Here is a 50,586-nt window from a genome sequence, read left to right as displayed (position 1 = left end):
GAAAAAACCCGCTTTCGCGGGTTTGATCTGAATTTGGTGCCCAGGAGAAGACTCGAACTTCCACGACCTTGCGATCACCAGCACCTGAAGCTGGCGTGTCTACCAATTTCACCACCTGGGCAGCATCAACAACGTTGCCGTCGTCGATGGCGCGCACTATACGGAGCGGTTTTTTAACTGTAAACCCCTGCTATGAAAAAAACCTGGGAAATTTCGCCAATGGTCGTGCAAGGTGCGCGGCGAGGGCTGTAAAAGGCTTTTAAACGCTTGTTGATGCCTGAAATTTCCCGTTTCAATACGCGTATGCCAAACTAACCCGCATATAGACAAGGTGAAAAATCTCTAATGGCCGATTGGCAGTCCCTCGATCCCGAGGCCGCTCGTGAAGCGGAAAAATATGAAAACCCTATTCCTAGCCGCGAACTGATCCTGGCGCACCTCGCCGATCGGGGTTCGCCTGCTAGCCGTGAGCAGCTGGTCGAAGAGTTCGGTCTGACCACCGAAGACCAGCTCGAAGCCCTGCGCCGCCGCCTGCGTGCCATGGAGCGCGATGCTCAACTGATCTACACCCGCCGTGGCACCTATGCACCCGTGGATAAGCTCGACCTGATCCTCGGCCGCATTGCCGGCCACCGTGACGGCTTCGGCTTCCTGATCCCGGATGACGGCAGTGACGACCTGTTCATGAGCCCGGCGCAGATGCGCCTGGTGTTCGATGGCGACCGTGCCCTGGCGCGGGTTTCCGGCCTGGATCGTCGCGGTCGCCGTGAAGGCGTGATTGTCGAGGTGGTGTCCCGTGCCCACGAGTCCATCGTCGGCCGCTACTTCGAAGAAGGCGGTATCGGCTTTGTTGTGCCGGATAACCCGAAGGTCCAGCAGGAAGTGCTGATCACCCCGGGCCGCAATGGCGCTGCCAAGGTCGGCCAGTTCGTCGAGGTGAAAATCACCCACTGGCCGACTGCGCGCTTCCAGCCCCAGGGCGATATTGTTGAAGTGGTCGGCAACTACATGGCGCCGGGCATGGAGATCGACGTCGCGCTGCGCACCTACGACATTCCTCACGTCTGGCCTGAGGCTGTGCTCAAGGAAGCCGCCAAGCTCAAGCCGGAAGTCGAAGAGAAGGACAAGGAAAAACGCATCGACCTGCGCCATCTGCCGTTTGTCACGATTGACGGTGAAGATGCCCGCGACTTCGACGATGCGGTCTACTGCGAAGCCAAGCCCGGCAAGCTGCGCCTGTTCTCCGGTGGCTGGAAGTTGTTCGTCGCGATTGCCGACGTCTCCAGCTATGTGAAGATCGGTTCGGCCCTGGATAACGAGGCCCAGGTACGCGGCAACTCCGTGTATTTCCCTGAGCGCGTGATCCCGATGCTGCCCGAGCAGCTGTCCAACGGCCTGTGCTCCCTGAACCCGAAAGTCGACCGTTTGGCCATGGTCTGCGAGATGACTATCTCGAAAACCGGCGAAATGACCGATTACCAGTTCTACGAAGCGGTGATCCACTCCCAGGCACGCCTGACCTACAACAAGGTCAGCACCATCCTGGAGCAGCCGAAAACCAGCGAAGCCAAGGCGTTGCGTGGTGAGTACGGGCATGTGGTGCCGCACCTCAAGCAGCTGTACGCGTTGTACAAAGTGTTGCTGGGTGCCCGTCATGTGCGTGGCGCGATCGATTTTGAAACCCAGGAAACCCGGATTGTCTTCGGTTCCGAGCGCAAGATCGCCGCGATCACCCCGACCACCCGTAACGATGCGCACAAGCTGATCGAGGAATGCATGCTGGCGGCCAACGTGGCCACCGCTGAATTCCTGAAAAAGCACGAAATCCCTGCGCTCTACCGTGTACACGATGGCCCGCCACCGGAGCGCCTGGAAAAACTGCGCGCGTTCCTCGGCGAGCTGGGCCTGTCCCTGCACAAAGGCAAGGACGGCCCGACGCCGAAGGACTACCAGGCACTGCTGGCCAGCATCAAGGACCGTCCGGATTACCACGTGATCCAGACCGTGATGCTGCGCTCCCTGAGCCAGGCGGTGTACAGCGCCGACAACCAGGGCCACTTCGGCCTGAATTACGAGGCGTACACCCACTTCACCTCGCCGATTCGCCGTTATCCGGACTTGCTCACGCACCGCGCAATCCGCAGCGTGATCCATTCCAAGCAGAACACCCCGCACGTCAAGCGTGCCGGTGCCATGACCATTCCGAAGGCGCGGATCTACCCGTACGACGAAGCGGCCCTGGAACAGCTGGGCGAGCAGTGCTCCATGAGCGAGCGCCGCGCCGACGAAGCCACCCGCGACGTGGTGAACTGGCTCAAGTGCGAGTTCATGAAGGACCGCGTGGGCGAGTCGTTCCCAGGCGTGATCACCGCCGTGACCGGCTTTGGCCTGTTCGTCGAGCTGACCGACATCTACGTCGAAGGCCTGGTGCACGTCACCGCCTTGCCGGGTGACTACTACCACTTCGACCCTGTGCACCACCGCCTGGCGGGCGAGCGTACCGGTCGCAGCTTCCGTTTGGGCGATACCGTGGAAGTGCAGGTCATGCGCGTCGATCTCGACGAGCGCAAGATCGACTTTGGCATGCCTGACAAGCCCGCCGAAGCGCCGGGCCGTAAAAAGCGTGGCAGCGAGACGACTTCGCCTGCAAGCAAAGGCAAAGGCACTCCCGCCAAAGCGGCAGTTGCAGAGCCCGCTCCAGCCAAGGCCGGGCGCCGTCCAGCAGCCAAGGACAAAGCCCCCGAGGCCTACCGCCCAAGCGACGCGGCGGCGAAAAACGCCGAACTGCGCAAAAGTCGTGAGTTGAAGCAGCAGTTGCTCAACGAAGCCAAAAGCGGTGGTAAAGCGGCGTCTGGGGGAAAGTCCCAAGGGGCGGAAAAGCCGTCGAGCAAGCCCAGTAAACACCGTAAAGGCCCGCCAAAAGCGGGTTCGGCCCCCGCGAAAAGCGGCGGGTCGCGCAAACCTAAGGCCAAGTCATGAGTCTGGAAAAAATCTACGGCGTCCACGCCGTAGAAGCACTGCTGCGTCACCATCCTAAGCGCGTCAAGCAAGTCTGGCTGGCCGAAGGTCGCAGCGAGCCGCGCGTACAGGCGTTGGTCGAGTTGGCCAGCCAAAACAAAGTCGCCATCGGCCAGGCCGAACGGCGTGAAATGGACGTGTGGGTCGAAGGCGTTCACCAGGGTGTGGTGGCGGACGTCAGTCCGAGCCAGGTCTGGGGCGAAGCGATGCTCGATGAGCTGCTCGACCGTACCGAAGGTGCACCGCTGCTGCTGGTGCTGGACGGCGTGACCGACCCGCACAACCTCGGCGCGTGCCTGCGCTCGGCGGATGCTGCGGGTGCGTTGGCGGTGATTGTGCCGAAGGACAAGTCGGCTACCTTGACGCCGGTGGTGCGTAAAGTCGCCTGTGGCGCGGCGGAAGTGATTCCGCTGGTGGCCGTGACCAACCTGGCGCGCACCCTGGAGAAACTCCAGCAGCGCGGCCTGTGGGTCGTGGGCACGGCGGGAGAGGCCGAGGTCAGCATTTATGACCAGGACCTCACCGGTCCGACCATCCTCATCATGGGGGCCGAAGGCAAGGGCATGCGTCGCCTGACCCGTGAACATTGCGATTATCTGGTGCACCTGCCGATGGCCGGTAGCGTCAGCAGCCTGAACGTGTCGGTTGCGACCGGTGTGTGCCTGTTTGAGGCCCAGCGTCAGCGTGGTGCCAAGGCCAAGGCGAAGAAGTAATTCCAAGCCTGGCGTAGAACCAACATGTGGGAGGGGACTGTCCCCTCCCACATTTGCTTTTGTGGTGCCTGGGCGATTGTTCAAATAATCACCAATCACCTTGCGCCCGTTCTTCCCCTTCTCTACAATTGCGCCCCTTGCCTTCCTGGCAGGCACCGATGTGCCTCCCTGCGGCAAGATCCATAAGTGTCATTCACTCCTTGTCTGACCGTTTTTGAGCGGCAGGCTACAACCCGTAAGGAGCATTCATGCGTCATTACGAAATCATCTTTTTGGTCCACCCGGATCAAAGCGAGCAAGTCGGCGGCATGGTTGAGCGTTACACCAAGCTGATCGAAGAAGACGGCGGCAAAATCCACCGTCTGGAAGATTGGGGTCGTCGTCAACTGGCCTACGCAATCAACAATGTTCACAAGGCTCACTACGTGATGCTGAACGTTGAGTGCACTGGCAAGGCCCTGGCCGAGCTGGAAGACAACTTCCGCTACAACGATGCAGTGATCCGTAACCTGGTCATCCGTCGCGAAGAAGCCGTTACCGGCCAATCCGAGATGCTCAAGGCTGAAGAAAACCGCAGTGAGCGCCGTGAGCGTCGCGACCGTCCTGAGCACGAAGGCGCTGATAGCGCTGATAGTGATGACAGCGACAGCAGCGATAACGCTGACGAGTAATCCACGGACCTTATTAAGGAGCCTATCAAATGGCACGTTTCTTCCGTCGTCGTAAGTTTTGCCGCTTCACCGCTGAAGAAGTGAAGGAGATCGACTACAAAGATCTCAACACTCTGAAAGCCTACGTATCCGAGACCGGCAAAATCGTTCCAAGCCGTATCACCGGTACCAAAGCACGTTATCAGCGTCAGCTGGCTACCGCTATCAAGCGCGCCCGCTTCCTGGCCCTGCTGGCCTACACCGACAGCCACGGCCGCTGAGACCGGGCAGTCGACAAGTAGTAAGGGATTGAATGCATGCGCGCCTTAGCTGAGTTCATCATGCGCGGTCGTGTGCAGGCCACTCTGGTAGTGGCTGGATGTGCAGTGTTGCCGTTGTTGTTCTGGTTGGGTGCCGCCGCGGGTTGCCTTGTGCTCCTGCGGCGCGGTTCGGACGCCTTGAGCGTCCTGGGTCTGGGGTTGTTGTCAGTGTTGGTGAGCTGGCATTTCCTGCAAGACCCGACAGCGCTTCTGGTGCTGTTGGGGAGTTGCAGCCTGGCGTTGGTTTTGCGCGCCGGGCATTCCTGGAATCGCGTGCTGCTGGTCAGCACGGCCGTGGGGTTGTTGTGTGCGGTGAGCCTGGGGACCGTCTTCGGTTCCTTCATCGAGTCGCTGGCGCAGACGTTTCAACACGTCTTGCCGCTGGTGATGGGTGAGTCTTACGAGAAGTTCTCGGCAGACCAGAAAGCAGCACTCGCTTCACTGGCAGTTCCGATGTTGATCATTTCGACAGCGGTTTCGGTGCAGGTCTTTAGTGTGTTGTGCCTGATTCTTGGGCGCTATTGGCAGGCGTTGTTGTATAACCCCGGCGGTTTCGGAAGCGAGTTTCGCGCAATCCGGATCCCCAAGCGCGTTGCGCTGTCACTGCTGGCCGTCATGTGCGTTGCCCCGTTTATCGGGTGGCACACCTTGATCCTGTTGCCGTTGTGCGGTGTGCCGCTGTTCTTCGCTGGCTTGTCCCTGATTCACGGGCTTGTCGCGCAGAAAAGACTGGCCAGTTTCTGGCTGGTGGGGATCTACGTCACCGTCCTGCCGCTCATGCACTTGATCGGTCCGTTACTCGTGGTCTTGGCCATTGTCGACAGCCTGATTGATTTTCGCGGACGTTCTGCGCCGAAAGACGCCGATAACGCGAACGGTGAAGGTTAAAAGTTAGAGGATTTTCACATGCAACTGATCCTTCTGGAAAAAGTCGCCAACCTGGGCAACCTGGGCGACAAAGTGAACGTTAAGGCCGGCTACGGTCGTAACTACCTGCTGCCATACGGCAAAGCCACCGCTGCAACCGCTGCCAACCTGGCTGCGTTTGAAGAGCGTCGTGCCGAGCTGGAAAAAGCAGCAGCAGACAAGAAAGCTTCGGCCGAAACTCGCGCTGCCCAACTGGCTGAGCTGGAAGTGACTATCACTGCCACCGCCGGTGACGAAGGCAAGCTGTTCGGTTCGATCGGCACCCACGACATCGCTGATGCACTGACCGCCTCCGGCGTTGAAGTGCAGAAGAGCGAAGTTCGTCTGCCGAACGGCACCATCCGCAACGTAGGTGAATTCGACGTAGCCGTGCACCTGCACGCCGAAGTTGAAGCCACCGTACGCGTTGTCGTGGTAGCAGCTTAAGTCGCACCTAACTGACTGGCACCTCGTGTGCCGGGCAGTTAACATCGGGCACGATCCTGTTTACAGGTCGTGCCTTTTGTTTTTCTACAATCCCCTAATTCCAAGTGGCCATGAACGATATTTCAGCTCCTGAGCAATACGATCTGCAAACCGCTGCCCTGAAGGTGCCGCCGCATTCCATCGAGGCCGAACAGGCCGTGCTCGGTGGCCTGATGCTGGACAACAACGCCTGGGAACGCGTGCTGGATCAAGTCTCGGACGGTGATTTCTATCGCCATGACCACCGCCTGATCTTCCGTGCCATCGCCAAGCTGGCCGACCAGAACTCCCCAATCGACGTGGTGACCCTGGCCGAGCAGTTGGACAAGGAAGGCCAGACCTCCCAGGTCGGTGGCCTGGGCTACCTGGGTGAGCTGGCAAAAAACACGCCGTCCGTCGCCAACATCAAGGCCTATGCCCAGATCGTTCGCGAGCGCGCCACCCTGCGCCAGTTGATCGGCATCAGCACCGAAATCGCCGACAGCGCCTTCAACCCCGAAGGCCGCACCGCCGCCGAAATCCTTGACGAAGCCGAGCGCCAGATCTTCCAGATCGCCGAAGCGCGCCCGAAAACCGGCGGCCCGGTCAGCGTCAACGACCTGTTGACCAAGGCCATCGACCGCATCGACACCTTGTTCAACACCGACAACGCCATCACCGGTATTTCCACCGGCTACACCGACCTCGACGAGAAGACCAGCGGCCTGCAGCCGTCCGACCTGATCATCGTCGCCGGCCGTCCATCCATGGGTAAGACCACCTTTGCGATGAACCTGGTGGAAAACGCCGTGTTGCGCAGCGACAAGACCGTCCTGGTGTACTCCCTCGAGATGCCAGGCGAATCGCTGATCATGCGTATGCTGTCGTCCCTCGGCCGTATCGACCAGACCAAGGTGCGTGCCGGTCGCCTGGAAGACGACGACTGGCCGCGCCTGACTTCGGCGGTCAACCTGCTCAACGACCGCAAGCTGTTTATCGATGACACCGCCGGTATCAGCCCGTCCGAGATGCGTGCACGTACGCGCCGCCTGGTACGTGAGCACGGTGACATCGCCCTGATCATGATCGACTACCTGCAATTGATGCAGATCCCGGGCTCCAGTGGCGATAACCGCACCAACGAAATTTCCGAAATCTCTCGGTCGCTCAAGGCCCTGGCCAAGGAATTCAACTGCCCGGTAGTCGCCCTGTCCCAGCTCAACCGCTCCCTGGAACAACGCCCCAACAAGCGCCCGGTGAACTCCGACTTGCGGGAATCCGGAGCGATCGAGCAGGATGCCGACGTGATCATGTTCGTGTACCGCGACGAGGTGTATCACCCCGAGACCGAGCACAAAGGCATTGCCGAGATCATTATCGGCAAGCAGCGTAACGGCCCGATCGGCTTTATCCGCCTGGCGTTCATCGGTAAATACACGCGCTTCGAGAACCTGGCGCCGGGCAGCTACAACTTCGACGACGACGAATAACCCGTCTGCTCAATTCCGACCATTACCGTCGGAATTGGTCAAAATTTGTGCTATATTCCGCGCCCGCGATTTTTCATCTCAACACCGGTCACCGTCATGCAAACAGCCAAGCCGTTATTTGACTATCCCAAGTACTGGGCCGAATGTTTCGGCCCTGCGCCATTCCTGCCGATGAGCAGGGAGGAGATGGATCAGCTTGGCTGGGATTCGTGCGACATCATCATCGTCACCGGTGATGCCTACGTGGACCACCCGTCGTTCGGCATGGCCATCATCGGCCGGCTGCTGGAGTCCCAGGGCTTCCGCGTCGGGATCATTGCGCAGCCGAACTGGCAGTCCAAAGACGACTTCATGAAACTGGGCGAGCCGAACCTGTTCTTCGGCGTCGCGGCCGGCAACATGGACTCGATGATCAACCGCTACACCGCCGACAAGAAAATCCGTTCCGATGACGCCTACACCCCAGGCGGCATGGCCGGCAAACGCCCGGACCGCGCCAGCCTGGTGTACAGCCAGCGTTGCAAGGAAGCCTACAAGAACGTGCCGATCGTACTCGGCGGCATCGAAGCATCCCTGCGCCGCATCGCCCACTACGACTACTGGCAGGACCGCGTGCGCAACTCGATCCTGATCGACGCCACCGCCGATATCCTGCTGTACGGCAACGCCGAGCGGGCCATCGTCGAAGTCGCCCAGCGCCTGTCGTGGGGCCACAAGATCGAAGACATTACCGATGTGCGCGGCACCGCGTTCATCCGTCGCGATACCCCAGCCGGCTGGTACGAAGTGGATTCCACACGTATCGACCGCCCGGGCAAGGTCGACAAGATCATCAACCCGTACGTCAACACCCAGGACACCCAGGCCTGCGCCATCGAGCAGGAAAAGGGGCCGGTCGATGATCCGGAAGAAGCCAAGGTCGTGCAGATCCTGGCCAGCCCGCGCATGACCCGCGACAAGACCGTGATCCGCCTGCCCTCGGTGGAAAAAGTCCGTGGCGACGCCGTGCTCTATGCCCACGCCAACCGCGTGCTGCACCTGGAAACCAACCCAGGCAACGCCCGCGCCCTGGTGCAGAAGCACGGCGAAGTGGACGTATGGTTCAACCCGCCGCCCATTCCGATGACCACCGAAGAAATGGACTACGTGTTCGGCATGCCGTACGCCCGTGTTCCGCACCCGGCGTACGGCAAGGAGAAAATCCCGGCCTACGACATGATCCGTTTCTCGGTGAACATCATGCGTGGCTGCTTCGGCGGCTGCACCTTCTGCTCGATCACCGAGCACGAAGGCCGGATCATCCAGAACCGTTCCGAAGAGTCGATCATTCGCGAAATCGAAGAGATCCGCGACAAGGTTCCAGGTTTCACCGGTGTGATCTCCGACCTCGGCGGCCCGACCGCGAACATGTACCGCATTGCCTGCAAGAGCCCGGAAATCGAATCCGCGTGCCGCAAGCCGTCGTGCGTGTTCCCCGGTATCTGCCCGAACCTGAACACCGACCACTCGTCGTTGATCCAGTTGTACCGCAGCGCCCGTGCATTGCCGGGGGTGAAGAAGATCCTGATCGCTTCCGGCCTGCGCTACGACCTCGCGGTCGAGTCGCCGGAATACGTCAAGGAGCTGGTCACCCACCACGTCGGTGGCTACCTCAAGATCGCCCCGGAACACACCGAGGAAGGTCCGCTCAACCAGATGATGAAGCCGGGCATCGGCAGCTATGACAAGTTCAAGCGCATGTTCGAGAAGTACACCAAGGAAGCGGGCAAGGAGCAGTACCTGATCCCGTACTTCATCGCCGCCCACCCGGGCACCACCGATGAAGACATGATGAACCTGGCCCTGTGGCTCAAGGGCAACGGCTTCCGCGCCGACCAGGTGCAGGCGTTCTACCCGTCGCCGATGGCCACCGCCACCGCGATGTATCACTCGGGCAAGAACCCACTGCGCAAGGTCACCTATAAGAGCGACGCGGTGACCATCGTCAAGAGCGAAGAGCAGCGCCGCCTGCACAAGGCGTTCCTGCGCTATCACGACCCGAAGGGCTGGCCGATGCTGCGTGAAGCGCTGACCCGCATGGGCCGTGCCGACCTGATCGGGCCGGGCAAGGACCAGCTGATCCCGCTGCACCAGCCGAGCACCGACAGCTACCAGAGCGCCCGTCGCAAGAACTCGACGCCGGCTGGCAGCCACAAGGTCGCCAAGGAAACCACCACCAGGATCCTTACCCAGCACACCGGCCTGCCGCCCCGTGGCAGTGACGGCAGCAACCCGTGGGACAAGCGCGAACAAGCCAAGGCGGCGGCCCAGGCGCGTAACAAGCAGGCGGCCAAGGAACGCAGCGATGCGGCCAAGGGCAAGGGCGGCAAGCCGGCTCGCAAGCCGGTCGTGCCGCGTTGATCGTCGCTTGAAAATGCAAACGCCAGCCTTGTGCTGGCGTTTTGCTTTCTAGGCGGTGGGGAGGCTGTTTGGTAAGGTGGCGCCCATTAAATCGCTATCGGGGGCAAGCCCCCTCCCACATTGGATTGCGAATACAGACAAGTGTCGGAGGGGGCTTGCCCCCGATAGCGTCAGTCCAGTCTCCACCCCTTCAAGGAAGAACACCCCATGGGCAACCCCCTGGCCGGCATCGGCATGGACTCCAACCGCTCCCAGTTCATGGCGCGCCAGCGCATCGAAAGCCAGATCAACCTGCCACGGCTGTTCGCGGCCATCGACGCCGACCCCAGCATCGTCGGCGCGGGGGTGGTGTATATCGACGCTGACTTCAATGTCATTACCCTGCGCGAATTCAAGCCCATCTGCAGCATCAAGCCCAAGCGCATCATTTTGCGTGAAGCGCAGAAGTACATTGCGCCAACACAGTTTGCTCAACATGTCGTGAGCAATCCTCGAGAATCGCGACTGATTGGCGAAGCCGTGAATACCGGAATCTCCTGCTTGGGGGCGGTCATCAGTTGGGCTGCGATCGCCAGTGGAACAATTCTGGTGCCTTTCAGCGCTGGCGCCAGTTCCGTCATCGTTGTAGTGGGGTATGCGGCTGCCGGCGCAAGTACGCTTCAGTGTTTCAACGGCATTGCCCGAACAGCGCTGGAAGTCGCCAAACCGGAGGTCAAGGATTCGCTCGACAGTGAAGGCTGGTACCAGAATGCGTCCATCGTGCTGGACGCCGTATCACTGGCAGGCGTGGGCGCTTCGGCCCTGACGACGGTCAAGCTGGTCAGGGCCGCCAAAGCATCGACGGGCAAGAGCCTGCGTGATGTGCTTCGCGGTTTGAATCGCCAGGAAAGAGCCAAGCTGACGAAAGAGCTGCTGAGCATCAACCATCCCAGCTTGACCGCGAAGATGATCAAATTGAGGCAGGCGTCGGGCGAACTCACCAAGCGTTTCACCCCTACGCAGCTCAAGCACAGCACCACTACCCAGATCAAAGACGTCCTGGGCGCAAGCGTTGGGTTTGGCGGGAGTGCCTACTCCGGAAACGTCAACACCATCGCGATTGGACTGTACGAGGAGGTAAGCGAATGAGCGAATTGATGACGCTACGCGACTTTTTCAGACAATACTTTCTGACGTTTATGAGCGGCGTATTTGCTGCGTGTTTTTCTTTAGCGTTGGCTGTGGCGCTGGCGTTCATCACCTATTTTCGTGATGCGCCGATGGCTCAAGTGGGGCTCAAGATCATGTCTGCCGGGGCGCTGCTCATTCTGTTGACGGTCCATAGCAACTTTATGATTTTGCGGGGCCGACCCTCCTGGGTGTGGGTAATGGTCGGTATCTATGTCGCCTGTCTGCTGTTTGTAGTTCCGATGGTTCAATTCCAGCCTCACAAAGTCCTGTATGGGTTGGCGCTGTTATTCCCATTGCTCGGATTATTGACACTTAACAGCAAGGTTCAGCGAGAGATGCGCATGAAACTCGTGGGAATCCGTCGTATTCGGCAGGCGGTTAAACCAGCCGTAATCGCAAAGCGCAAAACCCGTTGATTGGGTAGATTCGCCACCCATCCTCACATTAACGCCACAAATATGTGCGGCGCCTGCACCACGACACCACCGTTGGCGCCGTTTTGGTGCTGTACTGCACCGGGTCTTACGATAAAGCGCAATGACCGCCGCTCTGGCATAAGTCTTGCGCGCGTTGTGTCCATGCCCTGGCTCGCAGGAGGCCGCCGTGTCGATTCATGTCGCGTTGCACCACGTTACGCATTACCGCTACGACCGCGCGGTCGAACTCGGCCCACAGATTGTGCGTCTGCGCCCGGCGGCCCATAGCCGCACGCGGATTTTGTCCTACGCACTCAAAGTGCTGCCCGAGCAGCACTTCATCAATTGGCAGCAGGACCCACAGGGCAATTACCTGGCGCGTCTGGTGTTCCCGGAAAAGACCGATGAACTGCGCATCGAGGTTGACCTGGTCGCCGAGATGGCGGTGTTCAACCCGTTCGATTTTTTCCTTGAGCCCTACGCCGAAAAAATCCCCTTCAGCTACGCCGCCGATGAACAGCGCGAGCTGGCGCCGTACCTGGAAACCCTGCCGCTGACGCCGAGGTTTGCCGCCTACCTGGCGGGTATCGACCGCACGCCGTTGCCGGCCGTGGATTTCCTGGTGGGCCTCAACCAGCGCCTGGCCGCCGACATCGGCTACCTGATTCGCATGGAGCCGGGGGTGCAAACCCCGGAATTCACCCTGGAAAACGCGTCCGGCTCCTGCCGTGATTCGGCCTGGCTGCTGGTGCAATTGCTGCGCAACCTCGGGTTGGCGGCGCGGTTTGTGTCCGGCTATCTGATCCAGCTGACCGCCGACGTCAAAGCCCTCGACGGCCCCTCCGGCACCGAAGTCGACTTCACCGACCTGCACGCCTGGTGCGAAGTGTATTTGCCCGGTGCCGGCTGGATCGGCCTGGATGCCACCTCCGGGCTGTTCGCCGGTGAAGGGCATATCCCGTTGGCCTGTAGTCCCGATCCATCGTCCGCCGCGCCGATCAGTGGGCTGGTGGAACCCTGCGAGTGCGAATTTACCCACGAGATGTCGGTGGAGCGCATCTGGGAAGCGCCACGGGTCACCAAGCCCTACACCGAAGAGCAATGGCTGGCGATCCAGGCCCTGGGCCGGCAGATCGATGGCGACCTGCTCAAGGATGATGTACGCCTGACCATGGGCGGCGAGCCGACCTTCGTCTCCATCGACGACCCTGACGGCGCCGAGTGGAACACCGCAGCCCTCGGGCCGGACAAGCGGCGCTTGTCCGCCGAGCTGTTCCAGCGCATGCGCAAGCACTACGCACCCAAGGGCCTGGTGCACTTCGGCCAGGGCAAGTGGTACCCCGGCGAGCAATTGCCGCGCTGGTCGCTTAACTGCTACTGGCGCCGTGACGGCGTGCCCATCTGGCACAACAGCGCGCTGATCGCCGATGAACAACAGGACTACGGCGCCGATGGCGTAATGGCCGGGCGCTTCCTGGCCAGCGTCGCCGAGCGCCTCAAGCTGCCGGCGCGCTTTGTATTCCCGGCCTACGAAGACAATTTCTACTACCTGTGGCGCGAAGGTGCGTTGCCGCAAAACGTCACGGCCCAGGACCCGCGCTTGAGTGACGAGCTGGAGCGCGAACGCCTGCGCAAGGTGTTCAGCCAGGGCCTGGATAAAGTCATCGGCCAGGTACTGCCGCTGGCGCGTACGGCGGCCAATGACCGCTGGCAGAGCGGGCGCTGGTACCTGCGCGATAACCATTGCCGCCTGGTGCCGGGGGATTCGCCGCTGGGCTATCGCCTGCCGTTGGCCTCGCAGCCGTGGGTGACGGCGGCGGAGTATCCGTTCGTGCACCCCACCGACCCTAACCAGGATCAGCCGGAACTGCCGACCAGTGCGCAACTGCAAAGCCATGGCGAACCCGCGCCGAACGACGAGCGAGTGCCCGAGGTCGACGAGTCCGCCGACTGGCTGACCCGCACTGCCCTGTGTGCCGAAGCGCGGGAAGGGCGCCTGTACCTGTTTATGCCGCCCCTGGAACGCGTCGAGGATTACCTGGAACTGGTGGCCGCCATCGAAGCCACCGCCGAGGAATTGCACTGCCCGGTGCTGCTGGAAGGCTACGAACCGCCGTTCGATATGCGCCTGAGCAACTTCCGCGTTACGCCGGATCCGGGTGTGATCGAGGTCAACGTGCAGCCGTCCGCGACCTGGGACGAGTTGGTGGAACGCACCGAATTCCTCTACGAGGAGGCGCGGCAAACCCGGCTGACCACCGAGAAGTTCATGATCGACGGCCGCCATACCGGCACCGGCGGCGGTAACCACTTTGTGCTGGGGGGCGCGACGCCCAAGGACTCGCCATTCCTGCGCCGGCCCGACCTGCTGCGCAGCCTGATCAGCTATTGGCATAACCACCCCTCGCTCTCGTACCTGTTTTCCGGCCTGTTTATCGGCCCGACCTCCCAGGCACCGCGGGTGGACGAAGCCCGCAACGACGCGCTGTATGAGCTGGAAATCGCCTTTGCCCAAATGCCGCAGCCGGGTGAAGAATGCCCGCCGTGGTTAGTGGATCGCCTGCTGCGCAACCTGTTGATCGACGTGACGGGCAACACCCACCGCGCCGAATTCTGTATCGACAAACTCTATTCGCCGGATGGCGCCACCGGCCGCTTGGGCCTGCTGGAGTTGCGTGCCTTTGAAATGCCGCCCCACGCACGCATGAGCCTGACCCAGCAATTGCTGCTGCGGGCCTTGGTCGCGCGCTTCTGGCGTGAACCCTATGCGCCGCCGAAACTGGCGCGCTGGGGCACCGAATTGCATGACCGCTTCCTGTTGCCGCACTTTATCGAGCAGGACTTTGCCGATGTGATCGTCGAGTTGAACGCCGCCGGTTACCCGTTGCGCGCCGAATGGTTCGCCGCGCACCTGGAGTTCCGCTTCCCCAAGGTGGGCGATTACGCCGTCAGCGGGATCGAGCTGGAACTGCGCCAGGCCCTGGAACCTTGGCATGTGCTGGGCGAAGAGGGCGCGGTGGGCGGCACGGTGCGCTATGTGGATTCGTCCCTGGAGCGCTTGCAGGTGAAGGTGAGCGGGCTGCCGCCGCAACGCTACCTGCTGACCTGCAATGGCATCCCGGTGCCACTGCAACCGACCGGGCGCATTGGCGAGTTCGTCGCCGGCGTGCGTTACCGCGCCTGGCAACCTGCCAACTGCCTGCAACCGACCATCCCGGTGCACGCGCCGCTGGTGTTCGACCTGCTGGACACCTGGATGCAACGCTCCCTGGGCGGCTGCCAGTACCATGTCGCGCATCCGGGCGGGCGTAACTACGACAGCCTGCCGGTAAACGCCAATGAGGCGGAGAGCCGGCGCATGGCGCGGTTTTTCCGTCTCGGCCACACGCCTGGCAAGCTCACCGTGCCGAGTGTTGTGATCAATGACGAATTGCCGATGACCCTGGATCTGCGGCGTCACCCCAATAAAAATGACTAAAAGCGATCACAATGTGGGAGGGAGCAAGCGCCCTCCCACATTAGATTGCAGTGAATTTGAATTAAACTGAGCCCCTTTGCCTCTGCCGAGCGTTCCATGCCCGACTTGCTCGACCAATACCCGCTGACCGCGGGTACTTATCACGAACTGCTGGACGACAGTGGCGCAGTACGCGCCCATTGGCAGCGCTTGCTCGATCACCTGCAACGCAGCACACCCGCGCAACTGGCCCAGCGCCAGGCGCTGCTGACAAGGCAGATCCAGGAAAACGGCGTCACCTATAACGTCTACGCCGACCCCAAGGGCGCCGATCGCCCGTGGGAACTGGACCTGCTGCCCCATGTGCTGGCGGCCGATGAATGGCAGCAGCTGTCAGCCGGTATCGCCCAGCGTGCGCGCCTGCTCAACGCCGTACTGGCGGACCTCTACGGGCCGCAACGCTTGATCAAGGAAGGCCTGCTGCCGGCCGAGCTGGTGTTCGGGCATAACAATTTCCTCTGGCCGTGCCAGGGCATCCAACCGCCTGATGGTGCGTTTCTGCACCTGTATGCCGTGGATCTGGCGCGTACCCCGGATGGCCGCTGGTGGGTCACCGCCGACCGCACGCAGGCGCCTTCGGGCGCCGGTTATGCGTTGGAAAACCGCACCATCGTGTCCCGCGCCTTCCCGGACCTGTACCGTGATCTGCAGGTGCAGCACCTCACCGGTTTCTTCCGCACGCTCCAGGAAACCCTGGCCCGCCAGGCGCCGAGCGATGACCAGCCGCCGCTGATCGTGCTGCTCACCCCTGGGCGTTTCAACGAAAGCTATTTCGAACACCTGTACCTCGCGCGCCAGCTCGGCTACCCGCTGGTGGAAGGCGGCGACCTCACGGTGCGCGACAGCACGGTGTTCCTGAAAACCCTCAGTGGCCTGCGCCGGGTGCACGCGATCATGCGTCGCCTCGACGACGATTTCTGTGATCCACTGGAATTGCGCACCGACTCCGCTCTCGGCGTGCCCGGCCTGCTCGACGCCGCGCGCCAGGGCAATGTGCTGGTGGCCAATGCCCTGGGCAGCGGCGTGCTGGAATCCCCCGGTTTGCTCGGCTTTCTGCCCAGGATCAACCAGTTCCTGTTTGGCGAAGAGTTGATCCTGCCGTCCATCGCCACCTGGTGGTGCGGTGAGGCGCCGGTGCTCGCCGAAGCCCTGGAGAAACTGCCGGAACTGCTGATCAAACCAGCGTTTCCGTCGCAAAGTTTCACCCCGGTATTCGGTCGCGACTTGAACGACGAGCAACGCCAGGCCCTGGCCGAACGCATGCGTGCGCGGCCGTACGCCTACGTTGCCCAGGAGCTGGCGCAACTGTCCCAGGCACCGGTGTGGCACACCGTGGAGGATCACCTGCAACACCGCGCCATCGGCATGCGCGTGTATGCCGTGGCCAGCGCGGAGGGCTACCGCGTACTGCCCGGCGGCCTGACCCGCGTGGCGGCCGACGCCGATGCCGAAGTGGTGTCGATGCAGCGCGGCGGCGCCAGCAAGGACACCTGGGTGCTGGGCGAACGCGCCAGCAGTGGCGAGCATTGGCGCGCCCAGCGCGCGATCGGTGCACACGACCTGGTGCGCCGCGACCCTTATCTGCCGTCCCGCGTGGTGGAAAACCTGTTCTGGTTCGGCCGTTACTGCGAACGCTGCGACGACAGCGCACGCTGGCTGCGCATCGTGCTGGCGCGCTATGTCGACGGCGATGACCCCCTGGCCTTGCAGGCGGCGGTCGAGTTGGGTGAAAACCTGCGCCTGCTGCCGGAGGAGGGCGAGCTGCCCGAGCGTTTGCAGGCGGCCTTGCTCGGCGATGATTGGCCGTCGAGCCTGCGCGCCAACCTGCAACGCTTGCAGTGGGCGGCGTCCCAGGTGCGCGGCAAGTTGTCCCGTGAGAACTGGCAGGCCCTGGTGGAGCTGCAGCGCGAAGCCCTGGAGCTGGAGAGCGAAAGCCCGGATTTTGGTGAGTTGCTGGACTTCCTCAACCGCCTGGTGATGTCCCTGGCGGCGCTGTCCGGGTTTGCTCTGGACGACATGACCCGCGACGAAGGCTGGCGCTTCCTGATGATGGGCCGGCGCATCGAGCGCCTGCAATTTCTCAGCAGCAGCCTGGCGGCATTCCTGCGCGGCGTGGCGGTGTTCGATCAAGCGGGCCTGGAGTGGTTGCTGGAGCTGGGCAACAGCAGCATCACCTACCGCTCGCGCTACCTGGCGGTGCCGCAGCTGATCCCGGTACTCGACCTGCTGCTGCTGGACGAGCAAAACCCCCACGCGGTGCTGTTCCAGCTCAAGCTGGTGAGCCGCACGCTGCGACGTCTCAACGACGATTTTGGTGTGCCTCGGGAAACCGGCCTGGGCCCATTGGTGGAGCGCCTGGCGCGTTTCGACCTGGCGTGCCTGGAGAACCCGTTGTTTGGCGAATCCAGCGTGCGTGCCGCACTGGAAGGCCTGGCCGACCTGCTGCAGGCGGTCGCCGATGAGAGTGGGCAGGTATCGGATCGTCTGGCTTTGCGCCACTTTGCCCATGTGGATGATGTCAGTCAGCAAACGGTGTCGGTGTGATGAGTGCGCGCTACCAGATTTTCCACGATACCCATTACCACTACGACAGCCCGGTGTCCCTGGCCCAGCAGCTCGCGCATTTATGGCCGAGGCCGTGCGCCTGGCAGCGTTGCAGCGCCCAGCAACTGGATATCAGCCCGCCGCCGTCGTCACGCCGGGATGAGCTGGACGTGTTCGGCAACCCGATCACCCGCCTGGCGTTCGAGCGGCCTCATGATGAATTACTGGTGAACGCCGGGCTGACCGTGGAAGTGCTGGCGCGGCCGGTGCTGGATTTCCAGCAGTCGCCCGCCTGGGACCAGACCCGCGACAGCCTGACCTACGGCAGCCAGCCGCTGTCGCTTGAGTTGATCGAAGCCTGTCGCTATCGCTTCGAATCGCCCTACGTGCACTTGAAGAAAACCTTCGTCGAATTTTCCGAAAGCTGTTTTCCCCCTGGCAAACCGTTGCTGTTGGGTGTGCAGGCGCTGATGGAAAAGATCTTCAGTGAATTCACCTTCGATGCCGAAGCCACCCAGGTCGCCACGCCGCTGGTGGAAGTGCTGGAGCGTCGCCGCGGCGTGTGCCAGGACTTCGCCCACCTGATGCTCGCCTGCCTGCGCTCGCGCGGCCTGGCGGCGCGTTACATCAGCGGCTACCTGCTCACCCAGCCACCACCCGGCCAGCCACGGCTGATCGGCGCCGATGCCTCCCACGCATGGGTCTCGGTGTATTGCCCGGTATCGGGCTGGGTGGATTTCGATCCGACGAACAATGTGCAACCGGCACTGGAGCACATCACCCTGGCCTGGGGCCGGGACTTCTCCGATGTGTCGCCGTTGCGTGGGGTGATTCTGGGGGGAGGGAGCCATGACCCGGAGGTGCGGGTGACGGTGATGCCGCTGGAATAGCAGGGGAGCGTGGTGAGCCGGGGTGGCCTGCTCACCACAACGAAAATTATTCAGCTGGATCTTTTGGTGTTTCAGTCTCGTCGTTCGTTACTTCACCATCAGCATCCGGGTTGAGTGCGCCCGCTTCTTCATCTACCGCGGCTTTCTTGCGTTGCAGTTTTTCCTCTTTCTTCTGTTCCTTGGCCAAGTCTCTCTGACGTTTGGCGAAGGAGTAATTAGGTTTGGCCATGGGCGATCCTCTAGGGTCGAAGGTGAGGGTGGCGGCGCGCAGCTGCCTTGGGACGACATGGTAGCAGCTTCAAGGGGCGCTTGGCCTTCACTTACCGCAGGCGTACGCGGCCAGGAGGCCATTGAACAGTTGGTTGAGGTGCATGGCTCGGGCTCCAGTGGGTGATGGGCCGATCATAGACAGCCTGCGGCACTTTGGCTGGTTGATTGTGTCGATAAGTCTGATAGCCTAAAGTTGTATACAATCTGTTGATTCAGGTCATAAGAGTTTTTGCCTGCCTCAGGCACCCTTGTCGCATTACGCGTTGTTTAAACCCTGCCTTGGAGATTCACATGTTTGCCAAACTCGTTGCTGTTTCCCTGCTGACTCTGGCCAGCGGCCAGTTGCTTGCTGCAGAGTGCAAGGTCACCGTCGACTCCACTGACCAGATGTCCTTCAACACCAAGGAAATCACGATCGACAAGAGCTGCAAGACGTTCACTGTCGAGCTGACTCACTCCGGCAGCCTGCCGAAAAACGTCATGGGCCATAACTGGGTGTTGACCAGCGCCGCCAACATGCAGCCGGTTGCCACTGATGGCATGGCTGCTGGCATCGACAAGAACTACCTGAAAGAGGGTGACGACCGCATCATCGCCCACACCAAGATCATCGGTGCCGGCGAGAAGGATTCGGTGACCTTCGATGTCTCGAAACTGGCGGCCGGTACGGATTACGCGTTCTTCTGCTCGTTCCCAGGCCACATCTCGATGATGAAAGGCACTGTGGTCTTGAAGTAAGACCGCGTTATCGTTCATCGGGGGCTTGCCCCCGATGACTGCCTGCCAATCAACACACCACTATCTGGCTCACCTCACGGCGCAAACGGCATCACCCGCTTGTGCTCGGTCTTGCGGTACGTCTCGCAGATGATCCGGAACGCTTCCTCGCGCACCGGCTCACCGTGCAGGAACGCATCGATCTCGGCATAGGTCACGCCATGTGACGCTTCATCCGGCTTGCCTGGCGACAGGTCTTCCAGATCGGCCGTCGGCACCTTCTCCACCAACGACTCCGGCGCACCAAAGAACCGCGCAATCGCGCGTACCTGGTTTTTCACCAGGCCGCTCAACGGCGCCAGGTCGCAGGCGCCATCACCGAACTTGGTGAAAAAGCCCATCACCGCTTCCGCCGCATGGTCGGTACCGATCACCAGGCCGCTGGCCGCGCCGGCGATGGTGTACTGCGCCACCATGCGCATGCGCGCCTTGGTGTTGCCGAGCACGAAGTCGCGGGACACCGCCGCCTTGCCTTCAAACGCCGCCACTTCATTGGCCAGGGCTTTCACCGCCGGGCCGATGTTCACGGTGTGGCGCTCGTCCGGGTCGATAAAGTCCACCGAGGCCTGGGCATCGATTTCATCGAACTGGGTTTCGTAGGGCAGGCGCACGGCGATAAAGCGGTAGGCCTCGTCACCGGTACGGGAGCGCAGTTCCTGCATCGCGCGTTGGGCCAAGAGGCCGGCAGTCAGGGAGTCGACGCCGCCGCTGATGCCCAGCACCAGTGTCTTGAGCCCGGAATTACGCAGGCAGTCCTGGATAAACGCTACGCGCCGGGCGACCTCGGCCTCGAGGGCGGCCTGGTCCTTGAACGGTGCTTGGACCTTGAGCTGTTCAGCAATCTCACGCTGTACGGCTTGCATGATTCACTCCTTGCTAGAGATGGCAGGTACTTTGAAAACATGACGCAAATAGGCGACAAAATTCGGGTCGGTGCAGTGGGTCTTGCCCGCTTCATCGGAGATCTTCGCGACGGGCTGGCCATTGCAGGCGGTCATTTTAAGCACGATGCTCATCGGTTCCACCCCTGGAATATCGCAGGTCAGGTTGGTGCCGATGCCGAAGCTCACATTAATGCGACCACGCAGCGCGCGGAATATTTCCAAGGCCTTGGGCAACGACAGGCTGTCGGAGAACACCAGGGTCTTGCTCATCGGCTCGATGCCCAGCTTGTGGTAGTGGGCGATGGCTTTTTCGGCCCACTGCACCGGGTCGCCGGAGTCATGGCGCAGGCCATCGAACAGCTTGGCGAAGTACAAGTCGAAGTCGCCAAGGAAGGCGTCGGTGGTGATGCAATCGGTCAGGGCGATACCCAGCAGGCCACGGTATTCGCGGACCCAACAGTCGAGGGCGGCGATCTGGCTGTCGATCAGGCGCGGGCCGAGTTGCTGGTGGGCCATGATCCATTCATGGGCCATGGTGCCCAGTGGCTTCATATCGAACTCGCGGGCCAGGTGTACGTTGCTGGTGCCGACAAAACGCCCGGGGAAGTCATGCTTGAGCACGCTGACCACCTCTTCCTGCACGCGGTACGAGAAGCGTCGGCGCGTGCCGAAGTCGGCTACTTGCAGCTCGGACAGCTCATCGCTGCTGGCGTTGGCCGTCAGCCAGTCGAACTTGCGGTACAGCTGCTCGCGGGCCTGTTCGAGGATCACCGTCTGGTAACGGTAGCGGTTGCGCACTTCGCTGACGATCGCCAGCATCGGCACTTCAAACAGAATCACATGCAGCCACGGCCCGCGCAGGCGGATAAACAACTCGCCGTTCTCGATGCCGGTCTGCACATAGCGCAGGTTGAAGCGAAACAGCCCGAGAAAGCGCAAAAAGTCCGGCTTCATAAAGCTGATGCGTTCCAGGAACCCCAGTTGATCCGGGCTCAAGCTCAGCTCGGCGAGGCGCTCGATCTGGTAGCGGATCTCCGCCAGGTACGGGCGCAGGTCTTCGCTGTTGCGGCAACGAAACTCCCATTCAACTTCCACATTGGGGTAGTTGTGCAGCACCGCCTGCATCATGGTCAGCTTGTAGAAGTCGGTGTCGAGCAAGTTCTGCACGATGCGATCGGCAAACACACTCTCGCTCATAACGGGAATCTCCAGACAGGTCGGCGATGGGGGCGGACCTTTACGCATAATTAAGGAAGAGGGCTAGTGGCGCATAGACGCGGGTAGGTTTGCCAGTGATTTTTTTCCAAGGCCACTGGCGCCATCGGGGGCAAGCCCCCTCCCACACTTGGAATGCGTTCCAGATGTGGGAGGGGCGGTGCGACGATTCGACTTGCTCCCGATAGCGATTTTCCAGGCGCTAAATAACCTGCTCCATCATCCACTTCACAAACTCCCGCACCTTGGGCACCTCCGCCGCGTGTTCCGGGAAGGCCAGGTAATAAGCGTCGTGGCTGGGCATTGCATGCTGCCAGGGGATCACCAGCTTGCCGTCGGCCAGTTCTTCTTCCACCAGAAAGCGCGGCAACAAGGCCACGCCGCAACCGACCTGCGCCGCACGAATGCACATATAAAAGGTGTCGAAACGCGGCCCGTGGTAGCTGTGTTCGGTGTGATAACCCTGGTCGGCAAACCAGTCGTGCCAGCCCTGGGGGCGCGAGGCGTTTTGCAGCAGCACCAGGTCGCTCAGTTGCGTGGGATCGGTGAACGGCTGCGCCGGCAGGCTTTCCGGGGCGCACACCGGCACCAGCTCTTCGCTGAACAGTTTCAGGCTCTCGGTGCCGGGGCGCGAGCCCTGGCCGAAGTAGAAGGCCATGTCGGCCTTGCCTTGCAGCAGTTCGTCCGGCTCCTGTTCGTTGCACAGGTCCAGGTGGATCTGCGGGTGGCGCAGTCGCCAGCCCTTGAGGCGCGGCACCAGCCAGCGCGCGCCAAAGGTGTAGGGGGTGGACACGCGCAACACTTCGGTCTCGCCGCCATAGGAGCGCAGGTAGTGGGTGGACATCTCCACCTGCGTGAGGATCTTGCGTACTTCCACCAGGTACAGGTCACCTGCCGGAGTCATCTGCAAGCGGCGGCGTACGCGGCGGAACAGCAGGTGCTGGAGTAATTCCTCCAACTGCGCGACCTGTTTGCTCACTGCGCTTTGCGTGAGGTTCAGCTCCTCGGCGGCGCGGGTGAAGCTCAGGTGGCGGGTGGCGGCCTCGAAACACTGCAGCGCGGTGATCGAGGGCAAATGTCTTTTGTTCAGCACGGCATGCCTCTTTTTATTCTTTGCATGAATAAACGGAATGATATCTCGCCTAATCGTCGTTTGTTGGCAAGTCTTGGGCCAGCTACAAATAAGGCCTGGATCGCCGTGCGTGCCGCGGTGCGATTTTTTGTTCGAAGATTAAAGGAGTGACCCATGGTTGCCGCATTGCTTGATCGTCTCGGGGTAAACCCGGCGCTGTACCAGGCGGGTAAACAACCCGTGCATTCGCCCATTGATGGCAGCCGTATCGGCAGTGTGCACTGGGAAGGTGCCGCCGAGGTGGAGCAACAGGTCAGTCGCGCCGAGCATGCATTCGAGGCCTGGCGCAACGTGCCGGCCCCCCGTCGCGGCGAGTTGGTGCGCCAGTTCGGCGATGTCCTGCGTCAATACAAGGCCGATCTGGGCGAGCTTGTGTCCTGGGAAGCCGGCAAGATCACCCAGGAAGGCCTGGGTGAAGTGCAGGAAATGATCGACATCTGCGACTTCGCCGTGGGCCTGTCGCGCCAGCTGTACGGCTTGACCATCGCCTCCGAGCGCCCAGGCCACCATATGCGTGAAACCTGGCACCCGCTGGGCGTGGTCGGGGTGATCAGCGCCTTCAACTTCCCGGTGGCCGTGTGGGCGTGGAACACCACACTGGCGCTGGTGTGCGGTAACGCAGTGATCTGGAAACCGTCGGAAAAGACCCCGCTCACCGCCCTGGCGTGCCAGGCGCTGTTCGAGCGTGTGCTGAAGAATTTCAAGGACGCGCCGCAATACCTGAGCCAGGTCATCATCGGCGGCCGCGATGCCGGCGCTGCGCTGGTGGATGACCCGCGCGTGGCCCTGATCAGCGCCACCGGCAGCACCCGCATGGGCCGCGAAGTGGCGCCGAAAGTTGCCGCGCGGTTTGCCCGCAGCATCCTCGAACTGGGCGGCAACAACGCCATGATCCTCGGCCCGAGTGCCGACCTGGACATGGCCGTACGCGCCATCCTGTTCAGCGCCGTCGGCACCGCCGGCCAGCGCTGCACCACCCTGCGCCGCCTGATCGCCCACGAGTCGGTCAAGGAAGAAATCGTCACCCGCCTCAAGGCCGCCTATTCCAAAGTGCGCATCGGCCACCCGCTGGAGGGCAACCTGATTGGCCCGCTGATCGACAAGCATGGCTTCGACGCTATGCAGGACGCCCTGGAGCAGGCCTTGAGTGAGGGCGGCAAGGTGTTCGGCGGCAAGCGCCAGCTGGAAGACAAGTTCCCCAACGCCTACTACGTGTCGCCGGCCATTGTCGAAATGCCTGAGCAGAGCGATGTGGTGTGCACCGAAACCTTTGCGCCGATTCTGTATGTCGTCGGCTACAAGGACTTCGCCGAAGCCCTGCGCCTGAACAACGCCGTGCCCCAAGGCCTGTCGTCGTGCATCTTCACCACTGACGTGCGCGAGGCCGAGCAATTCATGTCGGCGGTGGGCAGCGACTGCGGAATCGCCAACGTCAACATCGGCCCGAGCGGCGCGGAGATTGGCGGCGCGTTTGGCGGTGAGAAAGAGACCGGTGGCGGGCGCGAGTCGGGTTCGGATGCATGGCGCGGGTATATGCGCCGCCAGACCAATACCGTGAACTACTCGCTGGAGTTGCCACTGGCTCAAGGCATCACCTTCGACTGACCTCCTCAAGACGGAATGCGGTCAAGATTGTTGTTTGTTGGGTCTCACCGGAGTCTGGCAATGGCACTACGCGAAACATGTTTGTGGGAACACCTCACCCCTGGCCGGCCGGACCGTGCCGCGCTCCAGGGCGAGGTCAAGGTGGATGTGTGCGTGATCGGCGCCGGGATCACTGGTTTGTCCGCCGCCATTCATTTGCTGGAACAGGGTAAAAGCGTCGCCGTGCTGGAGGCTCATCGCACCGGCCACGGTGGTTCGGGGCGCAACGTCGGGTTGGTGAATGCCGGCCTGTGGATCCCCCCGGACGAGATCGAAGCCGGTTTCGGCGAAACGGTGGGCAGCCAGCTCAACCGCATGCTCGGCGCGGCACCGTCGCTGGTGTTCAGCCTGATCGACAAATACACCATCGATTGCCAATTGCGCCGCGAGGGCACCTTGCACATGGCACATAACGCCCGTGGCGAGGCGGATTTGCGCAGTCGTGAAGAGCAGTGGAAGCGCCGTGGCGCGCCGGTGGAATTGCTCACCGGCGAGGCCTGCGAACACGCCACCGGCACCAAGAAAATCGCTGCCGCCTTGCTGGACCGGCGTGCCGGCACCTTGAACCCGATGGCCTACACCAGCGGTTTGGCGAATGCCGCCGTGGGACTTGGCGGGCAGTTGTTCGACCATTCGCCGGTCACCCGGTTGGAGCGCCAAGGTGCGAGCTGGTCCGTTCAGACCGCCAGCGGTTCGGTGCAGGCTGCACAAGTGGTCATCGCTTCCAACGCCTACACCGAAGGTGAGTGGACCGAGCTGCGACGCAATTTTTTCCCCGGCTACTACTACCAGGTCGCCTCCGCGCCGCTGACCGACGCCGCCGCCGAGCAGATTCTGCCCGGCGGCCAAGGCTCATGGGACACGCGCCAGGTACTGAGCAGCATCCGCCGCGATGCCGATGGCCGCCTGTTGCTCGGCAGCCTGGGCAACGGTAACCAGAAACCGGCCTGGTTCCTCAAGGCGTGGGCTGATCGGGTGCAGCAACATTACTTCCCGTACCTCAAATCGGTGCAATGGGAATTCACCTGGACCGGCTGCATCGCCTTCACCCCCGATCACCTGATGCGCCTGTTCGAGCCCGCCCCCGGCCTGGTGGCGGTAACCGGCTATAACGGGCGCGGCGTGACCACCGGCAGCGTGGTCGGCAAGGCGTTCGCCGACTATCTATGTCACCAGGATCCCCAAGCCTTGCCGATTCCGTTTGCACCCATGCAACCGCTGGCCGGGGTTGGGCTGCGCAGTTGCCTGTATGAAGCCGGATTTTCGCTGTATCACGCCGGGCAATGCCTGAGGATCGTGATCTGATCAGCGAAATACCGCTCAGAAGCCTGCATTTTCTTAGCCGGCTACTAATCTGTATTGGTGCAGGTCGTAGCAGTTGCGCACTGTAAATGTGCAGTTCCGTTACGCAGGCTGTTACAGCTGTAGGAACTGTCGTTTATTGCTTTGGTTGCAGGTGCGACCCGTCAGGGTTGTACTTTTTCGGCCCATGGGTTGCACCTATTGATGCTAGAGGGTTGCACGTCCTGGCGAGCGGAGCCGAAACGCCTGCAATAACAATGACACCGTGTCTTTTTGAAGAATAAAAACGTAATGGCACGAGGCTTGCTCTGGGCTTTCAGTGAAAAGTTTGAACGCAAGTTGTCGTGCCAAAAATCAAAAATATCGGAGCACCACTCATGTCCCAGACGTTTTACAAGAAAGGTTTTCTGGCCCTCGCCGTTGCAGCGGCGCTGGGTGTTTCTACGTTTGTTCAAGCTGATGTGAAGATTGGCGTTGCGGGGCCGATGACCGGCGCCAACGCCTCGTTCGGTGAGCAGTACATGAAGGGTGCCCAGGCGGCAGCCGAGGTGATCAACAAGGCCGGTGGCATCAACGGCGAGAAAGTCGTGCTGGTGGCAGGCGACGACGCATGCGAACCCAAGCAGGCCGTGGCCGTGGCCAACCGCCTGGCTGACCAGGACAAAGTGATTGGCGTAGTCGGGCACTTCTGCTCGTCGAACACCATCCCGGCCTCCGAGGTCTACGACGAAGCGGGCATCATCGCGATCACCCCCGGTTCTACCAACCCACAAGTGACCGAACGCGGCCTGGGCGCCATGTTCCGTATGTGCGGGCGTGACGACCAGCAAGGCATCGTCGCCGGCGACTACATCGTCGACGTGCTCAAGGGCAAGAAAGTCGCCGTCATCAACGACAAGGACACCTACGGCAAAGGCCTGGCCGACGCCACCGCTGCCCAGTTGACCAAGCGCGGCGTCAAGCCGGTGCTGGAAGAAGGCCTGACCCGTGGCGAGAAAGACTTCAGTGCGCTGGTCACCAAGATCCGCTCCCTGGGCGCCGACGTCGTGTACTTCGGTGGCCTGCACCCGGAAGCCGGTCCATTGGTTCGCCAGATTCGTGAAGCGGGCCTGAAGGACGTCAAGTTCATGTCCGATGACGGCGTAGTGACCGATGAACTGGTGGCCACCGCCGGCGGCGCGCAATACGTCGATGGCGTGTACATGACCTTTGGCGCCGACCCGCGCCTGCTGCCGGACAGCAAGGCCGTGGTGGAAGAGTTCCGCAAGGCCGGCTACGAGCCTGAGGGCTACACCCTGTACGCCTACGCCTCGCTGCAGGCCCTGGCTGCCGGCTTCAACGGCGCCAAGTCCAACAAGGGCGAAGACGCGGCCAAATGGCTGAAAGCGCACCCGGTCAAAACCGTGATGGGCGAGAAGACCTGGGACGCGAAGGGCGACCTGAAAGTCTCCGACTACGTGGTTTACCAGTGGGATAAAGACGGCAAATACCACCAGCTGGAAAAGCAGAAGTAATCCATGTGGGAGGGGGCTTGCCCCCGATAGCGGTGGGTCAGTCAACAGTTGTTCAGCTGACCCACCGCATCGGGGGCAAGCCCCCTCCCACATTGGGACAGCGTTGTTATTGAGATCTGTCTTTTCCTCCAGAAGCGCCGCACACCGATTGGTGTGCAGGTGCTCACCGCGTGAGATTGCGTTATGGATGGTATTTTCCTGCAGCAACTGGTCAACGGCCTGACCCTCGGGTCGGTCTATGGCCTGATCGCCATCGGCTACACAATGGTCTATGGCATCATTGGCATGATCAACTTCGCCCACGGCGAGGTTTATATGATTTCCGCTTACCTCGCGGCGATCAGTCTGGCACTGCTGGCTTACTTCGGCATCGAATCCTTCCCGCTGCTCATTCTCGGCACCCTGATCTTCACCGTGGTCGTCACCGGCGTATACGGTTGGGTCATCGAACGGGTCGCCTACAAACCGCTGCGCAACTCCACCCGCCTGGCTCCGCTGATCAGCGCCATCGGCATCTCCCTGATCCTGCAGAACTACGCGCAGATCGCCCAGGGCGCGAAACAACAAGGCATTCCAACCCTGCTGGCCGGCGCCTGGCGCGTCGACATCGGCAGCGGGTTCGTCCAACTCACGTACACCAAGGTCTTCATCCTAGTGGCGGCGTTTGCCGGCATGGCGTTGCTCACCTACATCATCAAGTACACCAAGCTCGGCCGCATGTGCCGCGCCACCCAGCAAGACCGCAAGATGGCCTCGATCCTGGGGATCAACACCGACCGCGTGATCTCCTACGTGTTTGTCATCGGTGCCGCCATGGCGGCCCTGGCCGGCGTGCTGATCACCCTCAACTACGGCACGTTCGACTTCTATGCCGGCTTCATCATCGGCATCAAGGCGTTTACCGCAGCGGTACTCGGCGGCATCGGTTCCCTGCCTGGGGCGATGCTGGGCGGGATCATCCTGGGTATTTCCGAGTCGTTGTTCTCGGGGTTGATCAACTCCGACTACAAAGACGTGTTCAGTTTCTCCCTGCTGGTGGTGATTCTGATTTTCCGTCCCCAGGGCCTGCTTGGTCGCCCACTCGTGGCTAAGGTGTAAACATGTCTGCTGCCAAACCCATCGATATCAAGAAAAGTGTGGTCGATACGGTCCTTGCCGGGCTGATTTCGTTGATCGTGTTCGGTCCGATCGTCGGCGTGGTCCTCGACGGCTACAGCTTCAACCTGGAACCGGTCCGTGTGGCTACCCTGGTTGCCATCGTGATGGCCGGGCGCTTTGCCCTCAGCCTGTTCCTGCAAACCCCCAAGGGCCTGAAGATTCTGCAGGGCTTCGAGAGCAGCGGCTCCGGCGTGCATGTACTGCCACCGGACTACAAGTCGCGGCTGCGCTGGATCATCCCGGCGCTGATCGTGATCGCCATCGTGTTCCCGATCTTCGCCAACAAGTACCTGCTGACCGTGGTGATCCTCGGGCTGATCTACGTATTGCTGGGCCTGGGCCTGAACATCGTGGTCGGCCTGGCCGGGCTGCTCGACCTGGGTTACGTGGCGTTCTACGCCATCGGTGCCTACGGCCTGGCGCTGGGTTATCAATACCTCGGCCTGGGCTTCTGGAGCGTGTTGCCGCTGGCAGCCATCGCAGCGGCTTTAGCGGGGTGCATACTCGGCTTCCCGGTGCTGCGAATGCACGGTGACTACCTGGCCATCGTGACCCTGGGCTTCGGTGAAATCATTCGCCTGGTGCTCAACAACTGGCTGTCATTCACCGGCGGCCCCAACGGTATGCCGGTGCCTTCGCCGACCTTCCTGGGCCTGGAGTTCGGGCGCAAGGCCAAGGAGGGCGGGGTTCCGTTCCACGAGTTCTTCGGCATCGATTACAACCCCAACATCAAGTTCATGTTCATCTACATCGTGCTGTTCCTGGTGGTGCTGGCCGTGCTGTACATCAAGCACCGCCTGACCCGCATGCCGGTCGGCCGCGCCTGGGAAGCCTTGCGCGAAGATGAGATCGCCTGCCGCTCCATGGGCCTGAACCACGTGCTGGTCAAGCTCTCGGCCTTCACCATCGGCGCGTCCACTGCCGGTTTGGCCGGGGTGTTCTTCGCCAGCTACCAAGGCTTCGTCAACCCGTCGTCGTTCACCTTCTTCGAGTCGGCGCTGATCCTGGCCATCGTGGTACTGGGCGGCATGGGCTCGACGGTCGGCGTGGTGATCGCGGCGTTCGTGTTGACCGTCGCGCCTGAACTGCTGCGCAGCTTCAGCGAATACCGCGTGCTGCTGTTTGGCGTGCTGATGGTGGTGATGATGATCTGGCGACCGCGCGGCCTGATCCGGATCAGCCGCACCGGTGTGACACCGCGCAAGGGGGTAGCGCCATGAGCAAGGAAGTCGTCCTCTCCGTGGAACACCTGATGATGCACTTCGGTGGCATCAAGGCCCTGAGCGATGTGAGCCTCAAGGTCGAACGCAACTCGATCTTCGCCCTGATCGGCCCCAACGGCGCGGGCAAGACCACCGTGTTCAACTGCCTCACCGGCTTCTACAAAGCCAGCGGCGGCAAGATCGAACTGAACATCCGTGGCAAGCAGACCAATGTGATCCAGCTGCTCGGCGAGCGCTTCAAGGCCGTCGACTTCGTATCGCCGAAAAGCTTCTTCAGCCGGGTGTACTACAAGATGTTCGGCGGCACCCACCTGGTCAACCGCGCCGGTCTGGCCCGGACCTTCCAGAACATTCGCCTGTTCAAGGAAATGTCGGTGCTGGAAAACCTGCTGGTGGCCCAGCACATGTGGGTCAACCGCAACATGCTGGCGGGCATCCTCAACACCAAGGGCTACCGCAAGGCCGAAAGCGATGCCCTCGACCACGCGTTCTACTGGCTCGAAGTGGTGGACCTGGTGGACTGCGCCAACCGCCTGGCCGGTGAGCTTTCCTACGGCCAGCAGCGCCGCCTGGAAATCGCCCGCGCCATGTGCACCCGGCCGCAGATCATCTGCCTGGACGAACCGGCAGCGGGCCTCAACCCCCAGGAAACCGAAGCCCTCAGCGCGATGATTCGCCTGTTGCGCGACGAACACGACCTGACGGTGGTGCTGATCGAACACGACATGGGCATGGTGATGAGTATTTCCGACCACATTGTGGTGCTGGACCACGGCAACGTGATTGCCGAAGGCGGGCCGGAAGCGATCCGCAACGACCCGAAAGTGATTGCCGCCTACCTGGGCGCTGACGAAGAGGAGCTGGTATGAGTGCACCTATCCTCGAAATGAAGGACCTGGACGTGTTCTACGGCCCTATCCAGGCCCTGAAAAAAGTCTCGCTGCACATCAACGAAGGCGAAACCGTGAGCCTGATCGGCTCCAACGGCGCGGGTAAATCCACGCTGCTGATGTCGATCTTCGGCCAGCCACGGGCCGAGTCGGGGCAGATCCTCTACAACGGCGTCGACATTACCCACAAGTCGTCCCACTACATTGCCTCCAACGGCATTGCACAGTCGCCGGAAGGGCGGCGGGTGTTCCCCGACATGACCGTCGAGGAAAACCTGCTGATGGGCACCATCCCCATTGGCGACAAGTTCGCCCAGGACGATATGCAACGCATGTTCGAGCTGTTCCCACGGCTCAAGGAACGACGTAACCAGCGCGCCATGACCATGTCCGGTGGCGAGCAGCAAATGCTCGCCATCGCCCGCGCGCTGATGAGCCGACCCAAGTTGTTGCTGCTGGACGAACCGAGCCTGGGCCTGGCGCCGATTGTGGTGAAGCAGATCTTTTCCACCCTGCGCGAGCTGGCCTCCACCGGGATGACCATCTTCCTGGTGGAGCAGAACGCCAACCATGCACTGCGTTTGTCGGACCGGGCGTATGTGATGGTCAACGGTGAGATTCGCCTTACCGGCACCGGCAAGGAGCTTTTGGTGAACGAGGAAGTGCGCAACGCTTACCTCGGTGGCCACTGATCCAAATAACGACGCAGTACCCCTGTGGGAGGGGGCAAGCCCCCTCCCACATTTGTTTTGTGTCGCCTGCAAGACCGATCCCAAATTGTGGAAAACAAATCCAGCCCCCCTCCAAAGCGCGACATATAGCCGCCGCAAATCCCTGTTTTGTCACACTTTTGACTTGTCCCCATCCACTGTGGAACCGGCTGTGGGTAACGTGGGAGTAGCTGGCTGAACCCCTTTAAAACCGTGGCTTTCAGCTGTGTGGTTGTTTTTTGATCAGTGGCTTTTTCGCGGCCGATCGAGGGGTTTGTCAACCTGTTTAAAGACACAGGTATATGACTGAAATATGTCCCGCCAGCCTGTGGATAAGTCTGTGACTAAACTCTGGAAAGACGGCCGCAGAGGCCGGAATGACTGGCCTGGAGCCATCGCTCGATTTGTCCCGCCGCCCCTGGGCCTACATACGCCTTCGTCCAGGTCAAGCAAAAAACTTTCTAAAATCGCCTGGAAGCCTTGTACACAGCGGCCTGAAGCGTTTTGCACTTGCCCCCAGAGACTGTGGGCGCAGCTGTGGATAACCTGCGCGCATATGGCTGCAAGCCACGGTTCATAAGGCTTTGCTCTGAATGATTAAAAAATGACCAGTCGTGCATGAAGTTCTGTGCATGGCGGTTGCCGCAACCGCGGCGTAAGGGCATTCTGCTGGCTGATTTTTTTCCCGATGCCCGCAAGGAGAACACCATGTCCAACACGCTGTTTATTACTGGCGCCACCTCAGGTTTCGGCGAAGCCTGCGCCCGCCGGTTTGCCGAGGCCGGCTGGAAACTGGTGCTTACCGGTCGTCGTGCCGAGCGTTTGAATGCGCTGGTCGAGGAGCTTTCCAAGCAGACCGAAGTGCACGGCCTGGTGGTGGACGTACGGGATCGCACAGGCATGGAAGACGCGATCGCCAACCTGCCGCCATCGTTCGCCACCCTGCGCGGGCTGATCAACAACGCCGGCCTGGCCGTGGGCACCGACCCGGCGCCCAAGTGCAACCTCGACGACTGGGAAACCATGGTCGACACCAACATCAAAGGCCTGCTGACCACCACCAGCCTGCTGCTGCCGCGTTTGATCGCCCATGGCCGTGGCGCCGGGATCATCAACCTGGGCTCCATCGCCGGCAGCTACCCGTACCCGGGCAGCCATGTGTATGGCGGTTCCAAGGCGTTCGTGAAGCAGTTCTCCCTGAACCTGCGGTGTGACCTGCAGGGCACCGGCGTGCGTGTGACCAACATCGAGCCGGGCCTGTGCGAAAGCGAGTTCTCCCTGGTGCGCTTCGGCGGTGACCAGGCGCGCTACGACGCGACCTACGCCGGTGCCGAGCCGATCCAGCCGCAGGACATTGCCGACACCATCTTCTGGGTGCTGAACACGCCGGCGCACGTCAACATCAACCGCCTGGAACTGATGCCGGTGAGCCAGACCTGGGCGGGGTTTGCGATTGAGCGGGGGGCCAAGTAAGGCTCTAGACCGCGTTGCTGCCATCGGGGGCTTGGCGAATCGTCGCACCGCCCCGATGGCGTCAAATCGGCCAAAACAGGCCATAAGGTACACTCCACCCCTGAAAACCCCACCGCACCCTGCGGTTTAAAGGTTTTGACGGGAGGAAATGTGAGTAACCGAGGTGAGCAGTCACTGCTCAAGCAATCGACGATCCTGATGTTCGCGGTAGCGATCGCCGGGATTGTCACGGGTGTGATATCTGGCGCCCAATCCATTCTGTTCGACGGCTTTTTCTCGCTGATCGCCACCGCCATCAAGGTGTTGATGCTGATCACGGCCAAGCTGATCGCCAAGAAAAGCAACGAGCGCTTCCAGTTCGGCTATTGGCATCTGGAGCCCATGGTGCTGCTGATCGAAGGCAGCTTCCTGCTGCTGATCGCCATCTATGCATTCCTGAACGGTGTGTTCGGCATTATCAATGGCGGGCGCGAGATCGAGTTGGGCCTGGTGATCATCTACGCGGCGGTGTTTACCGTGGTCGAGTTCGCCTACTTCTTCTATGTGCGCTATCGCAACCGCAGGCTGAAATCCTCGCTGATCCAGTTCGACAACATCAGTTGGCTGGTGGACGCGATGCTCTCGGTGGGCCTGCTGGTCAGCTTTCTCGCCGCGCTGTTGCTCAAGTCCCAGGGCTATGGCGAGTGGGCGGTGTATGTCGACCCATTGATCCTGATCCTGCTGGCCCTGAGCATGCTGGCACCGGCGTTCAAGATCCTGCGCCCGGCGTTGCGCGAGGTGCTGGGGATCGCGCCGGATCACCTGGATGACAAAGTGCGCGAGGTGATGGACGCGGCGCAGGCCAGGCATGGGTTCGATGACTACGTGTCCTACGTGCAAAAGCACGGTCGGGCGCGGTTTATCGAAATCCATGTGGTGCTGCCGGCGGATTACCCGGTGGATAACGTCGCGACCCTGGATGGGCTGCGTGAAGAGATATCCACAGGGCTGGGCGCACCGGATGCGGCGCGCTGGCTGACGATCAGCTTTACCGGGGATCGCAAGTGGATTGCGTGATGGGTCGTTAGACCGAGGCCCTGCAGGTCACCCGAGAGGCTGGATCAGCCCCTGGTAGCAGGTTGCCAAATGATAAGGGGTGGTTGAAGGCATATCTCGTCGGCTCACCGCGCCGTTGGCATCCAGGCATTCATGCCAGCCTTTCTCATGCAGGAAATGCTGTTGCAGCGCCAGCAGTTGGCGCTGCAGCACCGCCTCACTGCCAGGGCGCAAGGTCAGTGCCCGCAGGTACTCGGCCTGGGCCCAGATACGCTGGGTGCCGTCGCGCACGCTGCCGTCGAGTGCCAACATGCCGCTGACCGCTCCGGTCGCGCTGTCCACACCCTTTTGCTCAGCGTAGGCAAACGCCCGCGTCAGTGACGCATGCAGCGGCGTGCCGCGCAGCACGGGCGACGATTCGAGCAAAAAGAACCACTCGAACTGGTGCCCCGGCTCAAACCAGTTATCCACAGCGCCCAGCGGCTTTTCCATCATCACGCCGTGCCGGCGGTTGATGAAACGCTGCTGCATGGCCGTCGCCAAGGCCAGCAGGGCCGCTTGCACAGGGGCATCCTCGCGCACCGCGAGGGTGGCTAGGAAACCTTCGGCCAGGTGCATCAACGGGTTTTGCAGCGGGCCGGACTGGAGGGACGACCAGTTGCGTTCCAGCACCGCCTCGTACAGGCCGTCCTCGGTGGCGAAGCGCTGGGCGACGACTTCGAGGGCGGCGTTCAGCACCGATTCCACCAGCGGTTCACGCACCTTGGCCCAGTAATGGGCGCAGGCAAAGATGATGAAGGCGTGGGTGTAGAGGTCTTTGCGCTTGTCCAGCGGCTGGCCGGCGGGGTCGACGCTGTAGAACCAGCCGCCGTGTTCGGCATCGTGGAAATGCCGTTGCAGGGAGCGGAACAGCACCGCCGCGCGCTCTTCAGCGAAAGCCGCCCCTGGCGCGCCGATCAGGCTGGCGAACAGGTACAACTGTCGCGCGCAGGCCATGGCGCGGTAGCGCTGCGGCGGCAGTGGGCGGTGATCGGCGTCCAGCGCCTCATAGGGCAGCGCCAATTCGGCATTCCAGCCCGGGCCCTGCCAGAGCGGCACGATCAGGGTGTGGAAGTGCGTGAGCACGGCATTCAACGAAGGCTGGGGGGCGGAGCTTGGAGCGATGGGCATCGGCTGGCGTCGTCACGGCAGGGGTGTAGGCGCGCATGGTAGCAGGCTTGGGAACTGTGGTGTCTGCGCCACCGCTATCGGGGGCAAGCCCCCTCCCACTTTTGACTGCGTTCCACAGGTGGAACTCGGTCGAATGTGAGGGAACTTGCCCCGATAAGGGCCTTATAAGCGCTGCAAATCTTAGCCTGCCAGCAACCACACCCCAGTCGCCGCGGAAGCCGCTCCGGCAATCCGTACCAACGGTGCGGCTGCGGCCGGCAGCCAGCGCACCAGCGCATACCCGGCCGCGTGCAGTGCAGCGGTCGCGCCGACAAAACCGGCGGCATACGCCCAAGGGCTCGACATGTCCGGCAGCTCCAAGCCATGGGCCACACCATGGAACAACGCAAACAACGCCGTCGCACCCATGGCCATGAACAACGGCGGACGCACCGCCAGTGCCACCGCCAGGCCCAGGGCCAGCACCGAGGCGGCGATCCCGCTTTCCAGCGCGGGCAATTGCAGCCCTTCAAAGCCCAGCACGCCGCCCATCAGCATGGTGCCGACAAAGGTGCACGGCAGGGCCCAGCGCGCGGCACCCTTTTGTTGCGCGGCCCACAGGCCGACCGCAAGCATGGCCAGCAGGTGGTCGAGGCCGCCCAGCGGGTGGCTGATACCGGCTACCAGGCCGTTGTCGCCGTGGCCAGGGTGAGCGAAGGCCAGGGCGGGCGCGAGCAGCAGGGCGGCGGCTGCGAGGAGTTTATTGAGGTTCATAAACAGGTTCCTTATGGGTTGATCAGGCGGCGGTCAGCAGGCCTTGGCGTTCGATAAAGGCGACGATTTCTTCCAGGCCTACCCCGGTTTTCTGGTTGCTGAACACAAAGGGTTTGCCGTTGCGCATGCGCTGGGTGTCGCTGTTCATCAGCTCCAGCGACGCGCCCACCAGCGGCGCCAGGTCGATCTTGTTGATCACCAGCAGGTCGGATTTGCAAATACCAGGCCCGCCTTTGCGCGGCAGCTTGTCGCCGGCGGACACATCGATCACATAGATGGTCAGGTCCGACAGCTCCGGGCTGAAGGTGGCCGACAGGTTATCGCCGCCGGACTCCACCAGGATCAGGTCCAGGCCGGGAAAGCGGCGATTGAGTTGGTCCACCGCTTCCAGATTGATCGAGGCGTCCTCGCGAATCGCCGTGTGCGGGCAGCCGCCGGTTTCCACGCCGATGATGCGCTCCGGCGCCAGGGCCTGGTTGCGCACCAGGAAGTCGGCGTCTTCGCGGGTGTAGATGTCGTTGGTGACCACCGCCAGGTTGTAGCGATCGCGCAGCGCGAGGCACAGGGCCAGGGTCAGGGCGGTCTTGCCGGAGCCGACCGGGCCACCGATACCGACACGCAGGGGTTGTGTGTTCATGTCTGATTCTCCAAAAAAACCTTAGGAACGGAACAGGCGGCTGTACTGGCGCTCGTGGGCCATGCTCGCCAGGGACAGGCCGAAGGCGGCGCTGCCGAAATGCTGGGGGGCGATGCGGGCGGCGTCCTGCCGGGCCTGTTGCAGCTGGGGCAGCAGCTCGCTGGTCAGGCGTTGCGCGGCTTGCTGGCCCAGGGGCAGGGTTTTCATCAGCACGGCCAATTGGTTTTCCAGCCAGCTCCAGAGCCAGGCGGCGAGGGCGTCGTCGGCGCTGATCGCCCAGGCGCGCGCGGCCAGTGCCCAGCCGAGGGCCAAGTGCGGTTCGCGGCGTTGCTCCAGGAAGCGGCGGGCGTCGCTGTCCAGTTCCGGCAGGCCATTGAGCAACTGCTGCAGGGAATAACCCATCTGTCGGCTTTCCTGATACAGCTCCCGGGTTTCGCGGCTGGCTTGATGCGCTTCGCACAGCTGCGCCAACGCTGGCCAGTCCTGCTCTGCAGCGGCGCGGCAATGGGCGAGCAACAGCGGAGCTTCGAAGCGCGCGAGGTTGAGCAGCAATTGGTCGCTGATCCAGCGCCGAGCGCTGGCGGCATCGTTGACGCGGCCGTTCTCCACGGCCATTTCCAGGCCCTGGGAATAGCTGTAGCCGCCAATCGGCAATTGCGGACTGGCCAGACGCAACAGCGCCCAGGCTGGGTTCATAGACGTACGCCGAACTGATGCAGCTTGGGCGGGTAGTTGAAATCTTCATCGCCATGCCGGGAGTGGTGGTGACCGCCGCCATAGGCGCCGTGTTCCGGTTGGAACGGCGCCTCGATGGTTTCGGTGTGGGCGCCCAGTTGCTCAAGCATGGCCTTGAGCACGTAGTCATCGAGCAGGCGCAACCAGCCGTCTCCCACTTGCAAGGCCACATGGCGGTTGCCGAGGTGGTAGGCGGTGCGGGTCAGTTCAAACGCGTTGCTGCAGGTGACGTGTAGCAGGTGTTCAGGGCGGGCGCACACGCGTACGACACGTCCGTCTTCGGCTTGCAGGAATTCGCCATCGTGCAGCGGCGGCTGGCCGCGCTCCAGAAACAGGCCGACGTCTTCACCGTCGGCACTGAAACAGCGCAGGCGGCTCTTGCTGCGTGCTTCGAAATTCAGCAGCAGCTCAGCGGCCCAGAGGGCTTGGGGGGCGATTCGGCGGTGGATCACCAGCATCAGGAAGCTTCCAGCTATGAGCGATGGAAGTGCTAGAGCAAGGGCCTTGCCAATCAGGTATTGATGTAGGAATTCTCTGTCGGTGCGCGAGGAGATGCCACTGAATAGGGCGGGGTTGAGTGCTGCGAGTGCTTACTGTTGGTGCGCTGCCGGCTATTCAGCACTTAAATGGTGCTCTTTTTGTTGGCGAGTGGTGTTTATCACATCAAGTTCCTTCCGTTTTTTTCGTATATGGGATTTTCGGATTTGTCCTACTGGATGTAAGGATTCGGCGTTCATCTGCTTACGCGCCAGACCGTTAGGATTTGCGCCGTGCTAAACATCCACGGCGAGTTCCAGTATGTTCAAATCAATTGTGTGTTTATTCATTTTCAGTCTTTACCTGGTCACTCCCTCGTCCTCGGCCAATATCCAGCCGCGCGGGGCAGCCCCTCTCGAGATCGCGACGCCCCTGCAGTCGCTGCAAAAGCGCCCAGCCATCGACAATGTGATCGACCGCGCCCATCAATTGCTGGGCACCTCGTATAAATGGGGCGGGAACACCGTGGAGCAGGGCTTCGACTGCAGCAGCTTGCTGGTCTACCTGTTCAGGACCGAAGCCAATATCCGTATACCCCGCACCACGGCGGCGATGCACCGTTCCAACGCCATGACGATCAAGCGTAACGCGCTCAAACCTGGGGATGCGGTGTTCTTCAAAGGTAACGGGCGCAGTCAGGTCAGCCATGTCGGCCTTTATATAGGCGAGGGCAAATTCATTCATTCGCCGCGCGCCGGCAAGACGGTGCGAATCGACTCACTGAGCAATCGCTACTGGAACAAGAACTACAGTACCGCCAAGCGCTTTCACTCGGCGGGATAGCCGGCTTACTCCGTACTGCCCAGGCCTTGCCAATGCTTGAGGCCGATAAAGATAAAGCGCAGTTGCTGGGTGATTTTCGCCTGGGGCGTGAGGTGGGCAGGCAAGGCCTGGGCCGGTGGATCAATGATGTCGGGAAGGGTGGCGAACACGCTCTTGACGATCAGGTCGGCCATTACATGCAGGCCATCGGCGTCCAGGTGCTGCAACTTGGGCATCAGGGTCAGGTCGGCCGCCAGGTCGCGGGTGATGTCTTCACGCAGGGCACCGATGGCTTGGCGCACCGCCAGGCAACCGCCGTATTGCTCGCGGGCCAGGAACAGGAATTGCGAGCGGTTGGCCGAGACCACATCGAGAAAAATCCGCACTGAGGCATCGATAATGCCGCCCATCACGAATTCGTTGTGGCGCACCAGGCGAATGGTGGCGCGAAAGGTCTGGCCCACCTCACTCACCAATACAAGTCCAAGCTGGTCCATATCGGCAAAGTGGCGATAGAAGCCGGTGGGGACAATGCCTGCGGCCTTGGCCACTTCACGCAGGCTCAGGCTGCCAAACCCACGGCCACACTCCATCAGATGGCGGGCAGCGTCCATCAGGGCGAGGCGGGTCTGTTGCTTCTGTTCGGCACGGGGCAGCATGGGCGGGCGGGCTTTGTCGGCAAGTACAGCGACGCACTCTAGCAAAACAGCTTCATTGACGTCGAACTTGGCGGGGAATAGGTGGGGAGTGTTGCGTGACAGGCGCTACAAAAAGTCAAAAGCCCGGTCGGTAGATCGGGCTTTTTTCTGGGCCACCACAGGGTCAGCTCTGAGCTTGATGCAGTTCTTGCAGGCGATCAGCACCACCTTCGGCAACACCTTCGGTGTAGGCACGTTCGTTGGCTTGTTCCGCACCACCTTCAACCAGGCCTTTCTGTTCCAGGCGATCACGGCCACCTTCGGCAACACCTTCAGTGTAGGCACGCTTGTTGGCGTGTTCCGAACCGTTTTCAGCGACAGCACCTTTGGCGTAGTCACGGTTCTCGTCTTCTTGCGAACCGCTGCGGGCCAGGGGCTGGTTGAAGTGAACGGCGTCGGCCTTGGCTTGTGGGGTAACCTGTTCGGCGGCTGGCAGGGCAAAGGCGCTGGAAGCCAGGATGGATAACAGGACGGTAGCAAGTACTTGGCGTTTCATGATGGGTTGCTCCTTGGGAGGGCGATAAAGTGGGTACGGGGCTAATGCTACTCTCGATAAGTCGATATAAAAGTTCATAAACACAATGGTAATAATCAACAGAATTGATTGTTCTTCAGGGAGGCTCTAGATCGGGCCTCTCAAGCACGCGGTTTTGCACCGAGGTGGGTATTTTCGACACGAATCCGGGTAACAATGGTGCGCCGTGGAGGATCGAATCTGTCGAAACGGTCAGGAAAGCAGGTTTTCAAGGGTAAATCGGAGATTGGGTTAAACCCACGAGCGGTTTGCCAGTCGTAGTTTTATAAGCTGTCCTACAGGTGTTGGTTCAGCCGGTCGTATTCAGGAGTCCTGTGCAATGACGCGCACTCGTAAAATCGTCATGTGGAGCTGCGCCAGCTTCGTTGTGTTAATCGCTGTGGTGGTACTGGTCCTGGTGTTCTTTGACTGGAACCGCATCAAACCGCCCCTCAATGCCAAAGTCTCCGAAGAACTGCATCGCCCGTTTGCCATCAACGGTAACCTGGCGGTGGTGTGGGCGCGTGAGCCCGATGAAGGCGGCTGGCGCGCCTGGGTGCCGTGGCCCCATGTGATTGCCGAGGACCTGACCCTGGGCAACCCCGACTGGTCGAAAAAACCGCAGATGGTCACGCTGAAAAAGGTCGAGCTGCGCATTTCGCCGCTGGCGTTGCTGGTGCAGCGCGTGGTGATCCCGCGTATCGACCTCACCGAACCGAGTGCCGAGTTGCAGCGCCTGGCCGATGGCCGCGCCAACTGGACGTTCACGTTCGACCCCAAGGACCCCGACGCCGAACCTTCCAACTGGGTGGTGGACATCGGCGCCATTGGCTTCGACAAAGGCCACGTGACCCTCGACGACCAGACCCTCAAGACTCAGTTGGACGTGATCATCGACCCCCTGGGCAAGCCGATTCCGTTCGGCGAAATCGTCGGCGACGCCGATGCCAGGAAGGCCCTGGAAAAAGGCTCCGCGCCCCAGGACTATGCGTTCGCCCTCAAGGTCAGGGGCCAATACCACGGCCAGAAACTCGACGGCAGCGGCAAGATCGGTGGCCTGCTGGCCCTGCAGGACGCGGCCAGGCCGTTTCCGCTGCAAGCCCAGGTCAGGATTGCCGATACCAGCATCGCGTTGGCCGGCACCTTGACCGACCCGTTGAACCTCGGCGCCCTGGACCTGCGCCTGAAACTGTCCGGCAGCAGCCTGGGTAACCTCTACCCGCTGACCGGCGTCACCTTGCCGGATTCGCCGGCCTACTCGACTGACGGCCACTTGATCGCCAAGTTGCACGAGGCCAGCGGCGCGTCATTCAGCTACGAAAACTTCAACGGCAAGATCGGCAACAGCGATATTCACGGCAACCTCGCCTATGTCGCCAGCCAGCCACGTCCCAAGCTCAGCGGTGCGTTGGTGTCCAACCAATTGCTGATGAGCGACCTCGCCCCCCTGATCGGTGCCGACTCCAACGCCAAGCAAAAAGCGCGTGGCGGTGAGAGCAAACAGCCGGCGACCAAAGTGCTGCCGGTGGAAGAGTTCCGCACCGAGCGCTGGCGCGACATGGATGCCGATGTGGAATTCACCGGCAAACGCATCGTGCACAGTGCCGAGTTGCCCTTCACCGACCTGTATACTCACCTGGTGCTCAACGACGGCGAACTGAGCCTGGAACCTCTGCGATTCGGCGTGGCCGGCGGCAAGCTGGATGCGCAGATCCGCTTGAACGGCCGCACCACGCCGATGGAAGGCAGCGCCAAACTGACTGCGCGCAACTTCAAGCTCAAGCAGTTGTTCCCGACCTTCGAACCGATGAAAACCAGCTTTGGTGAACTCAACGGCGATGCCGATATTTCCGGGCGTGGCAACTCCGTCGCGGCGCTGCTGGGCACCTCCAACGGTGACCTGAAGATGCTGATCAACGACGGCGCCATCAGCCGTGGCCTGATGGAAATTGCCGGGCTCAACGTGGGCAACTACGTGGTGGGTCGCCTGTTCGGCGACAAGGAAGTGAAGATCAACTGCGCGGCGGCGGACTTCGGGATCAAGACCGGCCTGGCAACCACGCGCTTGTTTGTGTTCGATACCGAGAACGCGATCATCTATATCGATGGCACCGCCAACATGGCCACCGAACAGCTCGACCTGACCATCACCCCCGAGTCCAAGGGCTTCCGCCTGTTTTCCCTGCGTTCGCCGTTGTACGTCAATGGCCCGTTCATCAAGCCCAATGCGGGTGTAAAGGCCATCCCCCTGGCCCTGCGGGGCGCGGGCATGGTGGCACTGGGCGTGATCGCCGGCCCGGCAGCGGGTCTGTTGGCGCTGGTGGCACCGAGCGCCGATGCGCCGAACCAGTGTGCACCGTTGTTGCAGCAGATGAAGGAAGGCAAGGCGCCGAAGACGGTGAAGGGCTAGCATATAGAACACAAACCCCAATGTGGGAGGGGGCTTGCCCCCGATGACGGAGTGTCAGTCACCAGATGCAGTGGCTGAAACGACGCATCGGGGGCAAGCCCCCTCCCACATGTTTTGAATTGCGCTGCTTAGAGACTTTCGAGGATGTCGGCCATATCGTCCGCATGCTCTTCTTCCTGAGCCAGGATCTCTTCAAACAGACGGCGCGTGGTCGGATCCTTATCACCGATGTACTGGATGATTTCGCGGTAGCTGTCCACCGCGATCCGCTCGGCCACCAGGTCTTCGTAGACCATTTCCTTCAAGCTGTTACCGGCCACGTATTGGGCATGGGAGTTCTTCGACAGCAGGTCCGGGTTGAACTCCGGCTCGCCGCCCAGCTGCACGATGCGTTCGGCGAGTTTGTCGGCGTGCTCGGCTTCCTGGGTGGCGTGTTCGAGGAATTCCTGCGCGGCGACGGCAGCTTTAACGCCGCTGGCCATGAAGTAGTGGCGCTTGTAGCGCAGCACACACACCAGTTCAGTGGCCAGGGAGCCGTTGAGCAGGCGGATGATCTCTTCGCGGTCGGCGTCATAGCCCTCGGTCACGGCACCGTTTTCGACGTTCTGGCGGGCGCGGCTGCGCAGGGTCGCAACGTCAGTCAAGTTTGCTTCAGTCATCTCAATCTCCTGGGGCTAATCCGGTTTTACGCCACGCTCTGTCGGCGTGATCGCTCCCAGTTGTGAGTCACGGGCGCAGCAAAAAGTTTTATTGGATTTGCCAGGCGTGTCATCAGCGCGTCGCCGGAATTGGGCTAGCCTGCCATCATCCTCTCTTGATCAAGGACGTTCGCTTCATGTCGCAGTCGTTAGCCACGCGTTATCCCTTGGTGCTGGTGCCCGGCATGCTCGGGTTTGTGCGCCTGGGGTTCTTCCCCTACTGGTATGGCATTGTCCCGGCACTGCGGGCGGGTGGGGCGCAGGTGTTTCCCATCCAGGTGGCGCCGCTGGACTCCAGCGAGGTGCGTGGCGAGCAGTTGCTGGCGCAGATCGAGCGGATTCGCCTTGAGACCGGCGCCGACAAGGTCAACCTGATCGGCCATAGCCAGGGCGCGCTGACCGCCCGTTATGCGGCGGCCAAGCGCCCGGAGTGGGTGGCGTCGGTGACGTCGGTGGCCGGGCCCAACCACGGTTCGGAACTGGCGGACCATATCCACGCCCATTATCCGGCCGACAGCGTGAAGGGCCGGCTGATGAGCGCGCTGTTTCATCTGGTTGCAACGGTGATGAGCCTGCTGGAAACCGGCTATCGCGGCCCGCGTTTCAAGGCGGACTTGCAGGCGTCCCACCATTCCCTGACCAGCGCAGGCGTGGCGCTGTTCAACCGCAAGTATCCCCAAGGGTTGCCGCATACCTGGGGCGGGCACGGGGCGGAGGTGGACAATGGCGTGCGCTACTACTCATGGTCCGGCACCTTGCAACCGGGCAAGACCGATCGCGGACGCAACCTGCTGGACGGGACGAATCGCAGCTGCCGATTGTTCGCCCGCAGCTTCGTGCGCGAGAAGGGCCAGTGCGACGGCATGGTCGGGCGCTGCAGCTCGCACCTGGGGCGGGTGATCGGCGATGACTACGCCCTGGACCACTTCGATATCGTCAACCAATCCATGGGCCTGGTCGGCAAGGGCGCCGAGCCGATTCGGTTGTTCGTCGAGCATGCCCAGCGCCTGAAGGCGGCCGGGGTTTAAGCCTGGCGGCGCACCGGCGTGGTCCAGCGCTCCGACAAAATCACCCCGCCCAAGGTCAGCAAACCGCCCACCAGGTGATACAACGCCAATTCTTCCCTGAGCACCACGGCCGCAATCAATGCGGTAATCAACGGCAGCAGGTTGAAAAACAACGTGGTGCGGCTGGGGCCCAGGGTCTTCACCGAGTGCATCCACGCCAGTGGCGCCAGCATCGAAGCCAGCAAGCATGCATAGAGCACCAGCGGAATATTCGTCCAGCCCAGGCCGGCTTTTGCCGAGAACAGAAACAGCGGAAACAGCACCACCACCGCCACCAGCACCTGCAGATACAGGAGCACCAGCGGCGGCAGGCGCAGTTGCCATTTTTTCAACAGGGTGCTGTAGACCGCGTACGCCAGGGTCGCGACCAGCATCATCGCATCGCCCAGGTTCACGCCGTGCTGCAGCAACGCGCCGAGGCTGCCGGCCGACACCACCACCACTACCCCTGCGAATGACAGCACCGCCCCCGTCAGTGCGCCCAAGGTCAGGCGCTGGCCCAGGCTGATGATGGCCGCCGTCAAGGCCATCAACGGCATCAACGACAGGATGATGCCCATATTGGTGGCGCTGGTCAGCGAGGCAGCGTAGTACGCCAGGCTCTGGTACACCGCCATGCCCAGCACGCCAAGGATGCCGATCTTGCCCAGGTTCGGGCGGATCAGCGGCCAGTGGGCGATGACCGGCTTGAGCATGAACGGCGTAAAGAGCAGGGCCGCCAGCAACCAGCGATAAAAGCCGATTTCAGCCGGGAAGATCGAACCCACGGCCAGTTTATTGACCACGGTATTGCCGGCCCAGATAAAGATGGCCAGCAGGGGATACGCGTATTGCATCGAAAGAAACCAGATGTGTTGATGAGCCAGGATTATCCCTTGTCTGGATCGAAGCCTATACTGCGATCCAGACAAACGACCTCTGTATCCAGACAATATGGCCCGACACACCGTACGCCTTGCGGATTTTGGCAGCCTGCCAAGCCCCGTGTACTTCCGTTACTCCGACTTTGCCCCCGACACGGAGTGCACCCCGCACCAGCATGTCTGGGGCTCGCTGGACTACTCCGCCAGTGGCGTAATGCGCATGGAAGTGGCCGGCAACCGCTTTATGTCGCCACCGCAGTACGCGGTGTGGATCCCACCCAATACCGAACACAGTTCCTACAATGCCCAGGCGATTGTCTACCGTTCGGTGGGCCTTTCACCGCAGCTTTGCGAGCAATTACCCCAGCAGCCCTGCACCCTGGCGATCAGCGACATCCTCAAGGCCATCCTCAGCGACTTCGCCCAGCGTGACGTCAATATCCCGCACACCGACGCCGATATTCGCCTGGCCCAGGTGCTGGTCGATCAGCTCAGGCAGGCGCCGATCCACGAGGGTTTTTTGCCCTACGCCCGCCACCCCGGGCTGCTCGGCGTGTTGGAAGGCATGCAGGCCGACCCCGCTGACAATCGCCCCCTGGCGCACTGGGCCGACCAGGTGCATGTGAGCGAGCGCACCCTGGCGCGACAATTTGTGCGCGAGCTGGGCATGAGCTTCGGCGAATGGCGCCAGCGCCTGCGCTACCTCGCCGCCATCGAAGCCCTCGACAGCGAGCGCAGTGTGCAAAATGTGGCGTTTGACCTCGGCTACAGCAGCGCCTCGGCGTTTATCGCGATGTTCCAGCGCCAGGCCGGCTGCACCCCGGAGCAGTACCGGCGGACGAATATTCGCAGCCGATGAAGATGTAACAAGGTTTGGCTACACTGCTGGGTAGGCCGTGCCTCCCGGCACGGTAACAGGGAGAAAACTCCATGAAGATGCTGCGTATTCCGCTGTTGATGATGGGCCTGCTGCTGTGTTCCCAGGGCTTTGCCGCCACTGCCCAGCAAAACAAGATGACCACCTGCAATGCCGAAGCCACTACCAAGACGCTCAAGGGCGACGAGCGCAAGGCTTTCATGAAAACCTGCCTGTCGGCGCCGGCGGCCAATGATGCGAAGACGCTCACCCCGCAACAGCAGAAGATGAAGGATTGCAATGCGTCGGCGAAAACCAAGGCGCTGACCGGCGATGCCCGCAAGACGTTCATGAGCACCTGCCTGAAGAATTGATAGCCCCAGGCCCCAGAAGGCTGCGACACTCGCACACAGCCCCTCTGTAGGAGCGAGCTTGCTCGCGAAGAACGCAATTACCCCGCGTTTATTCAGAATAAACGCGTTATCGTTGGCGACCTTCGCGAGCAAGCTCGCTCCTACACATCCTTTAACGCCGTTCGTTTTGAGGCTGTATGCCAACGTTTTCTCAGCGTCACGTGTTATTGCTGGCCAGCTACATCATCATTTTCGGCGGGTTGCTGCTGGTATTGCCGCTGAAATTGCTGCCCAGCCTGCTGGCCGGCCTGTTGGTCTATGAACTGGTCAACATGCTCACCCCCCAACTGCAACGGCTGATCGAAGGGCGCCGCGCGCGCTGGCTGGCGGTGGCCTTACTCGGCACCCTGATCGTCAGCGTGCTGGCCCTGATCTTCGCCGGCGCCATCAGCTTCCTGCTTCATGAAGCGGAAAACCCCGGGGCTTCCCTGGATAAATTCATGGGCGTAGTCGACCGCGCGCGCGGCCAACTGCCGCCGTTCCTCGATGCCTACCTGCCCGCCAGCGCGGCCGAGTTCCGTGTAGCCATCGGCGACTGGCTGAGCAAGCACCTGAGCGAACTGCAACTGGTCGGCAAAGACGCCGCCCACATGTTCGTCACCCTGCTGATCGGCATGGTGCTCGGCGCGATCATCGCCCTGCAGCGGGTGCCCGACCTGACCAAGCGCAAACCCCTGGCCGCGGCGCTGTTCGACCGCCTGCACCTGCTGGTCCAGGCCTTTCGCAATATCGTCTTCGCGCAGATCAAGATCGCCGCGCTCAACACCGCCTTCACCGCCGTGTTCCTCGCCGTGGTGCTTCCGCTGTGCGGCATCCACCTGCCGCTGACCAAGACCCTGATCGTGCTGACCTTCCTGCTCGGCCTGTTGCCGGTGATTGGCAACCTGATGTCCAACACCCTGATCACCATCGTCGCGCTGTCGTTGTCGATCTGGGTGGCGGTGGCGGCGCTGGGGTATCTGATCGTGATCCACAAGGTCGAGTACTTCCTCAACGCGCGCATCGTCGGCGGGCAGATCAGTGCCAAGTCGTGGGAGTTGCTCCTGGCGATGCTGGTGTTTGAAGCGGCGTTTGGTTTGCCGGGGGTGGTGGCGGGGCCGATTTACTATGCGTATCTGAAGAGTGAGCTGAAGCTCGGTGGTATGGTTTAAGGCGTGTGTTGCCTGGGCGGGCCCCATCGGGGGCTTGCCCCCGATGAAGTCGCCACGGTATTTCAGGTAAAACTCAGCAGCCGTAGCGCTTGCTCGCCTCGATCGCCAAACCACTGCCGATACTGCCGAAGATATTCCCCTCCACATGCCGGGCATTCGGCAGCATGGCCGAGATGCTGTGGCGCAGCGCCGGGATGCCGCTGGAACCGCCGGTGAAGAACACCGTGTCCACCTGGGCCACCTCCACGGAAGCGTCGGTGAGCAACTGCGTCACGCTGTTGCGCACGCGCTCCAGCAAGCCATCGATGGCCGACTCGAACAGTGCGCGGCTCAGGTCCACGCTCAACCCCGCTTCAACCCGGTCCAGCGGCACGTGGCGGCTGTCTTCGTGGGTGAGCTGGATCTTGGTCTCTTCCACTTCCATGGCCAGCCAGTGCCCGGCGCGCTGTTCGATCAGCTTGAACAGGCGATCGATGCCGCCGGTGTCTTCGATGTCATAGCGCATGCTGCCCAGGGCCAGCTGGGATTTCTGCGAGTACACCGAGTTGATGGTGTGCCAGGTCGCCAGGTTCATGTGGTGGCTGGTGGGCATGTAGGCACCGCTTTTCATGCGGCTGCCATAGCCGAACAGCGGCATCATGCCGGCCAGGGACAGTTGCTTGTCGAAGTCGGTCCCGCCGATGTGCACGCCGCCGGTGGCGAGGATGTCGTCCTGGCGGTTGTCGTTGTGGCGGCGCTCCGGGGACAGGCGCACCAGCGAGAAGTCGGACGTACCCCCGCCGATGTCGACGATCAGTACCAGCTCTTCCTTCTCGATGGTGGACTCGTAGTCGAACGCAGCGGCAATCGGTTCGTACTGGAACGAGATGTCCTTGAAACCGATCTTGCGCGCTACGTCGACCAGGGTGTTTTCGGCTTCCTGGTCGGCCATCGGGTCGTCATCGACGAAAAACACCGGGCGGCCCAGCACCACTTCTTCGAATTCGCGGCCGGCGGTGGCTTCGGCGCGGCTCTTGAGTTGGCCGATAAACAGCGCCAGCAGGTCGGTGAACGGCATCGCCGTGCCCAATACGCTGGTGTCGTGCTTGATCAACTTGGAACCCAGCAGGCTCTTGAGCGAGCGCATCAGCCGGCCTTCGTAGTTCTCCAGGTATTCGTGCAGGGCCAGGCGACCGTAGACCGGGCGGCGCTCCTCGAAGTTGAAGAACACCACCGACGGCAGGGTGATCTTGTCGTCCTCCAGCGCGATAAGCGTTTCCATGCCGGGGCGGATCCAGCCGACGGTGGAGTTGGACGTGCCGAAGTCGATACCGCAGGCACGGGCTGGGGATGGGTTTTTCATGTCTATCGGGTTCCGGTTGAAAAACGGCCGCGCAGTGTATGCCAGTCGAGGGCGGATGCGTAGGCCGACCATCCGTTAAATCGTGCTTGAAAGTTCAGCATTCGCCCCCACATCTGGTGCATACGGCAAGCGCCGATAACACTTTGACGCACCCCCAGGCCACAAGACTCAACAGGTGCAAACCAGCGCACGTTGTGCCCCGGGCTGTGCGATCTCGATTAAGGATGGTGAACCGCCGATGGATTTCAAAGACTACTACAAGATTCTGGGTGTCGAGCCGAGCGCCGATGACAAGGAAATCAAGGCCGCCTATCGCAAGCTCGCGCGCAAATATCACCCGGACGTGAGCAAGGAAAAAGACGCCGAAGCCAAGTTCAAGGACGCGTCCGAAGCCTATGAAGCGCTTAAAAGCGCCGACAAGCGCGCCGAATACGACGAACTGCGCAAATACGGCCAGCATGGCCAGCCGTTCCAGGGCCCGCCAGGTTGGCAGAGCCGTGGCGGGTTTGGCGGTGGCCAGGGCACCGAGGATTTTTCCGACTTCTTCAGCTCGATCTTTGGCGGGCGTGGCGATGCCTTCGGTGGCGGCCAGCGCCGTCCAACCGGGCGTAAAGGCCAGGACGTGGAGATGCAGCTGTCGGTGTTCCTCGAAGAGACACTGTCCACCGAGTCCAAGCAGATCAGCTTCCAGGTGCCGCAATACGACGCCTCGGGCCGGCATGTCAGCAACACCACCAAGAGCCTGAACGTGAAGATCCCCGCCGGCGTGGCCGACGGTGAGCGTATTCGCCTCAAGGGCCAGGGCGCACCGGGTGTTGGCGGCGGGGCCAACGGTGACCTGTACCTGATCGTCAAGTTTGCGCCGCACCCGAAGTTCGAAGTGGATGGCGAAAACCTGATCATCAACCTGCCGCTGGCGCCGTGGGAGTTGGCGTTGGGCGCGGAAGTGGCCGTGCCGACCCTGACCGGCAAGATCAACCTCAAGGTGCCGGCCGGCAGCCAGAACGGCCAGCGCATGCGCGCCAAGGGCCATGGTTTGCTGAACAAGGCCGGGCAGCGCGGCTTCCTGTACGTGCAGCTCAAGGCGGTGATGCCGCCGGCAGGCGATGACGACGTGAAAGCGTTGTGGCAGGAGCTGGCAAAAAAAGCCGCGTTCAATCCGCGCGAGCAGTTCTAAGGGGATTTGTGGTGAGGGCACAAGCTCCCTCACCACAGGTTTCAAGTCAGAACAGGAAATACCGCTGCGCCATCGGCAACACATCCGCCGGCTCACACCACAGCAGCACCCCGTCGGCCTTGACCTGATAGGTCTGTGGGTCCACCTCGATGTCCGGCAGGTAATCGTTGTGGATCAGGTCGGTTTTCTGCACATCGCGACACCCTTTCACCACCCCAATCTGTTTCTTCAGGCCCAGGGCTTGCGGCAAGCCTGCGTCCAGGGCTGCCTGGCTGATAAAGGTCAGGCTGGTGGCATGCAATGAGCTGCCGAAACTGGCGAACATCGGGCGATAGTGCACCGGCTGCGGGGTGGGGATCGATGCATTGGCATCGCCCATCAGGCTGGACGCAATCGCGCCGCCCTTGAGGATCAGGGTCGGCTTGATGCCGAAGAACGCCGGGCGCCACAGCACCAGGTCAGCCCACTTGCCCACTTCGATGGAACCGACGATATGGCTGATGCCGTGGGTGATCGCCGGGTTGATGGTGTACTTGGCGATGTAGCGCTTGGCGCGGAAGTTGTCGTTGCCGGGGCCGTCGCCGGGCAGGGCGCCGCGCTGTTTCTTCATCTTGTCGGCGGTCTGCCAGGTGCGCGTGATCACTTCACCGACGCGGCCCATGGCCTGGCTGTCGGAGCTGATCATCGAGAACGCGCCGAGGTCGTGCAGGATGTCTTCGGCGGCGATGGTCTCGCGGCGGATGCGGCTTTCGGCGAAGGCCACGTCTTCGGCAATGCTCGGGTCCAGGTGATGGCAGACCATCAACATGTCCAGGTGCTCGTCGATGGTGTTGCGCGTGAACGGCCGCGTCGGGTTGGTGGAGCTGGGCAGCACATTGGGAAAGCCGCAGGCCTTGATGATGTCCGGCGCGTGGCCGCCGCCGGCACCTTCGGTGTGGTAGGTGTGGATGGTGCGGCCCTTGAGCGCGGCCAGGGTGGTTTCGACAAAGCCGGATTCGTTGAGGGTGTCGCTGTGGATCGCCACCTGTACGTCGTACTGGTCGGCGACGCTCAGGCAGTTGTCGATGCTGGCGGGGG

General features: G+C 61.6%; 45 protein-coding genes and 1 tRNA gene (1 of these 46 cut by a window edge). 30 read left to right on the top strand and 16 right to left on the bottom strand.

What is annotated here, in order from left to right; genetic code table 11:
* Window positions 1–34 precede the first annotated feature (34 nt).
* Window positions 35–121: transfer RNA gene (locus tag BLQ09_RS25600), tRNA-Leu, on the bottom strand.
* 224 nt (window positions 122–345) lie between these two features.
* On the opposite strand from BLQ09_RS25600, the gene rnr reads away from it, so the two are divergent.
* The 13 genes from rnr to BLQ09_RS25535 all read left to right on the top strand — a co-directional run bounded on the left by rnr (window position 346) and on the right by BLQ09_RS25535 (window position 18,499).
* Window positions 346–2,979, top strand: coding sequence for a ribonuclease R (gene rnr, locus BLQ09_RS25595; protein ID WP_027607687.1), 2,634 nt, complete (start codon window positions 346–348; stop codon window positions 2,977–2,979).
* Window positions 2,976–3,731, top strand: coding sequence for a 23S rRNA (guanosine(2251)-2'-O)-methyltransferase RlmB (rlmB, locus tag BLQ09_RS25590; RefSeq protein WP_027607688.1), 756 nt, complete (start codon window positions 2,976–2,978; stop codon window positions 3,729–3,731). Before rnr ends, rlmB begins: the two co-directional genes overlap by 4 nt.
* Window positions 3,732–3,979: 248 nt before the next feature.
* Window positions 3,980–4,402 carry a 30S ribosomal protein S6 gene (rpsF, locus tag BLQ09_RS25585; RefSeq protein WP_003171371.1) on the top strand — a complete coding sequence of 141 codons (423 nt, stop codon included), beginning with the start codon at window positions 3,980–3,982 and terminating at the stop codon, window positions 4,400–4,402.
* A 29-nt stretch (window positions 4,403–4,431) separates the two neighbouring features.
* Window positions 4,432–4,662 carry a 30S ribosomal protein S18 gene (gene rpsR / locus BLQ09_RS25580; RefSeq protein ID WP_003171373.1) on the top strand — a complete coding sequence of 77 codons (231 nt, stop codon included), beginning with the start codon at window positions 4,432–4,434 and terminating at the stop codon, window positions 4,660–4,662.
* A gap of 36 nt (window positions 4,663–4,698) precedes the next feature.
* Complete coding sequence (locus tag BLQ09_RS25575; RefSeq protein WP_065925619.1) at window positions 4,699–5,589, top strand: YybS family protein; 891 nt, start codon at window positions 4,699–4,701, stop codon at window positions 5,587–5,589.
* Window positions 5,590–5,607: 18 nt separating this feature from the next.
* The gene (gene rplI / locus BLQ09_RS25570; protein WP_003171376.1) at window positions 5,608–6,054 is read left to right on the top strand and encodes a 50S ribosomal protein L9; all 447 of its coding nucleotides are present in this window, start codon (window positions 5,608–5,610) and stop codon (window positions 6,052–6,054) included.
* Between the two features lie 110 nt (window positions 6,055–6,164).
* The gene (gene dnaB / locus BLQ09_RS25565; RefSeq protein WP_017526410.1) at window positions 6,165–7,562 is read left to right on the top strand and encodes a replicative DNA helicase; all 1,398 of its coding nucleotides are present in this window, start codon (window positions 6,165–6,167) and stop codon (window positions 7,560–7,562) included.
* A 96-nt stretch (window positions 7,563–7,658) separates the two neighbouring features.
* On the top strand, window positions 7,659–9,962 hold the full coding sequence (locus BLQ09_RS25560) for a YgiQ family radical SAM protein (protein WP_027607690.1): 2,304 nt from the start codon (window positions 7,659–7,661) through the stop codon (window positions 9,960–9,962).
* A gap of 207 nt (window positions 9,963–10,169) precedes the next feature.
* Window positions 10,170–11,090, top strand: coding sequence for an Ssp4 family T6SS effector (locus BLQ09_RS25555; RefSeq protein WP_027607691.1), 921 nt, complete (start codon window positions 10,170–10,172; stop codon window positions 11,088–11,090).
* On the top strand, window positions 11,087–11,548 hold the full coding sequence (locus BLQ09_RS25550; protein WP_027607692.1) for a hypothetical protein: 462 nt from the start codon (window positions 11,087–11,089) through the stop codon (window positions 11,546–11,548). The genes BLQ09_RS25555 and BLQ09_RS25550 overlap by 4 nt, the downstream gene beginning before the upstream one ends.
* A gap of 187 nt (window positions 11,549–11,735) precedes the next feature.
* Window positions 11,736–15,026, top strand: a complete 3,291-nt coding sequence (locus BLQ09_RS25545; RefSeq protein ID WP_027607693.1) for a transglutaminase family protein — start codon at window positions 11,736–11,738, stop codon at window positions 15,024–15,026.
* A gap of 96 nt (window positions 15,027–15,122) precedes the next feature.
* Entirely contained in the window at window positions 15,123–17,609 is a 2,487-nt protein-coding gene (locus BLQ09_RS25540) for a circularly permuted type 2 ATP-grasp protein (RefSeq protein ID WP_092358966.1), read from the top strand.
* Window positions 17,609–18,499 (top strand): transglutaminase family protein, encoded by an 891-nt coding sequence (locus BLQ09_RS25535; protein WP_092358964.1) that lies wholly within the window; start codon window positions 17,609–17,611, stop codon window positions 18,497–18,499. Before BLQ09_RS25540 ends, BLQ09_RS25535 begins: the two co-directional genes overlap by 1 nt.
* Before the next feature lie 46 nt (window positions 18,500–18,545).
* On the opposite strand, the gene BLQ09_RS25530 is transcribed toward BLQ09_RS25535, so the two are convergent.
* Complete coding sequence (locus tag BLQ09_RS25530; RefSeq protein ID WP_027607695.1) at window positions 18,546–18,728, bottom strand: hypothetical protein; 183 nt, start codon at window positions 18,726–18,728, stop codon at window positions 18,546–18,548.
* Between the two features lie 332 nt (window positions 18,729–19,060).
* On the opposite strand from BLQ09_RS25530, the gene azu reads away from it, so the two are divergent.
* Window positions 19,061–19,507 (top strand): azurin, encoded by a 447-nt coding sequence (gene azu / locus BLQ09_RS25525; RefSeq protein WP_027607696.1) that lies wholly within the window; start codon window positions 19,061–19,063, stop codon window positions 19,505–19,507.
* 74 nt (window positions 19,508–19,581) lie between these two features.
* Here the strand turns inward: azu and nadE are convergent, their stop codons facing one another.
* The 3 genes from nadE to BLQ09_RS25510 form a co-directional block, all read right to left on the bottom strand.
* Window positions 19,582–20,409 carry an ammonia-dependent NAD(+) synthetase gene (gene nadE / locus BLQ09_RS25520; protein WP_027607697.1) on the bottom strand — a complete coding sequence of 276 codons (828 nt, stop codon included), beginning with the start codon at window positions 20,407–20,409 and terminating at the stop codon, window positions 19,582–19,584.
* A 3-nt stretch (window positions 20,410–20,412) separates the two neighbouring features.
* Entirely contained in the window at window positions 20,413–21,627 is a 1,215-nt protein-coding gene (gene pncB / locus BLQ09_RS25515; RefSeq protein WP_012721934.1) for a nicotinate phosphoribosyltransferase, read from the bottom strand.
* A 220-nt stretch (window positions 21,628–21,847) separates the two neighbouring features.
* Window positions 21,848–22,738 (bottom strand): LysR family transcriptional regulator, encoded by an 891-nt coding sequence (locus BLQ09_RS25510; RefSeq protein ID WP_092358962.1) that lies wholly within the window; start codon window positions 22,736–22,738, stop codon window positions 21,848–21,850.
* A 153-nt stretch (window positions 22,739–22,891) separates the two neighbouring features.
* Between BLQ09_RS25510 and BLQ09_RS25505 the strand changes: the two genes are divergently transcribed.
* The 9 genes from BLQ09_RS25505 to BLQ09_RS25460 all read left to right on the top strand — a co-directional run bounded on the left by BLQ09_RS25505 (window position 22,892) and on the right by BLQ09_RS25460 (window position 33,747).
* Window positions 22,892–24,382, top strand: a complete 1,491-nt coding sequence (locus BLQ09_RS25505) for an L-piperidine-6-carboxylate dehydrogenase (protein WP_092358960.1) — start codon at window positions 22,892–22,894, stop codon at window positions 24,380–24,382.
* Window positions 24,383–24,442: 60 nt separating this feature from the next.
* Window positions 24,443–25,726, top strand: coding sequence for an L-pipecolate oxidase (locus BLQ09_RS25500; protein ID WP_092358958.1), 1,284 nt, complete (start codon window positions 24,443–24,445; stop codon window positions 25,724–25,726).
* A 374-nt stretch (window positions 25,727–26,100) separates the two neighbouring features.
* The gene (locus BLQ09_RS25495) at window positions 26,101–27,237 is read left to right on the top strand and encodes a branched-chain amino acid ABC transporter substrate-binding protein (RefSeq protein ID WP_027607701.1); all 1,137 of its coding nucleotides are present in this window, start codon (window positions 26,101–26,103) and stop codon (window positions 27,235–27,237) included.
* 183 nt (window positions 27,238–27,420) lie between these two features.
* On the top strand, window positions 27,421–28,335 hold the full coding sequence (locus BLQ09_RS25490; protein ID WP_003236186.1) for an ABC transporter permease subunit: 915 nt from the start codon (window positions 27,421–27,423) through the stop codon (window positions 28,333–28,335).
* 2 nt (window positions 28,336–28,337) lie between these two features.
* Complete coding sequence (gene livM / locus BLQ09_RS25485) at window positions 28,338–29,615, top strand: high-affinity branched-chain amino acid ABC transporter permease LivM (RefSeq protein ID WP_092358956.1); 1,278 nt, start codon at window positions 28,338–28,340, stop codon at window positions 29,613–29,615.
* On the top strand, window positions 29,612–30,487 hold the full coding sequence (locus tag BLQ09_RS25480) for an ABC transporter ATP-binding protein (protein ID WP_053134493.1): 876 nt from the start codon (window positions 29,612–29,614) through the stop codon (window positions 30,485–30,487). The genes livM and BLQ09_RS25480 overlap by 4 nt, the downstream gene beginning before the upstream one ends.
* Window positions 30,484–31,200, top strand: a complete 717-nt coding sequence (locus BLQ09_RS25475) for an ABC transporter ATP-binding protein (protein WP_027607704.1) — start codon at window positions 30,484–30,486, stop codon at window positions 31,198–31,200. The genes BLQ09_RS25480 and BLQ09_RS25475 overlap by 4 nt, the downstream gene beginning before the upstream one ends.
* Before the next feature lie 726 nt (window positions 31,201–31,926).
* Window positions 31,927–32,691, top strand: coding sequence for an SDR family oxidoreductase (locus tag BLQ09_RS25465; RefSeq protein WP_092358968.1), 765 nt, complete (start codon window positions 31,927–31,929; stop codon window positions 32,689–32,691).
* A 150-nt stretch (window positions 32,692–32,841) separates the two neighbouring features.
* Complete coding sequence (locus BLQ09_RS25460) at window positions 32,842–33,747, top strand: cation diffusion facilitator family transporter (RefSeq protein WP_092358954.1); 906 nt, start codon at window positions 32,842–32,844, stop codon at window positions 33,745–33,747.
* 27 nt (window positions 33,748–33,774) lie between these two features.
* Here the strand turns inward: BLQ09_RS25460 and BLQ09_RS25455 are convergent, their stop codons facing one another.
* The 5 genes from BLQ09_RS25455 to ureE form a co-directional block, all read right to left on the bottom strand.
* Complete coding sequence (locus BLQ09_RS25455) at window positions 33,775–34,896, bottom strand: AGE family epimerase/isomerase (RefSeq protein WP_027607707.1); 1,122 nt, start codon at window positions 34,894–34,896, stop codon at window positions 33,775–33,777.
* Window positions 34,897–35,076: 180 nt separating this feature from the next.
* Entirely contained in the window at window positions 35,077–35,649 is a 573-nt protein-coding gene (locus BLQ09_RS25450; RefSeq protein ID WP_092358952.1) for a HupE/UreJ family protein, read from the bottom strand.
* A gap of 22 nt (window positions 35,650–35,671) precedes the next feature.
* Entirely contained in the window at window positions 35,672–36,286 is a 615-nt protein-coding gene (gene ureG, locus BLQ09_RS25445; RefSeq protein WP_012721947.1) for an urease accessory protein UreG, read from the bottom strand.
* 21 nt (window positions 36,287–36,307) lie between these two features.
* Entirely contained in the window at window positions 36,308–36,982 is a 675-nt protein-coding gene (locus tag BLQ09_RS25440) for an urease accessory protein UreF (RefSeq protein WP_092358950.1), read from the bottom strand.
* Entirely contained in the window at window positions 36,979–37,479 is a 501-nt protein-coding gene (ureE, locus tag BLQ09_RS25435) for an urease accessory protein UreE (protein WP_027607710.1), read from the bottom strand. The genes BLQ09_RS25440 and ureE overlap by 4 nt, the downstream gene beginning before the upstream one ends.
* 340 nt (window positions 37,480–37,819) lie before the next feature.
* Between ureE and BLQ09_RS25430 the strand changes: the two genes are divergently transcribed.
* Window positions 37,820–38,341: a C40 family peptidase gene (locus tag BLQ09_RS25430; protein ID WP_027607711.1), complete on the top strand. Its 522-nt coding sequence runs from the start codon at window positions 37,820–37,822 to the stop codon at window positions 38,339–38,341.
* A 5-nt stretch (window positions 38,342–38,346) separates the two neighbouring features.
* Here the strand turns inward: BLQ09_RS25430 and BLQ09_RS25425 are convergent, their stop codons facing one another.
* Window positions 38,347–38,979, bottom strand: coding sequence for a TetR family transcriptional regulator (locus BLQ09_RS25425; protein ID WP_027607712.1), 633 nt, complete (start codon window positions 38,977–38,979; stop codon window positions 38,347–38,349).
* Window positions 38,980–39,142: 163 nt separating this feature from the next.
* Window positions 39,143–39,514, bottom strand: coding sequence for a hypothetical protein (locus BLQ09_RS25420; protein WP_027607713.1), 372 nt, complete (start codon window positions 39,512–39,514; stop codon window positions 39,143–39,145).
* A gap of 358 nt (window positions 39,515–39,872) precedes the next feature.
* On the opposite strand from BLQ09_RS25420, the gene BLQ09_RS25415 reads away from it, so the two are divergent.
* Window positions 39,873–41,942, top strand: coding sequence for an AsmA family protein (locus BLQ09_RS25415; RefSeq protein WP_027607714.1), 2,070 nt, complete (start codon window positions 39,873–39,875; stop codon window positions 41,940–41,942).
* 128 nt (window positions 41,943–42,070) lie between these two features.
* On the opposite strand, the gene BLQ09_RS25410 is transcribed toward BLQ09_RS25415, so the two are convergent.
* Window positions 42,071–42,601 (bottom strand): ferritin-like domain-containing protein, encoded by a 531-nt coding sequence (locus tag BLQ09_RS25410; RefSeq protein WP_027607715.1) that lies wholly within the window; start codon window positions 42,599–42,601, stop codon window positions 42,071–42,073.
* A 176-nt stretch (window positions 42,602–42,777) separates the two neighbouring features.
* Here BLQ09_RS25410 and BLQ09_RS25405 point away from each other — a divergent pair, with 176 nt between their 5' ends.
* The gene (locus BLQ09_RS25405; RefSeq protein ID WP_027607716.1) at window positions 42,778–43,668 is read left to right on the top strand and encodes an esterase/lipase family protein; all 891 of its coding nucleotides are present in this window, start codon (window positions 42,778–42,780) and stop codon (window positions 43,666–43,668) included.
* Here BLQ09_RS25405 and BLQ09_RS25400 read toward each other — a convergent pair.
* A complete protein-coding gene (locus BLQ09_RS25400; protein WP_027607717.1) occupies window positions 43,665–44,543 on the bottom strand; it encodes a DMT family transporter in 879 nt (292 codons plus the stop codon). The genes BLQ09_RS25405 and BLQ09_RS25400 overlap by 4 nt on opposite strands.
* Window positions 44,544–44,640: 97 nt before the next feature.
* Here BLQ09_RS25400 and BLQ09_RS25395 point away from each other — a divergent pair, with 97 nt between their 5' ends.
* The 3 genes from BLQ09_RS25395 (at window position 44,641) to BLQ09_RS25385 (ending at window position 46,990) form a co-directional block, all read left to right on the top strand.
* On the top strand, window positions 44,641–45,429 hold the full coding sequence (locus BLQ09_RS25395; RefSeq protein ID WP_027607718.1) for an AraC family transcriptional regulator: 789 nt from the start codon (window positions 44,641–44,643) through the stop codon (window positions 45,427–45,429).
* Between the two features lie 71 nt (window positions 45,430–45,500).
* Window positions 45,501–45,800, top strand: coding sequence for a PsiF family protein (locus BLQ09_RS25390; RefSeq protein ID WP_027607719.1), 300 nt, complete (start codon window positions 45,501–45,503; stop codon window positions 45,798–45,800).
* A 176-nt stretch (window positions 45,801–45,976) separates the two neighbouring features.
* Entirely contained in the window at window positions 45,977–46,990 is a 1,014-nt protein-coding gene (locus BLQ09_RS25385; protein ID WP_027607720.1) for an AI-2E family transporter, read from the top strand.
* 73 nt (window positions 46,991–47,063) lie between these two features.
* Here the strand turns inward: BLQ09_RS25385 and BLQ09_RS25380 are convergent, their stop codons facing one another.
* Window positions 47,064–48,332, bottom strand: a complete 1,269-nt coding sequence (locus BLQ09_RS25380; RefSeq protein WP_027607721.1) for an Hsp70 family protein — start codon at window positions 48,330–48,332, stop codon at window positions 47,064–47,066.
* A 238-nt stretch (window positions 48,333–48,570) separates the two neighbouring features.
* Between BLQ09_RS25380 and BLQ09_RS25375 the strand changes: the two genes are divergently transcribed.
* A complete protein-coding gene (locus BLQ09_RS25375; RefSeq protein ID WP_027607722.1) occupies window positions 48,571–49,509 on the top strand; it encodes a DnaJ C-terminal domain-containing protein in 939 nt (312 codons plus the stop codon).
* 46 nt (window positions 49,510–49,555) lie between these two features.
* Here the strand turns inward: BLQ09_RS25375 and ureC are convergent, their stop codons facing one another.
* On the bottom strand, window positions 49,556–50,586 hold the 3' portion of the coding sequence (gene ureC / locus BLQ09_RS25370; RefSeq protein ID WP_027607723.1) for an urease subunit alpha. It continues 670 nt past the right edge of the window; only the last 1,031 of its 1,701 coding nucleotides appear in the window; its start codon lies beyond the right edge, outside the window — the gene reads right to left on this strand; its stop codon occupies window positions 49,556–49,558.

This window comes from Pseudomonas sp. NFACC25, from assembly GCF_900100935.1.
GTDB classification, from domain to species: Bacteria; Pseudomonadota; Gammaproteobacteria; order Pseudomonadales; family Pseudomonadaceae; genus Aquipseudomonas; species Aquipseudomonas marginalis.
The sequence above is the reverse complement of the archived record's forward strand: the minus strand, read 5'-3'. Positions and strand labels throughout refer to the sequence as shown.

Coding starts and splice junctions, on each gene's coding strand:
- BLQ09_RS25380 (WP_027607721.1), bottom strand. CDS start 48,332: ATGAAAAACCCATCCCCAGCCCGTGCCTGCGGTATCGACTTCGGCACG.
- BLQ09_RS25530 (WP_027607695.1), bottom strand. CDS start 18,728: ATGGCCAAACCTAATTACTCCTTCGCCAAACGTCAGAGAGACTTGGCC.
- rnr (WP_027607687.1), top strand. CDS start 346: ATGGCCGATTGGCAGTCCCTCGATCCCGAGGCCGCTCGTGAAGCGGAA.
- BLQ09_RS25560 (WP_027607690.1), top strand. CDS start 7,659: ATGCAAACAGCCAAGCCGTTATTTGACTATCCCAAGTACTGGGCCGAA.
- BLQ09_RS25550 (WP_027607692.1), top strand. CDS start 11,087: ATGAGCGAATTGATGACGCTACGCGACTTTTTCAGACAATACTTTCTG.
- BLQ09_RS25495 (WP_027607701.1), top strand. CDS start 26,101: ATGTCCCAGACGTTTTACAAGAAAGGTTTTCTGGCCCTCGCCGTTGCA.
- BLQ09_RS25410 (WP_027607715.1), bottom strand. CDS start 42,601: ATGACTGAAGCAAACTTGACTGACGTTGCGACCCTGCGCAGCCGCGCC.
- BLQ09_RS25420 (WP_027607713.1), bottom strand. CDS start 39,514: ATGAAACGCCAAGTACTTGCTACCGTCCTGTTATCCATCCTGGCTTCC.
- BLQ09_RS25395 (WP_027607718.1), top strand. CDS start 44,641: ATGGCCCGACACACCGTACGCCTTGCGGATTTTGGCAGCCTGCCAAGC.
- BLQ09_RS25480 (WP_053134493.1), top strand. CDS start 29,612: ATGAGCAAGGAAGTCGTCCTCTCCGTGGAACACCTGATGATGCACTTC.
- BLQ09_RS25440 (WP_092358950.1), bottom strand. CDS start 36,982: ATGAACCCAGCCTGGGCGCTGTTGCGTCTGGCCAGTCCGCAATTGCCG.
- BLQ09_RS25390 (WP_027607719.1), top strand. CDS start 45,501: ATGAAGATGCTGCGTATTCCGCTGTTGATGATGGGCCTGCTGCTGTGT.
- BLQ09_RS25425 (WP_027607712.1), bottom strand. CDS start 38,979: ATGCTGCCCCGTGCCGAACAGAAGCAACAGACCCGCCTCGCCCTGATG.
- BLQ09_RS25415 (WP_027607714.1), top strand. CDS start 39,873: ATGACGCGCACTCGTAAAATCGTCATGTGGAGCTGCGCCAGCTTCGTT.
- BLQ09_RS25465 (WP_092358968.1), top strand. CDS start 31,927: ATGTCCAACACGCTGTTTATTACTGGCGCCACCTCAGGTTTCGGCGAA.
- BLQ09_RS25535 (WP_092358964.1), top strand. CDS start 17,609: ATGAGTGCGCGCTACCAGATTTTCCACGATACCCATTACCACTACGAC.
- dnaB (WP_017526410.1), top strand. CDS start 6,165: ATGAACGATATTTCAGCTCCTGAGCAATACGATCTGCAAACCGCTGCC.
- BLQ09_RS25475 (WP_027607704.1), top strand. CDS start 30,484: ATGAGTGCACCTATCCTCGAAATGAAGGACCTGGACGTGTTCTACGGC.
- BLQ09_RS25405 (WP_027607716.1), top strand. CDS start 42,778: ATGTCGCAGTCGTTAGCCACGCGTTATCCCTTGGTGCTGGTGCCCGGC.
- rpsF (WP_003171371.1), top strand. CDS start 3,980: ATGCGTCATTACGAAATCATCTTTTTGGTCCACCCGGATCAAAGCGAG.
- livM (WP_092358956.1), top strand. CDS start 28,338: ATGTCTGCTGCCAAACCCATCGATATCAAGAAAAGTGTGGTCGATACG.
- rpsR (WP_003171373.1), top strand. CDS start 4,432: ATGGCACGTTTCTTCCGTCGTCGTAAGTTTTGCCGCTTCACCGCTGAA.
- BLQ09_RS25555 (WP_027607691.1), top strand. CDS start 10,170: ATGGGCAACCCCCTGGCCGGCATCGGCATGGACTCCAACCGCTCCCAG.
- BLQ09_RS25490 (WP_003236186.1), top strand. CDS start 27,421: ATGGATGGTATTTTCCTGCAGCAACTGGTCAACGGCCTGACCCTCGGG.
- pncB (WP_012721934.1), bottom strand. CDS start 21,627: ATGAGCGAGAGTGTGTTTGCCGATCGCATCGTGCAGAACTTGCTCGAC.
- BLQ09_RS25375 (WP_027607722.1), top strand. CDS start 48,571: ATGGATTTCAAAGACTACTACAAGATTCTGGGTGTCGAGCCGAGCGCC.
- ureG (WP_012721947.1), bottom strand. CDS start 36,286: ATGAACACACAACCCCTGCGTGTCGGTATCGGTGGCCCGGTCGGCTCC.
- ureE (WP_027607710.1), bottom strand. CDS start 37,479: ATGCTGGTGATCCACCGCCGAATCGCCCCCCAAGCCCTCTGGGCCGCT.
- BLQ09_RS25575 (WP_065925619.1), top strand. CDS start 4,699: ATGCGCGCCTTAGCTGAGTTCATCATGCGCGGTCGTGTGCAGGCCACT.
- nadE (WP_027607697.1), bottom strand. CDS start 20,409: ATGCAAGCCGTACAGCGTGAGATTGCTGAACAGCTCAAGGTCCAAGCA.
- BLQ09_RS25450 (WP_092358952.1), bottom strand. CDS start 35,649: ATGAACCTCAATAAACTCCTCGCAGCCGCCGCCCTGCTGCTCGCGCCC.
- BLQ09_RS25505 (WP_092358960.1), top strand. CDS start 22,892: ATGGTTGCCGCATTGCTTGATCGTCTCGGGGTAAACCCGGCGCTGTAC.
- azu (WP_027607696.1), top strand. CDS start 19,061: ATGTTTGCCAAACTCGTTGCTGTTTCCCTGCTGACTCTGGCCAGCGGC.
- rlmB (WP_027607688.1), top strand. CDS start 2,976: ATGAGTCTGGAAAAAATCTACGGCGTCCACGCCGTAGAAGCACTGCTG.
- rplI (WP_003171376.1), top strand. CDS start 5,608: ATGCAACTGATCCTTCTGGAAAAAGTCGCCAACCTGGGCAACCTGGGC.
- BLQ09_RS25400 (WP_027607717.1), bottom strand. CDS start 44,543: ATGCAATACGCGTATCCCCTGCTGGCCATCTTTATCTGGGCCGGCAAT.
- BLQ09_RS25540 (WP_092358966.1), top strand. CDS start 15,123: ATGCCCGACTTGCTCGACCAATACCCGCTGACCGCGGGTACTTATCAC.
- BLQ09_RS25455 (WP_027607707.1), bottom strand. CDS start 34,896: ATGCCCATCGCTCCAAGCTCCGCCCCCCAGCCTTCGTTGAATGCCGTG.
- BLQ09_RS25430 (WP_027607711.1), top strand. CDS start 37,820: ATGTTCAAATCAATTGTGTGTTTATTCATTTTCAGTCTTTACCTGGTC.
- BLQ09_RS25385 (WP_027607720.1), top strand. CDS start 45,977: ATGCCAACGTTTTCTCAGCGTCACGTGTTATTGCTGGCCAGCTACATC.
- BLQ09_RS25500 (WP_092358958.1), top strand. CDS start 24,443: ATGGCACTACGCGAAACATGTTTGTGGGAACACCTCACCCCTGGCCGG.